The following is a 57671-nucleotide window of genomic DNA, read 5'->3' on the forward strand; positions in this document are numbered from 1 at the left end:
AAGCTGTTTTCCCCGGGGCAATTAATGATCGTCGGCACCAGCAAGGATAAGAACCGGTTGGAAATCGCCCGGCAGTTCGGCGCCGATAGCGTGATCGTTGCCGACGAGCAAGATGTTGTGAAGGAAGTCATGTCCTATGGTGATGGCTTTGGTCCGGATCTCGTTCTGGATGCCGTGGGCATTTCCGTTACCCTGAAACAGAGCGTCGAAGTCGTACGTCCGGGAGGACAAATTACGAAAATTGGTTGGGGACCGTCCCCCGTCGGATTCTCCCTCGACCCTCTGATCCAGAAAGCGGCTCGCCTGCAGGGATCGTTCAGCCATAACTACCCGATGTGGGAAAAAGTGCTGCTGATGATGGGTAAAGGGGAAATCGACCCGCTGCCGATGACGAAGGTATACGATATTGATCAATGGCAACAGGCGTTCGTTGAAATGGACTCCCTTGCACATGCGAAATCTATCATTCAGCCGAATCCGTAAGGGGACGAAACATACAAAAATAGTAAAGGGAGAAAACCGAATGGAACCAATTGTACAGATTTCGCTTGACTTAACAAATATAAGGGAAGCTCTCGAGATGGCGGAAGTAGCCGTGGAGGCAGGTGTGGACTGGATAGAAGCCGGTACGCCGCTGTTGCTTGGCGAAGGGCTTCACGCCGTGGCCGCGCTACGCAAAGCATATCCGAAACACCCCATTGTGGCGGACTTGAAAACGATGGACGGCGGTTATTTAGAGGCGGAAATGATGGCCAAGGCCGGGGCCACTCACGTCGTTGTCATGGGGGTTGCCCATCCTGCGACGATCCGTGCGGTCGTGAAAGCCGCCCGTGATTACAATATTAAGGTGATGGGAGACATTATGGCCGCCCCCGATCCCGTTGCCTGCGCGAAAATGCTGGAAGCAAACGGCGCGGATTATATTATCGTGCATACGTCGTTCGATGAGAGAGGAGAAGACCCGGCGCGGAGTCCGTTCGATCACCTGGACGCCGTCGTAAAGGCTGTTTCCATTCCCGTACAGGCCGTCGGAGGTCTCTCCGTGGATCAGGCCGCGGAAATGCCGAAGCACGGAGCCCCTCTGGTTGTTGTCGGAGCACCTTTGGTCATCGACAAAAAGGAGTTTCGTCCCAGCACGGACAAAACTGAATTGTTGTCGGTGCTCCGCGAGCTGGTTGCAAAGGTGAAAAACAACTGAGAAGGGGAGGAGTTGATCATGAGCTCCAACATGCGAGCAAGGCTGTCCGTGTTTCCAAAAGGATATATAGATGAACTTACCGACGGCCGAATGAGCGTATTCGAATGGATTGAAATGGCAGGCAGGCTGGGCGCGGACGGATTGGAGATGTATCCCTCGTTTTTAAAGCAAATGGATATTGAATACTTGCTTAAGGTGAAAGATGCTGCCGAGAAAAACGGGTTGGAAATCCCGATGATGTGCTCGTCACCCGATTTCACGCATCCCGATGCTGACTTCCGTCGCCGAGAGATCGAGAAATTGATCGAAATGATCGAAACCATGGATATTCTCGGCCCGGAGGGATTTCGCAGCGCCCGCGTGTTATCTGGCCAGAATCGTCCCGGGATATCTAGGGAAGACGGAATCCGCTGGACCGTGGAATCGATCAAACAGTTGCTTCCGTATGCCGAAGAAAAAAGGGTTCATCTCGTCATGGAAAACCATTATAAAGACGGGTTCTGGAAATACCCGGAGTTCGCTCAGCAGTCCGACATCTATCTGGAAATTATAGAGCAAATTTCATCGCCGTGGTTTGGCGTGAATTATGATCCCTCCAATGCGATTGTCGCCGGCGAAGACCCTTTAAAACTGATAGAGAAGGTCAAAAACCGAATCATGACGATTCATGCAAGCGATAGATATCTGAAGGAAGGATACACGCTTGATGATTTGAAGAATTATTCCTTGCATGGTTATTCGGCAGCCCTTGCACACGGCATTATTGGCAGAGGTCTCAATGATTACGATGCCATCTTCGGGCATTTGCGGAGCATCAATTTCCGTGGGTGGATCTCGATCGAAGATGGAGTGAATGGAATGGGAGAATTGCAGGAATCGGTCGATTTCCTCAAGGTGAAAATGGCAGAGTATCTGGCTTAAGGAGTGGCGTGAAATGGGCAACAGGTTGGCGGGCAAGGTCGTCGTCATCACCGGCGCTACCAAAGGAATCGGCAAAGGCATCGCCAAAATGTGCGCTGCAGAAGGAGCGCTTGCGGTCGTAAGCGGCAGAAACGAGCAAGACGGTATGCAGGTTGTACGGGACATTAAGGAGACGTTGGGGACGGATGCCCTCTTTGTTAAAACCGACGTCAGCCGTATAGACGATTGCCGTATATTGATCGAGCGGACAGTGGAGCATTTTGGACGAATCGACGGATTGGTGAACAACGCAGGCATCTTCCCAAGGGGTGATCTGCTGGATACGACAGAAGAGTTGTTCGACGCCGTTTTTAACGTCAACATAAAGGGCGCTTTCTTCTGTTCGCAATATGCAATGAAGGCGATGTCACGCACAGGCGGAGGATCTATCGTTCAAATTGGTTCCACCAATGCTTATAAGGGACAGAAGGATCTTGCCGCCTATTCATGCTCCAAAGGCGCGATGCTGACGTTAAGTAAACATATCGCCGGTAATTATTCGGAGCAAGGCATTCGCTGCAACTGGATTACGGTGGGTTGGGTCGCAACCGATGGTGAAATTGAGCTGCACAATCGCATGGGCGTAAGCGCAGACCGGTTAAATGAAATGGGAAAAGTGGCGATTCCAAGTGGCCGGCTGCAAACGGCTGAAGATAATGCTTATGGTGTCATTTATCTTCTATCCGACGAATCCAGCCAGGTAACCGGAACCGAACTCGTCATCACTGGGGGGCACCGTATCTAGCGGTAAAACAAACAAACTGTATATCTGGAGAATGTTTAGAGGAATGAGAAAAAACTCAAACCTCAAAACATAGATCTCGAAAGCGTTTTAAGTTTTCGAGAGCATAATAAAAGAAGGGAGGTCATTGGGTGATGTCGATCACAAATCTTCACACTTTGTTGTCATGATTCGAGTGGTATGCCCAGAAATGGGAGTATCGTAGCGCGTTAACTGCTTCGTCACCTTCGAGCTTCAAAACTGACCGGAGTCGACAAACACGTCTTGGATCTGTCTTGCCCATTCCTGACGGCGACGGCTCGATCACCGGCCGGACGGTTTAGTCATTTGTAATAGCCACTGCAAACAACTTCTATCCGAAGCGGTGTGCAAGAACTAATACGTTACTGGCGGTCTTTTGCAAGAAGTGCAAAATCTCGTTTTCCTCCTGCAGTTCGAATCCGCTTCTGCATCTCCCTCACCTGGTGCTCTTCCAACTTGAACACTTGCGCTCATGGCGATTTCCCGCTCTCCTGCGAACCTCTTCATCGTCGTTGACCTTCAATTCGCGGATCGACTTCCGCCATCGGCTTGCCGCTCTCTTAACTATGCTGGACCGTTTATTTCTTAAACGCATCGTCATACACTGGCTTTCATGCAACACAGTCTCATCTTCGTAGTGGTTAGGTTCAAGATAAACGGTATCTACTATTCATCGCCTGTTTAAGACAGGTAATCCGTATATTGAGAAAGGATCGTGGTGTTTTAAATGTACAAAGGTAACCTAAGAGGAATGTTTATCGTTCTCGCGTTTATACTTTTCGCTTCAGCGATATCTTTTGCTAAGCCCACTACAGCTAGCGAGGCGACCCTGTTGCAAAATGCCGGTTTTGAATCAGGAAACTTGACTCCGTGGGGACCTGCTACAGATGTGGTTGTTCAAAGTGAAATTGTTCACTCAGGGAATTATGCCGTCAGGCTTCAAGGATCGGTGGCGTGGTCGAGCTATTTAGCTCAATACCAAATACCGATAGAGTCAAGCACTGAATACGAATTATCAGTTTGGGTATACGCTTCCGGGAGTGACGCCAGCATTAGGGCTTATGTTAAAGATCCCGATATAGGAAACGATAGCCAACAAATAGCGTCTGCCGCCAATACTGATGGTTGGCAGAAACTAACGATCCCCTTTACTGCCTCAGAAACAACAACAAAAATTGAAGTCGGATTGAATCAGACGAATACGGGCGTCGTTTATGCGGATGATTTTGAGCTCAAAAAGGTGGGGGAAGAGCCCAGTAATCCGGAGCCGTCAGGATTTATTCATACAGACGGGTCAAAGTTTGTAGACGGCAATGGTAACGAGGTTGTTTTCAGAGGTATCGGAATGTGGGGCGGCACCGCAAGTGACACTGCGCCTTACAACAGATTTACCGAAGCTGATTTCGCGAAATATGCCGATATCGGCTTTAACCATTCCCGTCTCTACATGGCGGCGCCGCAATTCCAAACAAGTTATACAGCCCCGTATGAATTTGACGAGGCAAAGATTAGGGCTTACCTTGACCCACGCATCGCGTGGGCGAAGAAATACGGCATGACGCTGATGCTGAATTTGCACTTCACACCGGGCGATGCAAATACACAAATAAGCGATCAGACTTTGTTTACCGACAAAGAAAAACAGGAAGGGCTTATTCGGTTCTGGGAAACGATCTCGAGGCTTTATAAGGACGAACCAGTCATCGCTGGTTACGATGTCGTAAACGAGCCGAAGATAGCATCGCCTGGTACCGGAGCAGCTCCTTTCACGGCGCAAGTTGCTCAGTGGTCGGCTCTCGCGCAGCGTGTAGTAGACGCTATCAGGGCAATAGACCAAAATCACGTTATCGTTGTAGAGCGTCTATGGATTGGCAACGATACACAACCAAGAAACGATTACATGGAATGGCGCTGGGCCACTGATGGCAAATACTATTTTCCCGATATCAACGACAACAACTACGCGTACACTTATCATGTCTATGAGCCTGCCAATTACAACCATCAAACAGCGACAAATAATTTCCTTCCCGATGGTACAGTGACCGCAAGTAATGGAGCTTATCTAGGCAATGGCACATGGAATGTTGAATATTCCACCATGCTCGATGCATGGAGAAACTGGCCGAACCCCACGTGGGGGAATAACGTCTATCCTTCTGCATCCTTTGCGAAAACCGGTTATGGATCCGAAACGAATTATAATGCCATACCTATGTCCAACCCGAATAAGATACCGGATGACGCGACCGATTACGTGACGGTAACTAACAAATTCACTGCTACCGACACCGGATCGACGGGTTACAATATTGGCAGAGTACATTTGGCCCTGAATAGCGTACCCGCGGGTGCAAATGTGTGGTTCAAGGACTTGGTTGTAAAAGAATATGACGAAAGTAACAAGCTGGTCTCTACAATAACCGATGTTAATTTTAGCTCCGCATCACAAATGAATGCCGTTTTCAATTCGAGTACTCTTGCACAAAAAGGTTTTGTGTATGACGCGACAGAGCAGGCGCTTAAATTCACAAGACCAAGTTCAGGAGATCCATCCGTCAATGGCGACAATGCCAAGTTTGCGTTGACGAAGGACCACACATATGAAATATCAGTCAAAATGAAGAGCCAGACCGCGATCGGCGGCACTGTGACTCCGAGTATAAGCGTGAGTTATAACGGCACTGCCTGGGCGATGAACAAAGACTTCTTGGAATACGCATACACAGTACCTTTGGATTACATCAGGAATGTTAAAAATGTTCCGGCTTATCTCGGCGAAAGCGGCATCAACAGCGGCGACTTCCTGGATAACGCCTCTGGCGTGAACAGAGGCGGAGAGCAATGGACGTTGGATCATTATGAGATCCTATCCAGATTGCATTTAAGCAGTAGCTGGCATGCATATTTTGAATACGAAATCCAGCCCGAAATAACTCCGGAACTTGAACAAGCCTGGAGAAAAGCTTTTGGTACGTTAGCAGAAGAGGAGAACAACAAAGTAACGTTCAAGAGCGAAGGTTCCGCAGATACCTTAAAGACCGTTACGAAAGGAGAATCACTGGGCAAGGATAATATGCCGGCTAATCCCGTAAGAGACGGTTATGCCTTCGCCGGATGGTTCACAGGAACAAAAGGATCGGGAACGGCATTCAACAGAAACACGGTTCCCACCGGCGATATGACGGTAAACGCCGACTGGGTGAAGATTAGCGACATCATGGGGCCTACACTGCCTGATCCTGGTTTTGAATCGGGAACATTGTCTTCGCAGTGGGGTAAAAATGGCACACCGACAGTTCAAACAGACGTCGTTCATTCGGGGAGTTACGCCGTTAAGATGGTTAGTCCCCCGGATGACTATATGGCCTTATTCGGCACATCTGTACCCGCAAATGCCACCTATGAATGGCGGGTTTGGGTCAATTCAACTGGCAGCGGAGCAACTTATGTAAAGAATTATGACCCAAGAACGGATTTCAACAATACCAACGGAGATTGGCAGGAAATTGTGAAACGCTTTACCACTACCGCGGCGGGAAGCCAGGAGCTCGGGTTGAATCTTTGGAGCGGCTCCACTGCATACATCGATGATATCGAGCTTGCGCGCTTGTACAATGTCACGTTTGTAAATTTGAGTGACACCGTTACAAAGACCGTTGATGCGGGTGAATCTCTGGGCGCGCAATGGCCGGCTAATCCCGCGAATAGACCTGGTTTTGAATTCGACGGATGGTTCACAGGAGAAAACGGGACAGGAGTGGAATTCACAAGCGATATGATTCCCACCATCGACACCACTTTGCACGCGTATTGGAGGCAGCTCCCAGGGGACTTCTACAATGTAACGTTCCAAAATGACGGAACGGAAGTCAAAGTCGTGACGTTACCGGCTAATGGCACGGTAGGCACGCAATGGCCGGCCAATCCAGAAAAATACGGATATGAGTTCGACGGATGGTTCACTGGAGAAAACGGAGCGGGAACGAAATTTACAGCCGATACTCCTATAACCTCTAGTATCTTGTTATACGCGAATTGGAAGAAGGTGTCGGGCTCTAGCAGCATTACTGTAAGCCCTGAAAATCAGCAGCAAGTTAAAGGTCTGGGCGGAGGTATGCCGTGGCCGATACCTGACACCGGATTCCCGGTAACCGAAAACGAAGACGGCATGAATACGATAAAGAATATGGGTATAACCGTTGCACGTATCTATTATCATAATCAGTATAATCTCTTTGGGTTGGATGGTAAGCCGACTGATATTGTGTATGAAAAAATGACTGGAAAACAAAGAATCCAAGGCATACTTGATGAGATCAAATGGCTTAATGACAACGACACACCTTACAATATTTCGCCCGGTATCAACAATTTGCCTGCTTCATGCTACAGCGGCGGGACTTTACTAGAACAATACGAACCGTTGCAGATCGAATCCATTATGTACGTGTTAAGGCAAATAAGGGATAAAGGTTACGACTTGCCGCTCATGGTAACTGTTGCGAACGAGCCGAACGCCCCGGTCAACGGTAGCGGGATTGACTTCACCGGAATGCCTGTAGCGCAATCTGTTAGGCTGAACAAAGCGTTGCGCAAGGCTATGAATGAAGAAGGCTTCCAGAACGTCCAATTGGGTTATAACGATGCTGGTGAACTGAATTATTTGGATGTCTATCTGAGTAATCTTACGGATGGTAGCCCAACTCCCTTCAATGGCCAAACTGATCATTGGACGCGCCTAAGCACTGACAAGGAACTTGACGACGCGATAGACGCTTTTGCGGCCCACACCTATTACGCAAACACTCAGCGTATTAATAACTACCGGGCTGGATATGAAGCGCAAGGAAAGGGCCGCGACACCTGGCAGACGGAGCATGCACTTTGGTATGAGGATATGCCTGGAGACAGATATTTCAACGACGCGACCATTTCAAGCTTTATTTCCGATATGGCAGCTGTCAAATTCAATTATTGGGAATCGTGGGTAATGTGGAAGACCGGAATGACGGTAAACAACATAGTTGGAAATGACAGCTTGTCGAGTACGGGCAACCAGAAATCGGGAGCGTATTATGTCTTTTCAAAAGTCTTTAACGAACTCAAAGACGGCATCAAGGCTGGAGAGGCATATGTCAGAACGGTATCTACAAACGTTCCCGGCACGAATGTCACCACAAATAAGTTTATGGATGCGGTTTCCTTTGTGACCCATGACAAGACGGTTGTTTTGTTGGTAAACCCCTCCAACAATACAAACACGGCAACAGCGACAGCTACAGTAGACGGCTTGTACGGCAATAACGCGGAAGTATGGCAATCCATTTCCGCGAACGCAACAGACGACATGAAACTGGTTAACACTGCCCAAATTATTAACGGAAAGATCGATTATGTAGCGATGCCGAAGGGCACAATCACGGTTATCGTGACCGACGGTGGCACTAATACTAATGGCAGTGGTAACGGCAATGGCCATGGTAACGGCAACGGCAATGGCCATGGTAACGGAAATGGTAACGGAAATGGCAACGGTAACGGCAATGGCAGTGGTAACGGAAGTGGTAACGGCAACGGTAATGGTAATGGCAATGGTAATGGCAATGGTAATGGAAATTTTAACGAAACGATTCGATAGGGGTGACCTCTAGCCTTATTTGGAAATTAGCACAGTCGAAGGTACTACAGGCTTCGGAAGCTCAGAGCTTCGAAGGCAACGATTCGTTATGGTAATTCGAGACGTTGGTAGTCCCGAAGTTACTAATGAAGTAGGAGCGAGAATCCACTCGCTCCTTTTTCGTTGTATGGGGCGTCGTCTGTTCCTAAATCCTTTTTTAAGTTCAATTAGAGTAAATTAATAGTTATTAGAAACATGAAAAAGTGAGTACTCTCAAAGGTCGTACGGACTCAGTGACTTCTTCATTTCCTTCGCTAGTCCACTCTTTATTTCCCAGATTCAAAACTTCTGCAAATCAGGGCAATAATCAGCAAAGCAGCTGGCATGAAAACGAGGCAAAGAATGAAGTCGACAATGCCTGACGTTTGGATAGAGCTGAGCATTTCCTGGAAGTTAGGCGATTCCCACATCGTAATTGCGATGACCAGGAAGCTATGCGAGAACACGATGGGCCGGTAGTCCGACAAGTTGAAGCATTGAGCGGTTCCGATCGTCAGGGCATATTGCCATGCATACAATATGCCAGGCGATGCGCCCCAGTGTTCGAAAGCCTGCGGGCAACAGGTTGTCCGAGCGATTCATCCGTCAACCGCTGAAGCACACGCCCGGTTAATTCAGACTCCTGCTTCCATTCTGCCGAACGTAACGAACGGGACGTTTAACGAAGCAATACCATGACAGCAGAAGCACGGATGAGTCGGAGTTAACTAACATACGGACGAAGATCTTGGCGGGCAGCATACCTGACCTCCACCTCATGGACAGGTTGAATGAAGGAATGTGGGAGCGAAGACTCTGGGAGACATGGGAGGGTTCACCGCCATGAGTCCTTGTGGAGATCCAAAGGTGCGACTAAATCGTTCCTTAGTAACCACTATTTACAGCAGGTGGTCTAAGGGAGGTTGTTTCGCACTTTTTCCGCCCCCCAAGAATTTCTTCATCTTGATTACTGTACCAGTTAATCATGGTAATAGTATTCGTGTGATCGCCGTATTCGTGAGAAAGAACGAGCAATCCGGAGAATAGTGTTTGTTCGTGGAGGTAGTTTTGTTAAAGATCAATTGTGGTGAGACTTACTACAAATAACGGCAGCTTTTGCGTTGCAGTAATTTTCGTTCGGCTTGAATTTCGAAAGAGAATCAAGGAATAATTATCATTGAGCATCATGGTATTCAAATACATTTTAGGGTGATGGAGGGACATATTATGTCGGAAAATACCACTTCAGGGTATGACCGCAGAAGAACGGAACGCTATGAATCAACACATCGCCTATTGGACGGAAAAGCAAAATCAGGAGATTGCACTGATTTTCGGCCCTGTTCGAAAACCGAACGACCCTCATGGACTCGCCATCATTGAGGTTGAGAATGCAGATCAAGTCCCAAAACTCATTGCAGAAGATCCTGCCGTGATGCGGGAATAATGACTACAGACTTTTATCCAATGATGGCAGTCTTACCGAAGTAACACGTAGGGACGGATAAGATAATCGAATAGCGTATATCTGTAAAGCAAAGGAGGGCAGCCCCTTTACAACTTTGACAACAAAAAGAAACCGTTCTTTGGTAAAATGGAGGTACCACCCAACCATAACCAAAGGAGGGGTTTCTTTGCACATTCAATATACCATGGACCAACTTTTCTTGCCAATGGACCTTGAGGACGACATCCCTCCTCAGCATGTCGTTCGTGTCGTCAACGAAGCCATCAATCGCTCGGACGACAAAATTTTCGCTGTCGCGTATCCCGGCGGTGGACGAGACAGATACCATCCGAAGATGCTCACCAAAGTCATCATCTACGCCTATACGCAGCGGATTTACTCGTCTCGCCAAATCGAAAAAGCCGTACGTGAAAACATAACGTTCATGTGGATTGCCGGCAGACAGCGTCCGGATTTTCGCACCATCAAACGTTTCCGTTCCAAGCGCATGAAAGAGACGTCCTGGAGACGATCTTCACTGACGTCCTTCAATTACTCGCCGAGGGAAAATACATAAGGCTTGAGCACTATTTTGTCGAAGGTACCAAGATCGAAGCCAATGCCAATCGGTATACGTTCGTCTGGGGCAAGGCGGTCATGAATCAGAAGGAAAGTTGCAGGAGAAAGTACAGGCCCTGATTGCAACTATCGAAGAAACAGAAAAGCAAGAAGAGCAGGATCAGGGCAGCCAGGACCTCATCGAACTGGACGAAGCGTCCTCGCTAACGAGCGACAAGCTGGGGGCCGCCGTTCAGCAACTAGAGGCCAAGCTGCAAGCAAAGCCAGAAGACAAGCCCCTAAGGAAAGCGGTCAGCACGCTCCGCAAGGACCTGCTCCCCCGTCTGCAAAAATATGAGGCGCAGCAGGAGATCCCTGGAGATCGGAATAGCTACAGCAAGACGGATCCTGACGCTACTTTCATGCGCATGAAGGAAGACCACATGCGCAACGGACAGCTTAAACCGGGTTACAATGTTCAGATTGGAACGGAAAATCAGTTCATTATCGGTTATAGTCTCCACCAACGGCCGACGGACACGCGGTGCCTAAAGCCTCACTTGAGAAGGTCAAAGCCGCGCTTGGCAAGCTGCCGGAAATGGTCATCGCGGACGCCGGTTATGGAGGGGAGGAGAACTACGCTTACTTGGAAGAAGAAAACATGGAGGCTCTCGAAGTACAGTACCTATCACAAGGAGAAGTCGAAAGCATGGCAGAAAGACATCAGCAAAATAGACAACTGTCAATATCACGAAGATGAGGACAGCTGGACGTGTGCAGCAGGACGAAAATTGCTCTTCCGATATGAAAGCAAAGAAACGACGGAAAGCGGGTTTGAGATTCGAAAGCGGCATTACCGAAGCTGAAGTTGCGAAGGATGCCCGCTAAAGAGTGCTTGCACCAAGGCGCAAGGGGATCGGGAAATTAGCGTTAGCCTACAGTATTTGCGTTATAAACAATAAGTGAAAGAGAAACTCCGAAGTGAGGAAGGGCATGAACTGGCGGTTCGAAGGATGATCGAGCCGGAGAGTGAATTTGGACAGATAAAGAACAAACGGGGATTCCGGCGATTCCTGCTTCGAGGCCTGCCGAAAGTGAGCCTCAGGTCGGATGGCTTGCGCTTGCCCATAATTTGATAAAGAAAGCGGCAATAGACCAGAAACGTAAACTGGCGGTACAGGGATAACCTCCCTGATACCATTTCTTCATTTCCGGCATGTTTATTCGTCAAGCGAGCTGTCCGTCACGTGAGCGAACTTACTTCTGAGACAGCCCCTCTTTTGCCCGAGGAATATGCTATTCTGCCAGTTAATTGAACAGCCTGCCGGATCCCGCCGGCAGGCTTATCGTTTATTGTTGGTTAAATAAGCCAGTACACTTAGAGGTACTCCCTCCCGTTTGTTTCTTCATAAACCAGAGATAAAACAGCCTGGACAGGTAGAAGGTAAACAGAAGTGAGCCCCAAGACCAATACCAATGCCAATTTATGTACCTAATGAGGTGAGTATGTTTTTCTAATAGCACCTCCGCGGCGGTCATCCAGCTAGGGAAAAACAGATACCATAGTGTTTTGTGGACAACACTCTTATTCTCCGGAAATCTCAAATTAAAAACGATACAGATTGAAGGATAAATAAAATACTCGAAAGAGAAACTGCTTCTTGACGCATAGGGGAACTCCCGTACAGGATATTCTAATAATTTGTACTGCACAACCAGAAACCCAAAGAGCCAAGTCAGCGCTTGCTTAAACAAAAAGATGACTATGGCTTCCCGCATTTTGTTACGCGGAGTCGTGATGATGACAAGCACACTGGTTACGATCCAGATTCCAATCAAAATGATTCTATCCATTGTCATAAATACATCTAACCTCGATTGCATGGGATGTTCTCAGTATCGCCAAAAACCACAACCATAATAAAGGCCGAGGTAATCGCTCCATGCGGCTTCGCGATCTTCGCGGGACTTCTTCCAGAATTGAAACGCGCAGAGCTGTGCCAGCGTGTAGTCGATGTTTGGTAGGGTTAAACTGCGTTTACGTATGTTTGGACCGTTTTTCCCGTTGCAAAAGACTCCTCATTCTGAACCATACCCACGAACTCGCGCCAACTTCCCAAGCAACTTAAATACAGACTGCTGCTTACCAAAGCGCATAACCTGAACATTATGCTCATGCAGCTTGCCAAAGACAGGATTTGTTCCTACAAGTGTGAGCGTCGCAAGACCAATTGATTCGACAGACACTTGTTCATCGATCGCAGCCGCTTCCTCGTTCGATCCGATGTCAAGCTTCATTCGCTAAAGGTGAGCGGACTTCATTTGGACAATCACTTTCTGCGACCATTTCTACTGTTTATAATAGCGGTGAAAGCAGGCGTGCTGTCTGATCGATGATGCGCTGTAGATACGAGCGATGTTGCAATTCTTCTATGAGTAAAGGCGTGGAATCCATGAGATCACGCTCGAATTGCTTGGTGAGATCCCGCGCCGTGTCGACACTGTACAACATTTCTAGTATTTCGTAATTCAGTCGAAAGCTTCGCAAATCGTAATTCGCCGAACCGATCCCTGCCATTTCCTCATCAATGATCATCACTTTTGCATGGACCATGCCTTTCTCGTACATATATATGTGAACCCCCGCTTCCAGCAGTTCTCCATAAAAGGAACGGCTCGCAGGTCCCACGATTTTTGGAGTAACATGCCGCGGAACCATCAATCTTACGCATACGCCTCGTGCCACGGCTGTTTTTAAAGCCATGATGATATCCGCATCCGGCACGAAATAAGGCGTCGTGATGTCAAGGGTCCGAGTCGCCTGCGTCATACAAATGAAGTAAGCCTGACGGATGACTTGAGTTGGCACGCCAGGATTACTTTCCAGTGTCTGCAGGTAAGCATGATGCTCCGGACCTGGAGCGTGATCGGCCTCACCCAGGTCAGCTCCCCATTCTCCCGTCGAGGGTGTTAATCCGCCTAAAGGATTGTCGAATTGTGACCTCTGATTTTTATCAGGAGAGGGCTTCAGCGAAGATTTTCTGTTCATCTTTTCCTGCGTCGCGATTTTCCAATGGACATCGAATAGCACTTGTAAATCGTTCGCAGCCTCCCCAAGAATGCGCATATGGGTATCACGCCAGAATCCTACATCGGGCTTTAATCCCGTATACTCATATCCTACATTGATGCCGCCAGTAAAAGCCTCTTTTCCGTCAATCACGACATTCTTGCAATGATCGCGGTAGGTCAAAGCGGGTAGCCAGGGAAAACGAATCGGAAATATCGTCCGACATTCGATTCCAGACTCCATCATCCGATTGATCTGACTGCGCGGAAATTGCCAACTTCCCCAACCGTCTCTAACAAACCGGATCTGCACGCCGGATTTGGCCCGTTCGATCAATACGTCCGTGATCCTTCTGCCGACTTGGTCATCCCGATAAATATAATACTCCACATCAATTGTGTGTTGCCCGTTCTGTAGGGATTCGATGAGCTTCTTATAGGTTTCAATGCCGTTGGTTAGAATTTGGACACGCCCTTTACGATGACCGTGCACGGTCAACGGCCATAATGATGAGGCGATGATCGAGGATGCTCGGCTGAACGAATCAGGCAATGGATCCACTACATCATGCGAAGATGTGAGTCTCTCCCGACGAATTCGCACCGGATTGGCAATGAGGAGATAGATACCGAAACCGATTATCGGCAGAATAAGAGCGATTACCAGCCAATTCAAAGCTTTTGCCGGTTTGCGCACTTCTCGGATGGCTACGATTATCATAAAGAATGCATTCAATATGTAGAGCCCTAAAATCCACATTACAAAAACCTCCTCATAATTATCTCTTACAAATAAGTTGCCCAAATTTCGGGGGAATATCCAATTTGTTAACTGATCGATCTCGAAACTTACACAACTTATTTTTGGAGGAAAGGGGGAAATACCTTCGAATGTGTATTCTGAGCCCTGTTTATGGATAATTGAGGGCCCTGGAGCAGGGATGACCATTATTAAAACTCGCCGCTAACTTTGGTTAGCGGTTGAATATTCAGATCGATTCGAACATTTAGCCGCATCTTCCGCCATTCCTGCAGCCATTCCTCCCTGTCAATCGGCTTGGAAGCCGGGCGTAGCGTCAAGTCTCCGATCTGAAGGGGGTCGACGCCCTCTCGCTGCATCGACTCCAGCAACGCGCGCGTCTGCTGTTCCAACCAGGACTGGATCTCTTTCTTCAGGGCACCTAGTTCACTTCGCTTATACAGATTCCGAGCCCCTCGATACTCCTGGATTCGGCCTCTTAACGCCACCGTAACGGATAGCTCTGAATGGTCCCGGCTTAGCTTCCAGCGCACTTTGGATCGAAGCTGTCCGATCGTCGTGTAATACCGCGGAATCGGGAACAGCTTTAGTACATGCCGGTTGGACAAAAGCTGAAACATTTGATCCTTTGACTTATCCGTATTCGCGACAAGCCTGTCTCGCTTAAAGAAGGCGCTTCCTTCGTAAACAAAATCCGCCTCGTCGGCCTGGAAGATCGGCAGGACAGGATCTGAATAGCGGGAATATACCTTTTTCATAAATTGATGCAAATTGACGATGGTTAGTTCGCCCTGGTTTTTGCGCTCGTAATGTTTGAACATCCGGTATAACGCGTAATCCAGTTGGCTTTGCTCCTTGAGCTGGGAACCGACGTAACGATCGAAATCTCCCTTAACCACCGCAAGGAAGAGCCGCTGGGAAATTTCCGGATTCGTCATCAACGTATTGATGATAGAACCGATGCCTTTTCGCGCCAATGATTCGCTGATGAGCAGAATCCTCAGCTGACCGAGCTTCCATTCACGATCATAACGAAGATTAAAGCCTTTGGTTCCTTGCTCCAAAAGATCGACTTGAAGCGTCAGCAGCTTCTTCGGTTCTTGGATCAGCGGTGGTACCATCGTGCTGATCTTCAGTTTGCCGCCCGTTCCTTCGTCGATCGACCAGAAGATTACCGGTGCCAGTTCCTCGAGGGTGTTCTTCTGAGGCAGCGGCCTGCAGCCGGAGACTGCCACGCAGACGCTTCCGAGAAAAAGAAATAAGGGTAGCCATTTCGTTGCCCGCACGACCTCAAGCACGCCCTTTCCTGCGAATGGCGACCACAAGCAGCAGTGGAACCACCGCATAGCCGGCCGCGCCAAGCCCGATTTGCAGATCCTGCCAGATATTGAGCCGTACTTTCGATTCCCAAGACCATTCATCGGCGCAAGCGATCGCAGCCGTTACGATCGCGCAGCAGACCAGAAACGCCGTTCGTACCGGAGGTCGGTTCGCTCGATTCGCCACGATCCGCACCCCCCCGAAGAACAGCAGAAGGAATAAGGAGAGCGCATAAATAAAATAAATCATATGGATCGGCACGACGAAGATATCGATGCGCTCGAAGATGGGCGATTGGAAGTATCGGGTCATATCGACCACCGGAAAACGAATCGTGCTCAAATAACGGGGACCGTAAAATATAACCGCGGTCGCGAATAAAACCAAGTACTCAAGAATGGTCATGGTGTTGCCGATAGACATGTACTTCAACGGATGCCGCCGAGGATTGAGCCAGGGAGCCAAACAGACCAAATACTCCGGGCCCGACAATGAGGAGAATAAGAGGAGCAATGAGTTCCAATCTCCTGCGGACCAACTTGGCGGCAGGATGGGATACAGATCCCGGATAGAACCATGGCCGGCAAACCAGAAGTAGAGGAACAAGATCAGAATCCAGAATGTGCAGAGAAAAGCAATGACCACGAAACGGATCAAGCTCTCCATACCGTGCATCGCTATAAAGCAAGCGAGCGCTGCCGGGAAGAGAATCAACCACGTACGGTTCATCGTCGGAAAGATGAACTGCTGGATGATGTCTGTGTAGCCAAGCGTTATCACGATGATTTTGACCGTCAGCGCAACCAGACCGATTGCCGCCAGAAAACGGAGCGTCGTACCGCCGAATAAGTTGACGAATCCGCCTCGTCCTTGTTCGGGATATCGGGAAGCGAACCATTTGGAGAGCAGCCACAGGTTGAGTTGCGACAGAACTCCTGCGGCGAATATCGCCCAGATCATATAAGGCTGGACCAGATAGGCAGGAATAACGAGCGCGAAATAGACCATTTGAAGCCGGTTTACGAGCAACATCGCATACAGTCCGCCATAATCGGTCGTCCGGCGGAAGATTGAGAAGGGGGTCACGACGGTTTTCTCCTTTGGCTGTATCTCCACTTATACAAGGGCAGTAAATACGAGGGCCGCTGCCTCATGGCTTTAAGGGGGCCGCGTATGAACAAATCGATCCAGTCTTTGCCCAGAAAAGGCGCGACAGGAGCCAGATAAGGTCGATTCAAGGAAGTCAGACCGTTCAGATGGGCCAACAGGGCAACCATGCCAAGCACCATTCCCGGAACTCCCAGCCAGGAGGCCAGCATGAGGAAAGTCATATGAACGATCAGACTGGACTTGCTTAATACATAATTGGGGGAAAGAAAGGAGGCGATCGCCGATATGCCGGCCAGGACGATCAACACTTTGCTGGCAAAGCCGGCCTCCACGGATGCTTGGCCGATGACGATGCCGCCGATGACGCCAAGCGTTTGGCTCGTCTTGCTCGGCATTCGCAGACTGGCTTCCTTAATGATCTCCAGCGTCATCAGCATGGCCATCGCCTCCCAGAACGGCGACAGCGGCAGCCGGCTCCGCGATTCCAGCAGCACATAAAGGATCTGCAGCGGAATCATCTGATAATGGTAAGTGCATAAGGCAACGTACAGCGGAATTAGTGTGAACGATAAGAAATAGCTGAAGTAGCGTAGGCACCGCAACGAACTGGCCACGATCCAACGGTTGATGTAATCTTCGGGCGACTGAAACAGATTGAAAAAAGTGATCGGCGCGATCAGGGCAAAAGGCGTATTGTCGACGAGGATAACCAGCTTTCCCATATTCAGTGAATTGACACAAGAATCTGGTCGGTCCGACTGCATAAACTGCGGGAACAGGCTCGCGTTATGATCTTCCATAAAGGCGGCGACATGGGAAGAATCGAGAAACATGTCGTAATCGATTTTGGACAGTTTTGCTTTGGCGACGTTCACCAGATCCGGATTCGTGATTCCTTCCAAGTACATAAGAACGACGGTTGTCCGGCTTAAGGTACCGACCAAGAACTTTTCAGCTTTTAGCTTCATTACCGGCAGACGCCGTCGAATCAACGTCATATTTTCGTCGATCTGTTCGCTGAAGCTATCCTTCGGGCCCAGCAGGATCGTCTCCGTCTCCGAAGATTCGATCGCTCGTCCGAGAGGATTTTCCAGTTTGCAGCTTCGCCATATCCCGGTTTCGCCGTCGTAAATGAGGACGGAGCCTTGCATTAATCGGCCGTTCGCTTCGGACTGCAGGGTGAATGGGGAGAGGGTGACGCTCACGCTTCGGACCCACGAGCCCGGCTCTTGGCCGTTCGTGTCTTCTCTTTCGCTCCCAATTGTCGACAACGGTTCGAGCACGGCTTCGTTTAACCGTTCGGAGTCGATCAGTGTAATGACGTAAACAATCGTCAACGATCGTCCGTTCGGGAGTGGGCATTCTTGCACTTCGGCATCTGCCATGCAGTCTAACGATTGACAGAGCGCTTCCAATCGAACGGGAACATCGAGAGCTTGCTCTAGGTTAGCGTCAGACGAACTGAGTCGATCGGTTCCCGATAATTTGCGCTTCAAAACGAAGACCCCTTCCCTGTAAGTCAAAGCTTAGCCAATCCCCTCAGTGGTGGATGTTGGTTAGTATGGGCGGGGGCTGAAAAATTATCCAACTGCAACACATGTTCGTGCCCATAAAGAAAGTGAAGGAAATATCGTTGTCGTTCGCGGATTGAAATAGGGCGCGAGGGTACATTAATTCTGGTTAGACACCTATAGAAACCGAAACGCGGCTTTCGATCGTACTCGGATGCGGTCCGGTGGGGCTGCTTGCGCAGAAATTTTGCTGGCTCAAAGGCGCCAAACGCGTCATCGCGGTAGATTATATCGATTATCGGCTGCAGCATGCCAAGCGGAATAATCACGTGGAGACGGTCAACTTCGAATCGCAGCCGGAAATCGACGGCTACTTAAAGGAGATAACGAAGGGCGGCGCCGATGTGGTCATCGATGCCGTAGGGGTGGACGGCAAGATGAGCGATCTGGAGTTTCTCGCCAGCGGCTTGAAGCTTCAGGGAGGCTCGCTCGGCGCGCTTATCACAGCTACTCAGGCAGTTCGGAAGGGCGGAACGATCCAAATTACCGGCGTTTACGGCGGCAGGTATAACGGCTTCCCGTTAGGCGACATCATGCAGCGCAACGTCAACATCCGGTCCGGCCAAGCTCCGGTCATTCACTACATGCCCCATATGTACGAGCTGGTCGCCAGTGGCAAAGTGGACCCGGGCGATATTATCACGCACGTGATTCCTCTCGGCGAAGCCAAGCACGGCTACGACATCTTCGACACCAAATCGGATAACTGCATCAAGGTCATTCTCAAACCATAGCGCGGAAGGGACGACTTGCCATGGAATTGCACGAGACGCTGGAGGTTCACGAGATCACCATGTAACCAACTGTCTGACCAAATCCAAGACGAAGCAGGCCCTGGTATCGGATCCGGAGCTCAAATGGCTGATGACACAGGATATCAAGGTATCAAGTAAAAAAGGGACCCGACAGCTGAGAGAACTGAGCGCGATTCTGACCAAAGCCGGGGAAAGGGGGGACGACCGTATGAACAGGATGATTGAATATTTGACAGGCATGAACGTACTCACCGATCAAGTCATCGCGACCGATCTGCTCATCGCCGCGAAGAGCGGCGTCCGGAACTACGCGATGGCCGTCACCGAAACGACTAGTCCGGAAATTAGGCAGACGTTGATCCGACAATTGGATGAAGCGATCGACATGCATGAACAAATGGTGAACTACATGATCGGCAAAGATTGGTATCACCCTTGGGATGCGGAAGAGCAGCTTCGACTGGACCTGAAGAATGCTGAAACCGCGCTGAATTTGCATTAGAATCACTGGAATATTCGCCAAACTCGAAAGCCTTAGCCCCGTACGAGGCTTCTTCATTAGGGCCGTACACGCTCCAGCGACGCGTTCTCTTGTGGAACTGCATTTCATAGTTCCTATTATTACTTCACTGTTCCTTAAATTCTCTCAGTACACGGTTTAAGTGAACAGCATCTATCAATTTGTCTTTCCGCAGGATGGCTTCAAGCAAGGCGGCCGTACATACGTTGTTAACTTCACGGCTAATCCCCCGTAAAAAATTGATATAACAACGTAAAGGACTTTTTCTGCAGTTGACGAATTATTTAAATTGTCGGTAATCAACAAAAAGGAAGACTATAAAATTATGGATAGACTGAATGAACGGCAAATTTCCCCCATATATACCTTATTTGCAAGGAATGTAACCGATGTCTCCCCAGCTATGAAACTATGCTATCAAATCTATAATCGTAGTTAACCTATGTGCTAATGTTGTCGCGAAGATTAGTACGGTGATCCCGTGCACAAAGCGCTTCATTTGTCCGAAAGCTATCGAAACCCTAATCAACTTGGAATCCTCGCAAGGTCAATATTCATGCACAAAGAAAATATTGCAGAAGATTGTCGAACCATGGCATAATGTGGTAAAGCTTAACAATTGAAATGGCAAACCCATTGAAAGATGGGGACGCAAAGCCACGGGCCTAAGACGCATGTGCGTTATGGTTGCCAGGTTGCCGTGTGTTGAGCTTTTTGCGTTGTCTCGAGTCTGTTGGGGGATTAGAGTGGTGAGAACGGCGATAGTCCCCGATTCGATAAATTCACCCACGATACCACAGGTACTTTGTCATCTCATCATCTACGAGTAGGGGGAGGTAACAATGGGGATGCAACAATTAGAGAAAGATTTAAGAGGAGCACTGGAACGTCAAGAGTTCCAACTGTACTACCAGCCAAAATTGGATTTGGCTTCGGGGAAAATCACAGGCGTTGAAGCATTGATCCGATGGGAGCATCCAGAACAAGGACTGCTATCTCCAACACAGTTTATTCCCCTCACAGAAGAGACTAATCTGATTTCCCCCATCGGGGAATGGGTGTTGCGAACCGCTTGTACTCAGAGCAAGGCATGGCAGGATGCAGGTGTCCCAACACTTATCATGGCAGTCAACCTCTCTGTACGTCAACTTTATCAACCTGATTTTGTGGAAAGTGTAGTAAGCATTTTGCATGAGACAGGGCTTGTTCCATCGTATCTGGAGCTTGAAATTACGGAATACATGACGATGGATATTTCCCGAATTGTTCCAATTCTAAGACGCTTAAAAAATATAGGTATAAAAATCAGTTTGGACGACTTCGGGATAGGGTATAGTTCCCTGTTTAATTTCAAAGAATTGCCGATTGACATTATAAAAATTGATCAATGTTTTGTGAATAACTGCTTGGTTGACATGAAGGATGCAACGATTGTCAAGGCAATTATTGCAATGGGGCATGAATTAAATGTTGAGGTCGTTGCTGAAGGGATCGAATCGAAAGAGCAATTGATATTTCTCCAACAAAACCTCTGCGATTTAGGGCAAGGTTATTTGCTTAGCAAACCTTTGCCGCCATCGGAATTTCTGGTGGCATTCCATCAAATAGAGAAGATTATTAGCAGAGATGGAATACCTTCAGCATTATGCAGAGAAAAATGGCTACAAGAAGCTTTACACAAAACAATGCAGGAATTAGCCATTACGTTGAGAAACCAGCAAGGTATGACTTTTAAGTTGACACGGCATGATGAAAAATTTATTCATACTTTGTGTGATGGTGAATTGTTATATCGCATGGGTCTAACACCCGAACAAGTCGTAGGAAAGGAGCCTCATGAATTCCTCCCGCTCAATGATGCTAAACGGAAGTCTCAATATTACGAAAGAGCTTGGGGTGGCGAGGAAAACGTCACTTACGAAGGTCAATACAACGGAATTTGGTATTTGGCTTCCTTACGCCCTATCCATAGAGGGGGACAAGTGGTAGAGGTAATCGGCTCGGCTGTTGATATAAGTGATCGTATCAAAAAAGAAAGGGAAGCGTCCCTTCTCTCACAATACCTCGTGGAGCAAGAGTCAAAATACCGATTGATTGCGGAGAATTCACAAGACCTTATTGCCATCTTGGATACAAATGGCGTACTACAGTACGCTTCGCCATCTCACATTCGGGTGTTCGAGGGGGAAGCTTCCCAATTTGATGGAAACTACGTTTTCTCTATGGTACACCCCGATGATCTTGCACTCATCAGAGAACGTTGGGATGAAATAATATCCACCAAGACTTCGGTACGCATTGAGTGGCGATTCGTTAAAGTGGACGGGACCTGCATTTGGCTCGAATGCATATGGACTCCCATTTTAACGTCCGATGGTAAGATTGATAGCATTTTGGTAACTGGTCGGGAAATTACAGAACGCAAGGTACAGGAACGGAAACTCCGTGAGAGCGAACAACGGTATCGTGATATCTCTGAACGTCTCGCTGAGAGAGAAGAAAAGTATCGTTTTATTGCCGAAAATACGCAGGATTTAGTCGGTGTCGTGGATATGGAAGGTATAATTTTATACGCCTCGCCGTCCCATGAATTGGTCTTGGGGTTTCCGTCCAGCGAATATGAAGGGAATTCTGCTTTTAATTTCGTTCATCCTGACGATCTTGCGTACGTTAAGAAGCAATTCGATGACATGGTTACATTAGAATCAACGTTCGATTTTGAGTGGAGGTGTAAAAAAGCAGATGGCAGTTGGGTATATATCGAAACCAGAGGCACTCCTATATTTGATGAAGGTTGCAAAGTAGTGCAATGCGTGTACGGGTCTCGTGATATTTCGGAAAGAAAGAAAGCAGAAGAACTCCTTCTACGAACTGAAAAGCTTTCGGTAGTAGGTCAAATGGCGGCAGGGGTTGCACATGAGTTTAGAAATCCTCTAACCTCGATCAAGGGATTCGCCCAGATGTTACAACAAGGTAACGAAAAACCAGGGTATATTGAATTGATTCTATCTGAGGTTCGGAGATTGGAAGCTATAGTGTGGGAATTTTTAACACTTGCCAAACCCCAAGCTCCGAAAATGCAGGAAGTTGATGCGGCGGTTGTTTTACAACAGGCGGTGTTGTTATTCAGTACACAATCCATATTAAACAACATTGAAATTATGGAAGAACACGACTCGGAAACACCACGTATCTACTGCGATGAGAATCAAATCAAGCAAGTGTTTATTAACATTCTCCAGAATGCGGTTGACGCTATGCCAAACGGTGGAATCATCAAAACACAGATTCTGTGCCACGATTCAGTGTTTATCAGATATCGATTTATTGATCAAGGATGTGGCATTTCATCGGAACGAATTAAATCCATTGGAGAACCCTTTTATAGTTTCAAAGAAAAGGGGACAGGATTAGGTTTGATGGTCAGCAATAAGATTGTCCACGAACACGGGGGGAGTATTCACATCGAAAGCACGGTCAACGAAGGAACCATTGTTGATGTGATTTTACCCATCATGGACACTATAGTAGTTGAACACTGATTATCCGATATCTTGCATGACCACGGAATAGACGAACGGCAAACCTGGACGAAAGTCAGGGACGCAAAGGCCACGAGGAAAGTTGTCTATGATCGACGGGTTGCCGAGATGACATATCTTGTATTAGCCTCCTAACCATTCGCCCAAAATAAACATCCAAATGGGGCGGCACTCCAAATGAACTTCAAAACTGTTGTTGCCGGAATTTCTGAAATACCACGTCCACTCAACGATGTAACCTCTTAAAAAACAAAAAAGTTCGACACACTACAACAAGAGTTTAATTTGTGGATAACACAATAATTACAAATGGACTTTTAACAAACAGCTGCTGAGACAATTCGTCAAGGAGCATTTCAGGAGTCTAGTTGGAACCGAGCACTTTTTGTGGAACAAAGAAGGGAACGGCTTTGCCATGATGCTCTTGCATGACATGAAGCAGTTGAACGTTGGACCTCTGTCAAGAAAGTGGACACTGTTTTAAGAATGAGTTAGGATGCCGTACTCGTGTGAAATTGTTCGCGAAACCGAGCCGGTGACAGGTAGCCCAGCGAACTGTGAATCCGTTTGCGATTGTAAAAAAGGGGTCAGTCCCAATTTTGTGTATACGCTTTTTATAGGAACCTCCCCCGAGGGGTCGGGCACCTAGCGAAGATGCTACCCGACCCGGTCCGGGAAAAAGACGGAAAGCTGGAGGGTGATCAGAATATCCTGAAAATCTTCAATGCCGTGACGTTCGATTGATGCTTCTTCACAACCAGCGGCTCGAAGGCGCCTTCGCGGTCCTGGAGGAACGGCGATCTCCTGCTCGCCGTTCGCTGGTGCGTTTTCCGGCTTTTGCCGTTGCGACTATTCGTTGTCTGCTTGTTTTTCGCGCCATGCTTCTCGTAGCCCAAATACGTATCCATTTCTGCTTCCAGCATCTCCTGCAGCGTCTCGGCAAACAGATCCTTCAGCGCGTTCTGGGTATCCTGCGCCGTCACCAATTGTTTCTCCTTGATAAACGCGCGCAGCTGCTCGTTGGTCTATAATCCCATGTGTGCTCCCCAACCTTTCATCTCATTCCATTGTATTGGTTTTGGGAGTTTACACAATCTATTATACAGACTCTTGGCGTCATCGTTACTACATAAATAGTTAAGATGCCACTTTAGTAAAACTGAATTTACACCACTTTTTTTCACATAACTACTTAACCTATATTAATTCATAATAGCGATCAGATTTCTATCCCCATAACTGATGAGGAAGGGCCAACATCTGTCGATACACTTGTCTCGTACCAGCGTTCAGCGTCAGCTGCACGCTTCTTTTCGGCTTGATTGTTTATATACACCGCATCTTTGCCGAGCAGTAGATGCGTCGGCAGGTCGTCGGTATAGGCAAGTTGCAGAATGACCTGCGCCACCTTTTCAGGGTCGCTATTCTCTTGGCCCCAATGACTCTCAAGCAAACGAAGTTTTTCTCCTACCGATGGCTCATAGTCTGGTAAGAATTTCGGCCGATTTTCTGTCGCCCGTTTTCCCCAATTGGTTCGCATGGATCCTGGCTCTACAGCACAAACTTTGACTCCAAACGGCGCAGTTTCTTGCGCCAACGCTTCGGTGAAGCCACCGACTGCCCACTTTGCAGCGTGATAAGCGGTACCGCCTGCGACAGCAAAACGACCGCCGACCGAAGAAATTTGAATGATATGACCGCTGCGTTGCTTCCGCATCATTGGCAGCGCTGCCCGGGTGAGATGAATCACTCCGTAAAAGCAGGTATCCACCAATTTCTTGAAATCCTCGGCGCTTGTTTCTTCAAATGATCGAACATCTCCGTATCCAGCGTTGTTTACAAGAACATCAAGTCGTCCGAATGAGCCTAGTGCTGCATGAACGGCTGACTTTGCCGCATTTTCGTCAGTCACATCCAGAGATGCAACACGAATTTGATCGCCATATCGTTCAACTAGATCAGCCAGTTGCTCAGGCTTCCGGGCTGTTGCAACAATACGATCACCTTTAGCGAGCACAGCCTCCGTGATGTTCCGCCCTAAGCCGTTGGTGCAACCAGTGACTAACCATACTTTTGACATTTAATCATCTCCTTGACTAATGAAATTTTTCCATATACAAACCTTATAAAGATGGTCTTTGTTTACTTCATTTTAATTTGATTTATAATTGGGATGATAGTTGGATTGTGCTCATTTATTGCCTAAAACTACGATTTGCATACAAAAAAATGAAGAGGGATATCGAAGAGAGGGAAACTACGATGATCTTCCATTCAAAAGCACCCAACTCTGTGCTGAATCGTCTTCTACACTTAATTTCACAGTTTTCAATTACCCATGGAACCTTCGAGACTAACATTCCCTTTCTTTCATTGCTAAGAGAGGTTAAGCCTACTGTCGTCGAATATGGATTTCTTAATCCTTCCATATGTATCGTAATCCAAGGCAATAAAAAAGTGGTTATAGGCAAAAAATCGATTGAATACGGGGCAGGAAACTATATTGCTTCAAGCATTGACATGCCGATTAAGGGGCAGGTTTCAAAAGCTTCGCCTGAAACACCTTATACGGCAATTAGGATTGCTTTTACTTCAGAAGAGATTGCATCAGTGGTATTAGAAGCTAATATTATACCCGCAGAAGTGAATCATTTAAGAGAGGGTGCATTCGTTGGGAATATAGGGCGTGAGGTACTCATGGTGCTTGAAAGGCTCCTTAATCTCTCCTCTGATTCTCAAGCGGCTGCCTTTCTAACTCCAGCAATGAAACGAGAGATCATCTACCGCCTTCTAACTGGAGAAGATGGAGAAATGTTCTATAATAATATGCTCTTACATCATGAAGCTTCAGGTGTCAGTAAAGCAATCCACTATGTTAAAGCTAATTTCGAGCGTTCGCTTACGGTGGATCAGATTGCCCGTGTCGGCAACATGAGTGTTTCGACTTTACATCACAAATTCAAGGCAATAACCACATTGACCCCCATACAATATCAAAAGCAACTGAGGCTTCAAGAAGCACGAAGAATCCTTTTAAGCGGCGGAGCTGATGTGACCAGAGCTGCCTTTCAGGTCGGCTATGAAAGCTTGACACAATTTAATCGTGAATACAAACGACTTTTCGGTCTGCCGCCCCTAAAAGATATTCAAGCTATTCGAACAAAACCAAACGTAAATGTAAAGCAGTCAACTCGCCCTTGAATCGAGAAATTCTCCTTCGTTCTGATGTTGTGGGCATCTTCCCAAATCGTGAGTCAGCCATCCGTCTCATCGGAGCAATCCTGAGGAGCAGCAGGGCGAATGGAGTGTGGCTCGACGTTATTTCTTTTTTTGCAGTCGCGAACCACGAGTACAAACGGTCCTTTACGTGTGATTGGTGAGATTCAAGAGCAAAAATAAAGAGGGCTCGTATGCCCACATTGCAAAAGCCATGACGTCGTTCGTTTCGGAACGTACATAGTTAAAGCTCGTACAAAGGCGGTAAACCGACAGCGTTACCGTTGCAAATCATGCCTTCTAACCTTCAATGACCTCACGAATACGCCTCTCCAGAGGACACGGCGATCTCACCTGTGGGTTCAGTTTATTGAACTCATGATAAAGGGCTTTTACTCCGCAAATGCGCCGACCTAATGTACGAGGAAGTATCGTATGTGACTTTGTTTTACTGGCGTCATAAGATTCAGATTCTCGCTGCGTTGAAGCAAATTCCAACCGAAGTATTCCAAGGAATCGTCGAAATGGACGAGACCTACTTTCTATACTCTGAAAAAGGCAGACGTAGCATCTCCGAACGGGAGCCGAGTAAGCGCGGTGGTAAAGCTAAACAACGTGGCATCAGCAATGACCAGGTTTGTGTAATGGTCGCCCGTGACCGTCAGAAGATGACCTTCTCTGGTGTTCTTAGGCGTGGGCGCATCCGCACAACGAAACTAGATGAATCAATGGGTACTAATCTGTCCAGCTCCAACGTACTTTGCACGGATTCCTGGCGAGCGTTCAGTTCCTATGCCAATCAAAAGGGGTTGGTTCATTATAGTTTCAAGTCCGATGGAAAACAACGTGTCAAAGGCGTTTACCATATCCAGAACGTAAATAGCTACCATAGCCGTCTAAAAGATGGATAAACCGCTTCAATGGGGTTGCAACAAAGTATTTGGAGCATTATTTGGCGTGGATCCGCTATCTCGATAGCAAGGACTTTGAGAATATAACGTCGAATAAGAAGAACATGCTGGTGGCTTCATACCTGTTTTCTATGAAGGACACGAACGCCAGAATTCGATGGATGGCTTATTGTTGATCAGGCTGAGTGCTGAACAAGATCGGCAATCTATAAGTAATTGGATCTTCTGCTGTTTTGTATAACTTTGCAACCAATCTGAGACGATGAGGAGGAGAATAGAAGGTGGAACCGCTACATTTGATTAAAGCATTTTCCCAAGTCAGGCGATACCAACTGGCACAGATAGATGGAATTTCTGCTGAAATGCAGACTTACATTCCCAAAGGATTTCGAAACCATCTACATTGGCAAATGGGACATGTCATTGCTGAAACGGATAATCTCTTGCTTAAAACTACTGGTGAACGCCAACTCCCTACGAGTTTTCAATATTTTTTTGCAAATGGCACATCTCCGAATGAGTGGACGGGCGAACCTCCAACCTGGAAAGAATTAACGGAGTTGCTTCTTTCCCAATGCAATCAAGTCCGAGATGCGATTGGGTCCGAAAAATCTGATTCTGCCTATAAGCTTGAACCTCATTTGTACCATGAATGGCTCCACGCCGGAATCATCAACACCATGGTTAAGTTACTATAATCTGTCTGAAGTCGAAGAACTCCCCGAAAGGTTTGTTTCAAGTAACGGGGAACGTTAGCTGAATTAATCGCCGTCCTTATGGGGGGGCGATTTTCTTTAGTTTGAAAATCAACATTAAGATTTAACATAGCCTATTTCTTTACTTGAGACCAGGTAATCCTGATGTTTGGGAACCCAAATATAGAAAAGGTCTCATCATCATCCTTACGCCAATAATTTTCCTCGAGTAGGGACTCAAATCCGTTGAAGCTGATATTGTCGTCATTGTAATGAATGATGTAACTGTCGCCAATCACCAGTTCAAAACTCATAAACTTGTATTGTTATTAAAAACTTCCCCAACCGATTCCACCTACGGCAAAAAATGCTTACTTACACTCCATATTATAACAAAATTAATAATTAATTACTGAGTGCCTTTGCATGTTTGAGTAAAATATCTGTATCTCACAAACAAAGGAGGTGAACAGCAAATGACCACATTGGCTCCACACGAAGCGTTGGAAATTCACGAGGCGATTAACTTCAAGACACTCTGCCTGGCCAAGTCGAAGCTGATGCAAGGTCTCGTGACCAAGAATTGAAGGATTTGATGCAAAAGGACGTGGAACAGTCGAATGATTTTTTGTCGATTTTTATCAATATTTCAATACTTATGTAATAGGACCAATTTACCGTGTTAATTAAAAAAATAATTGGTAAAATAGTATCATGATTTTTAATCCTTAAGTCACGTAAGCATGTGCGAACGGGGGTGTTTTATGTTCGATTTTGGAAATTTTTTTTGTGGTAATTGTTTTTTTATTTTGATGGTAAAGGAGCCCGAGTTATTTTGTTAATGTCCAATGATTCCTTACTGATCCGGGAGCAAATCCATTTGCCGAATATCATTGCAAACCAGAAAAGAAAATGGATGAAGTTGTGGCAGAGGGAGGATGCACATTAAGAAAATAAGGTAGCAACTCTGTCACGACCGCTCTTTAATCACTCGTCCAATCGATTAAAGGAGTTGGTTTAAGATGACATTCGTGATCATTTTTCTGTGGATATTCTTGGCAATTGTACTTTATCCTCGTATTAATTCGCGTTGGCGTAATTACCTGACACCCATTCACTTTTCTTTATTCATTGCCCCGGCACTCTTTAATGATTATCATAATCCTCAAAAGTATTTTGATTGGTGGATCCTCTATATAGCCACGATTATTGTTCAGACGAAATTCAATCAAATAAAAGAGAAAGATACAACGTCTTCCCCACCTTATGGAACTCGCGTATTAAGTCATACGATCAAAAATGAAATTGGAAAGATCAGGATAGTTGCACATGAAATCCAGACGCTCGCATCGAAATCAAAAGAAAAAGGGATAGAAAGAGAAGCGGCAATCGTTATAAATTCAACCGATCATGTGCTTGAAATGGTAGCGAGAGTTCAAAGTCATTCAAATGAAATTGTTTTAAAAGAAGGGGTACATGATCTTTCAAAAATTTTAAACCTTGCGCTTCAATCCTCCAAAAGAGTCCTGGACAATAAGAATATTCGGGTAAAAAGAGGGAGCTTCTTACAAAATGCCCCGATTTGGTGCGATTCGACGCATATGCAAGAAACGTTTCAGAACATTATTATGAATGCAATGGAAGCGATGAATTTCGGCGGAATGCTTTCCGTTTCCTTGAATGAGACTCGGAATCAATTTCTGATTACTTTCATGGATGACGGTGGGGGAATTCCAGAAGATAATATGGAGTCCATTTTCGATCCATTTTATTCGACGAAGAATAAAAAGCTAAATTTTGGTATTGGTCTAACCTACTGTTATTCCGTCGTTCAAAAACACGGGGGTTCGATTGAAGTTCAGAGTGAACTTCATGTGGGTACTACAGTTACCATCCGCCTGCCCAAGAGAAAAATTCATACCTGGTTTCTTCCAAATTTCGGGGGGAAGGCTTTTGGAAACCATCAAAGTTATGCTGGTTGAGGATGATCCTATTTGGAGGGAACACCTAACGAATTACCTAAGTCGGGAAGAAGACCTGATTATGGTCGGATCGGCTGCTAACCGTGAAGATGCCATTCATCTGGCAAGACTAAGCGATGCTAATATTGTACTTATGGATTTGGTTTTAACAGGGGAGGGTTATGACGGAATAGAGGCAGCGTTAGATATACAAGAAATCAGAGAAGTAAAAGTGATCATGTTGACAGGCGTTGACGAGGAAGAGGCGATCAAACATACCTTTGCTGCAGGAGCCATCAACTACGTAACGAAAACCCATTATGAAGACATTCCCTGTGCCATTCGTGCCGCCTATCATAACATGGAATACATACATCCCGATTCGGCCGGTGTCATCAGGAGGGAGTTTCGAAGACTTTGGAGAGATCAACAAGGAAAGCTCTTAACTCCTTCCGAAAAGGAAATCTTGAAACGGATTCATCTAGGAAAGAAGCAAGTGATGATTCAAACGGAATTGCACACCGCTGAAAGTACTGTCAAAAAGCATGTGAATAGCATACTGAAAAAGCTTGGGGTTCGTTCAAGTCGCGATGCAGCCCGGAAAGCGAAACGATTAGGTATGCTAGATTAGTTCCCAAATTGAGGTCTGATTTTCCTTCATTGGAGAATTGGGCCTTTTTATTTTGACAAAAGTTCTAATGATAGTAGAACTTATATGCAAAACAGTTCTAGCGAAAGATTCATCTTATGAAGTGCAAAGAGGCCATGTACACTGAACTTGTGAGCGCTCATTCGTGATTAAGTGAAGGGAGCATAGATATGAGTCTTGTGAAAGAGACAATTCATCAAGATGAGAGAGTCAATTTTAATAAAAACAATCTTAAAGTTGGAAAACTGCCCCGGGCATACTACGAACAATTAATGCGCCATGATTGGTTCATCAGGGTAAATCATCGAATAAGACAACGGGGGTGGGGGAAATGAATACCGTCACTCCCTACTCACTGGTGGAATCTTGGCTACAGGAATTACCGGAGTGGAAATCCCGGCTCGAAACACTGCAGGCCCAGTTAACTCATTTGCCAGGGCTGACACAAAAGTTCGATCTCGTTGCGATACATGGACAAGGACAAAAAAATGAAGCGATCTTACATGAGGTCATCAAGCGTATTCAGTTTAGGGAAGTGGAGATCCCGTTTCTGCAATTAAAAATTCAAGTGCTGGAAATGGCGATCCACTCCCTGACATCTGAGGAACAAATATTTATTGAGCAAAGATATGTATTAAAATTGCCGACGCCACTCATTTTGGAAAAGCTCAATATTCCTTCCCGAAGCTATTATCGATTACGAAGGCGTACGCTCGATCATATTTACCGAATCGTTGGTGGAGCAGACTCCATACTTGGATTAGGTAACGAAATCTTATTTCAAACGAGCGGCGAAAAAGTGGCAGAAGATTGGCACGCAAAGGGAGAGGACAGTGGCAAAGAAAAATAGTAACCTGATAGTGTCAAAACATGTAGGCAGGCCTTCCGTATGGAAATGGCCTGTCTCTTTTATTGGGAAGGGAGGGGAAATCTAATCTTCTGAATGAGGAGGATTGCCGTGCGCTCCTATTTGTTTCCGCGCTGGTGTGAGCCGGGACAAGGCAAGCACAGGCAAACGTTGTGGTTTGAACTGATGCCCTCCTTGGACGCCGAACCCATGGATTCCGCCAAGGCGACGCGTTTTGCCAAACATATCAGTCAGCTCGGTCATTCCCCAATCGAGCGTTTTCGGTTTGGACAGTTAATCTTTCGTTTCCTGATCCGGTGTGTTGGACCCGCCGGACGCGTACGATTGTACTTTTCTGTCCCCGACATTCGCTGGATGGGATTTCGAACCGGGTTTCAAACACAGGTGTCCGGGATTTATTTGCTTCCGATCGAGGCGCCTGTCTTTGAGACGGGTAACGGCAAAAACACTCTGATCGCCGAAGGCTATCCGGCTTATAAGGGCGCACTATCCGTTGCGGCTATTCGTCCTGAAGGGAAAGACCCCGTTGGAGAGGTAATCGCAGCCATGGGTGGAGGCGAATTGAAAGCCGGTGAAGAGGTCTGGCTGGAGCTTTCATTTGCGCCGGCAGGCAAACGGCTTTTGCAGCGACGCGTTCGCAAAGCTGATAACTGGCTTCGTTCTCCTTCCATTGAACCGGTATCGCTGCAGGCCATCTGGCGAGAAATGCAAACGAACCAACGGGAGAGACGGAGACCACGGGAGATGACTTTTCATCAGCAAAACATCCTTCGTTCCTTGCAAAGCAAACAGGACGAAGATGAAATCGGATTATGGACGGGCTTTCGCGTGAACATATGTTCGCCTGCAGCAAAGGCAAGGCTGCACACGATGAATGACATGCTACAGGCCATGCGAAACGGCAATGGCATTGTATTGCGTCCTGTGCGAAGCAAAAATGCTGTGCTTGGGCCCGGTACCCCCTCCAAGCGGTTGCTGTTTTCGTCAGAAGAACTTGGATTCTGGCTACGAATTCCCGGGTTCGGCGATCCGGCAGCTGCACATATGGAAAAGATGCATGCCAAAATCGTACCTCCGCCAGTCGGATTAACCCAAGGTCTATTTATCGGGAAAAGCAACGCGCCCGGGATCGACCAGGAAATCCGCATGCCGGAGAACCAAATGCTTAAGCATGCTTTTCTTGCCGGGACGACCGGTTCAGGGAAAACCTCGACGCTGCTTTCCATCATGACGCGAATGGTCGACGATTTGGTACGAGCTCCGGACAAAGCTCCCGGCTTTACCTTTCTTGACCCGCACGGCGGGGCAATCGAAACGCTGCTTAGTTACATTCCGAAAAGTTTGTACCCGAAGCTGCATATCATCCCGCTCGGCGCGACCGAGCGGCCGCGTGGCTTTAATCTGTTTCAGTCCGCGCATGCCGAAGTGCGAGAAAGCCTAACCGGGGAGTTTGTCACCACACTTCAGCAACTGTTTCCGGGGTCACGACCAAGGGCGGAGCATTACTTGCGGAATGCAGTACTCAGCCTCCTGTCCGTGCCGCCGCAAACAGTTCTGGGTATTGTGGATATTTTCCACAACGAATCGTATCGCCAGAAACTGCTGCCAGAGTTGGACCAACACCTCATCCATTTTTGGATGCACGAGTTTGCCGAGATCAAAAACATTGGCGATCATCTCGGTCCTATTCTGAACAAGCTGGGTGCGTTGACGACGTATCCGACCTCGCGGAGGATGCTCGGCCAACTGCACAGCAGCATCGATACACGGAAAGCGATGGATGACGGTCACATCGTCCTCATCGACAGCTCCGGTTGCGTGCCGGATTTGCTCAAAATTTTGGCCAGCTTGTTTTTTATCGACTACCACTTCACTTGTCGCAAGCGGCCGCAACACAAGTCTAGGGCGCACTTCTTCTTTGCAGATGAAATTCATCTGTTTGCGACGGACATCCTGACTAAAATTTTGGCGGAAGACCGCAAGTTCGGTCTTTCGCTTTTTTTGGCCACGCAGTATCTGTCCCAACTATCCGACCGTATCTTGGAGGCGATTCTTGGCAACGTGGGCACGCTGATGCTGCTGCAATTGGGTGGTCCGGATGCGGACAAACTGTCCCGATGGCTGAAGCCCCAGGTTACGAACACCGACCTCATGAACCTGGCTGAACTGCATGCCATTGTGCGCACGAAAGGGCACGAAGGACGGCTTGAGCTGTTCACGGTTAAAAACGAGGTGGTACCGACTCGGCATGAGGAATGGATCCGTGAAGCTTGGGCGTATTCGGATCAGCACGATGGCCGGTCGATCGAAGAGATCGAGCGGGAAATGAGACGTTTCAGCAGGGTCGACACCCCGGTTTCAATCGACGATGATGCGATCTTCAAGTGACGGCAGGATGCAAGTTGGAGGGCAAGTTCGAGAGCAAGTTGGAGAGAAGTTTGGAGGGAATGATCGAGAGAACATTGCCAAAGCCAGAACCAGCCGTCCGGCGCGGTGAACCGCGCAAGCAGACGGCTGGCCGCTGCCCGATGATATCTCACATGCCAAACAGGGGGGAGGAGCCGCACCTTGTACTTCGAGGCCAAGCAAGAAGCGCTCGTCACGATGTACCGCCATACCTTGCTCACTGCCGAGCAATTGGGGATCATCCTGCACTACAGTCCGAAGACGATCTACAATCTGATGAGCGAGCTCAAGCGTGAGGGGCTGATCCGCTCCGTCCCCCTTCCGTTTCTGAAACGAAACCATGTGGGGTATACGCTCACGGTCAATGGGGCGAGGGGAGCGGCTGGGCTGGCTGGCGACGAGACGGTGTTTCGCGCCAAATCATGGGTGACGGGACCGATGCAAATAGAGCATTATTACGGCACGAACGCATTTTTTACCGAATTGATTCACGCCAGTCTCCCCCATCCGGACGAAGGCTTGATTGAATGGCTAGACCCGCGTTCAGCTGCAGAGCGGTATGTGCAATCGAAAACGATGGGCAAGAAAAGCGCATTGGTTAAACCGGACGGCTTTGGGATGTACCGGTTCCCTGGCTTAGGTCGGCTGGCCTTTCATTTGGAATACGACACCGGAACGGAAACGCTGTGGCGGCTGAAAGAAAAGATGCTTCACTATGGCCTCCTGCTTCCCACAATTTGGGCAAATGTGGATGCCGTACAAGTGCTCTTTGTTACGAAGCTCGAAAGCAGATCATGGAAGCTCCTCGAAATATGGGAGGCGCTTCAAAAAGGAACGTTCCGTTTTGCTCGGCTTCCCAATGTCTGGGCGATTGCTGAACGGGATTGGAGGAAGTACGGGGAACAAGCCTTATGGCTTGGGAACGGAGGGCAGCGGATCCGCTTGCGGGATATGCCGCTCTTGCCGCTGCTGGCCGAACACGTCGGGCCAATCCTGGGAAAACAGCCACGGGATCGGCCTCCGATTTTGATCAGGAGGTGAAGCAGGTGACACTTCGCTTGCTGCCCAAGCTTTTGCTGTGGGCGATGCTCACTGTTTCATGTATTGGAGCCGTAGGTACGCTGCTTCGCACCGGATCCGAACCTGCTCCGGCACGAGTGGAGCGACTCACCGAGCAACAAATGGCGATCGAGACGGCTGTCGGTTTTGCCCGCGAATGGATGCATTGGGACGGGCAGGAACTTGCGGAAGCACGGGCCAAACGGCTTCAACCATACGTCAACCCGGAGTTGCTATCGTCCATGGCCGTTTTGAAAACCGAGAAAAAAACGATGCGGCAGCAAGTGGTGGCGGCAGAATTCGTTTCACTTGCAGCAAACAACGGGTCACGTTACGTCGTAAGGGTGCGTGTCACAGCAGAAAATCCGGAGCGCATCACGTGGGTGATCGAAGTGCCTGTGTGGGTACAGCTTTCCAAAGGGGCAGCCGTTACGGGTTTGCCAGTGATTCGTCCCGGGCAAGATCCGCCAACCGTTCCGCCTTCAGAGAGCGACGGGTCAAAGGTTTCCGCAGAAATGAAGCAGCGGATGCGGACGGCTATTGAAAGTTTTCTTAAAGTGATGCTTGAAGGAGAAAAAGAAGAGATTTTGTCGAATTATGTCACAGGCGACTCGCATCTCATACCACTGGCCGGCCGGCTTCATTTTGTCTCACTTGACCAACTGGCGGCTGAAGGCGTCGGGCCCTTTACGGCGAGTGTTTCGTTTACCGTGAAAGATACGGCGACAGGATTTCAATTCGCACAGCGCTGGAAGCTGAGCCTTGTCGAAGAGAACGGAAAGTTTTTTGTTCGGGCTCTTTCCGTTTAACGCAAAACATTGGAGGTAGGGCCATGAATGAGGATTTTGTCCAAACAGGCTTGCTCGTGCTCAAAAGGTTACTGCAAGCGATCTTTTTAACCATCGCCATTTACCGTGGCGTCAAAATGTATGCCAACGGGGAAACGAACCGGCTTTGGTCACACATCATGCTTTCCGTCATCCTTGGTGTATTTGTATTCGCGCCCGGCATTGCCAAGTATTTGGCACTCTATGTTTTGAAGACACTTGGTATTTCCGTTGACGGATTGACGGATACAACAGGGGGCTGAAAGTATGGACGAGCCAGAGAAGGTGGAATCGTACCGGGCTTTATACAGGGTTCGGCCGTTAATTTACCACATTGGTGACATTCGGCTTTGGATGCCAATCAGGCAGGACGGCATTATAATGTGGCTTGTTTATGTCTTCATCTTTTTTGTATTTTGCTACATCATTCCCGTTCTTGCCTGGGTGCTGCCGTTCGATCGAACGATCACCATAGTAATCGGCCCGATTGTCGCTGCCTATTACACGGTCAAACTGGATCCGGCCGGCAAAACAGTGCCGCGGTATTTGCGAGATATCCTTCATTTTCTGGTCCGGCCAAAGTGGTACGTTCGTTGGCAAGCGATTCGTCAAACAGGGGCACGAAGAAAGATTCACTTTTCTGGCAGTTGTCGCCCCTATGTACGGTTAACAGCGCCAAATGGGGAAGAGCAGTGGTTCGGCGGAAAAGGGTTAATCGGTGGAAAGGTAAAGGGCCTGCGATCGCTAGGTCTGCCAGACAAAGTCCGGGTTCAATGGCATGGAACTAGCGGTCGTCTGTTGATTGTCCCGGTGGCCCGACGATCCAAACGTGCCATTTTACCGGGGGCTCAATGGGAATCCCGTTCCGGAAGGACGCAAATATGGACACTGCCAAAGCCGGTACAAATGGATCGGCAAGAGAGAGGTCAGAAACAGGAGATATGGAAGGTTATGGACCGTTTAGATTCGGTAAGTGGGTTCACGGGAAGAAGGTGAGTTAGATTGAAATTGCCCGTGCTGTATTGGGAACAAAATCTTCTTTTCGACACAATGCTTAAGCCTTGGGTGGTTTACCGAATACCCTTAAAGCCGTATGCGCACCAATCGCCAGAGAAAAAACGAAGCACCGTTTCGGCTATGCAACAGTTTTTGCATAGTTATCATGGATTCGGCCAATTGCTTTCGGTGACGCGGATGATGGATGCCCAATCGTGGATGCGCCAGCGGACGGGACAAGGCAAGGAATTCGAACGGTATGTCAAAGCGGTTATGCAGCGCTTCGCCGAGCGGCGGCCTTGGCAGCGATCGTTGTACCTGGTTGTCCAGCTCGCCGCGGTACAAAAGCAACTGCCGGAAGTGGATCTATCCGGATGGCATCGAATGGGAGATACCTTAAAGGATTTGGCCGGGATGCTGAGTCGAAATGTGGCCGAGCAGTTCTGGTACCGCCAGCGCGGGGAACTGGAGCGGGAGCGACTTCGCATGGCGCAGTCTGCCGAGAGCTTGCAGTTCAATCAGGTCAATCACCATTTGGGCGGCGAACGCTGCGGTCCGCAGGACATCGAGTGGTTGCTGCGACGCGGCTTTTTCCGGGGACTTGCGCGTGAGCCTGAGCTCATCTTGTCGCCGGAGGCGATGTGTGAAGTGCGGGTCAGAGGAGAGAAGGTGCTGCTGCGCCCGAAAAAATCATTGCCGGTTTTGCTGGCTTCCGATATGGTCGGTGAGGAGAAGATGAAGACGTTTGTCATTCATCACGACGATTCGGAAGAAGAGGGACTCCATAGCTTCCAGAGTTTCTTTTCGGTGGTCGATGTGCCGGAGGAAATCGACGTCATCGGTGACGAGTGGTTGTATGCCTTGGAGGATCTGCCTTTCCCCGCCGAAGTCAGCTTGCATTTTCAAGTGCAGACGCCGCATGAGGCGGCCGGAGGACTGCAAAGAAACCGAAAAGTGCTGAGGGATCAACGTCGGGAATATCGGGAGGCGTCCGAGGAAACGCCGATTACATTGGAATGGGCGGGAAAGCGCGGGCGCGTGCTTGAAAACAAAATGCAAAAGGGTATGCCGCTTGTCTGGGCGTCCACTTGGTTCAATGTGTCCGCTTCGTCGAGAAAGGAGTTGGAGGAGCGCGCGGCGCAACTCTTGCAACTGTATTCGACCAAGCAAATCCGAATTGTTCGCTCATCGGCAGACCAGGCGAAGGCGTTTCAACTATTTTTGCCCGGTTCGGCGATGGACAAGCTGAATCGGATTCCGATGGACCCGAAGTTTTTGGCGGCCGGCATGCTCCATGGTTCCCGGGAAATCGGCGATCCGGACGGTGACTACATCGGCAGGACGTTGCATCGGATTCCCGTGTTGCTCGATTTGAAGCGCCCGATGTCCAAGGAGCTCAATCGTTCCGGCGCGATCGTCATCGTCGGGACGCTAGGCGCAGGCAAGTCTGTGCTGAAAAAGACGCTTTATTACCATGGGTACAACCAGGGTGGCATCGTGTTTAGCATTGATCCGAAAAATGAGGACTCTTGTTTTGCGCTTCTTCCGGACGTCCGCCAAAACATGCTTCGCCTCGATTTCTCTGCCGAATCCCAAACGAAGTTCAATCCGTTTCGGATGTCGACAAGCGAGGAACGGGCACATGGTATTGTTCTCGATTTTTTGAGTCTGCTGCTGGAAGGCACGCGGACGGACGAACGAGCAGATGCGATCATGGAAGCGGTCGAGCAAACGTTCGAGCGAGAGAAAAGGGACCTACACGTCTTTATGGCCGAACTCGAGCGGATCGCAACCGATTCGCCGATGGAAGCCATTCGCGTGGAGGCACAGCGTTGCGTAAACCGGCTCCTTTCGTATTCGCGCAGTCCGTTTGGAAAATTTATTTTTGCACGCGACGGCGAGGAAAATGCGAGCGTGAGCGGGGCAAGGTTCATTATCATCACATTGGCCGGTCTACCGCTTCCCAAAAAACGAAGCGAGCGATTGCAGCAGGCGCTCACGCCCAACGAAAGGTTCGGCCTCGGCATTATGTACTTGGTTGCGGCACTGGGCCGGGAGTACATGTTTCATAGCCCGAGCGATGTCCTTAAAATTTTCGGCATTGACGAAAGTTGGATGCTACGCGCATTTCCCGAAGGTGCACTGCTCATTGATGAAATTATCCGCATGGGCCGATCGTTTCAGGTTGTGCCCCTGCTGGCCACACAGAACCCCGGCGATGTCGCTGAAGAGGAGACGAGAAACAATCTCGGCTCCATTTTTTGTTTTCGGACCGAAGATCCCAGGGCCATCGCCGACAATCTGACACTGCTCGGGCTTGATCCGGATGATGAGGACATGATTCAGGCGTTCCGGGAGCTCAAAGCCGGGGACTGCTACATGAAAGACATCACTGGACGGATCGGACGGGTGCATATCGAGCCTACCCCGGATGACTTGCTTGCCATTTTCAATACGACGCCACAAGCACAGACGGAAAGGAGGGAAGAAACGTGAGGCAACGATGTCGGAACGCGTTCTTACTCCTTCTATTCATCGTGACGTGGTTGGCCATTCAGAAACCGGAACCAGCGTTCGCTGAAGCGCCAAAGGATATGATCGATCAGCTGTTGCCGGGCGAGACCGAGATGGGCATTCAGCCGGGTGATCGAGCGCTCGATTATCGCGCGTATGCACCCGACAATTACACCTGGGACATCGGGTATGACTTGGTGGAATGGTCCGGATGGAAACCGAAGCTGAATAACCCTTTTCCGCTGCTCCTCAACTGGGTTGCCAATATCATCTTCACCATGAGTGCCTTTATTGTACGATTCTGCATCTTTCTGATGCAGCTTGGTTTTCATACGAACTTGGTGAATGAGCAGCTTTCGCTTGTATTGCCCATTATCGATGGGCTTAGGACCAGCTTGTTTAACAGGTTTCTACCGTGGGCGTTAGTACTCTTGGCGGCATGGATGATCAAGGTCGGCTACTGGAACAACCAGACCACGCGCCTCATGTCCGGGGTCATCGGTTCGATCGTCGTACTTGCAGGCAGTTACTGGTTTTATACGCATTCCGAGAGCATTCGCTCCGTTTCCGAAACGATGGACAAGCTGACGCAAGTCACGATGGGTGCGTTGGCAGCGCCTTACCAAAGCGTCACCGGCGAACAAGTGGAGACAGGCCTTGCGAATGCGGCGGATCAGCAGCTACTGGCTACGTCCAATCGGATGTGGAAGCTGTTTGTGGACAGACCTTGGATCATCGGTGAATTCAACCGTCAGATCAGCCAGGATGTCCGTGTGACGGCGGATGAGGCGAAGGCGATACAAGATCGCGCTAAAGATGACGACCTGACAATGGGCGTTCAAGCCGGGGATTCGTGGTCGCACTGGATACGTTACTACGCGTCCGGATCGAAGCAGCGTGACATTTTACGAAAGGTTCTCGGAGACGACAAAGTCGATCACGGCGACCATTCAGATATTCCAGTTTTGTTTGCGGGCGGATCGGCAGCCATTCGTTGCCTTGTGGCGCTTTTATCACTGGTGGCCACGCTGACCTTATTGCTTTTTGTTGGAACGATCTCGTTAATTCTTGTGCTATCTCAGGAAATGGCGCTCGCCATCGTGATGCTGGCACCGATCGTTTTATTGCTTGGTTTGTTTCCGGAGCGAGGCTTTTCGTTTGTCCGCCGCTGGTTCGGTTGGCTCATCGGGACGCTTGGTACCAAAGTGATTTACGGATTCTACGTGGGCTTTACGTTGCTGGTCGCGGATGTAGTGGCACGCGGGTCTGGCGTTTTGATGTTGCAACAAATTTTTGTCGCCCTGTTGTTCGTTTGTGCCTTTTTGTTCCGCAAAAAGATTCTGAGTCAGTTGCTTGGCATTTTCCAGGCACCGACGCCGCACGAAATGTACGAAACGTCAAAACGAGAAGTCATCTACCATGTGAAAGAAGCGAAGCAATCCTGGCAGAATACGAAAGGGAATGTCAAGAAGCTGAAAGATTTCGGCAAAAAAATAGGATCCAAATTTAAGTAACAAGAGGGGGAATGTGGATTGGACCGGTTAGTGGCCTGGATCCAGCATGAGCTTCATTTACATGCAGTTGTCTACCAGGAAAAGCATTCGCATGGCCATTTGCTTCGTGGCAATTCGGAAGGAAAGACTTTGGAATTGCTCGTCGTCTCCTCAGGACATGTTTGGGTGAAAAAGCCGGCGGAGCGGTCTTGGAACACCACCGGCATCTACGTGCCGGATCGCGTTTTATCCTGAACCCGAAAGGAGAGCGAATGTGTATGTTTGAAGACGACGAAACCAAACCCTTTGCCGAATTCAATGCTTCGAGAATGGAACGATTTGTGAAGCGGGATGCCCTGTTGCGCTTTGTGGTTAAAGACCTGGTGAAGAAAGGGATGCACAGGGAGAAGGCGCTGGAGATTGCCTTTAACGGTTATGTGCTCGAGGACTCGATCATGATCCGGGAATACGAGAGAAGCTGACTAGCGAAGCAGAAAATTCGCTTGTCCTGATGAAAGCAGAGGAATGATCCGTATGGATGCGAACAGGCTGATCAAAAAACGGGCGATCTGGTGGGTTGTCGGCAGCGTGAGTGTAACCGGCATCGCCATCGTTTTACTCGGATTCATGTTGGCATTTGCTGTGCTTGGCGCTCTGATCGGCGCATCCGACACGTCCGGGATGGAAGGGATCCCGGTTCCAGACGAGGAGACCTTTGATGTCCCGGCGCCGCTGCTGCCGATTTATATCCGGGCGGAAAACGAGAAAGCGTCCTGGGCTCGCTTGGCCGCGATCCACAAAGTGACCAATGACTTTGGGGCAGATCAGCCAAAGCGGTTCGACACGATTGGCCCGTTAGGCTTTCCGAGGCCGCTTTGGGAGGCATACCGCATCGATGGAGACGGTGACGGAAAAATCGATCCAGACAATCCGTACGATGCCATCTTTTCGCTGGCTCATTATTTGCAAGTCTCTTCGTTGGATGCAGATGAAACATTACGTGCCTGGTTTTTAAATGAAGAGGACGTCGAAGTCGTACATCGCCAAGAGTCCGCGTATACCTCGATGCTGCACGTTCACGCATCAGGCGAGTGGCTGTGGCCGCTAATTGGCTATACAAACATCTCGAGCCCTTTTGGGAATCGGGTGGATCCAGTCACGGGAGCACCGATCGAGTTCCATGCTGGCGTAGACATTCCGGCACCACTCGGTACACCTGTACTGGCAACGCAAAACGGAACGGTCGTGCAAACGATTCGGGGAAATATGGGGTATGGGAATCACATCTTGCTGCAGCATGCAGGCGGTTTTATAAGTTTGTATGGTCACTTATCGGATATTGGCGTCAAAACAGGGCAGCAGGTACAGCGTGGCGAGGTGATCGGTTGGACGGGAAGTACCGGGAAGTCGACTGGGCCTCATTTGCATTTTGAAATCCGTTTAAATGGCCAAGCGGTTAACCCAATGGATTATTTTAAAGAAGGAGCGGGGTAGACGTGGATAAGGCGATCGAAATCGTGATGACAAACGGCGTAAAAAATCTGGGGCTCTCTCCGGATGAAGTCAATCGCTTGTTTCGCAAAGCGGAGGAACTGCGTCCGAGATCCGCCTTTCTGGTGTTTGATCCGAAAGGAAACTCGGTTTATATCGGCAATGGCGATGGCCATATTCTCGGCATGCTTCATTTATTTTTGCCGGAAAAAGTATGGGTCATTTTTGATGATTACGGTGATCGCTGGGTTGCAACGGCCTTGCTTCCTAGAGAGCATTAAATTCGAACGGAGCTAACTCGTGCTGCAGGGGCTAATAAGAGCCACCTGTTTTTTTATGCGACCATACATCGGGAGGGCATTCCATGCAGAGAAGTCCGATTCGTTGGCAAGGCGGAAAATATCGCCTTCGTGAGGAAATCATTCGAAGGTTTCCTGCACATTCGGTTTATGCGGAGGTGTTCGGCGGCGGCGGGTGGGTGTTGTTCGGCAAAGAGCGATCCAAAGTGGAAGTATATTCGGATATTAACGCAGAGCTGGTCAATTTCTTTCGGGTCATACAGGAGGATTGGGAAGCACTCGCGAAGCGTTTCGAATGGGCGCTTTATGCACGAGACGAATTTTTGCGGGTGATGAACCGGCGCGATCAGGAGCGGGATCCGGTTACGAGGGCCTATGACTTTTATTACCGTGTCTATTCGCACTTTGGCGGCAAGTACAATGATTCCGACGATTGGGGCTATACACGGAGCAAGCCGGCTTTCGATATGTCCAAAGTCAAAGACAAGTTCAAGCTCGCTCACGAGCGGCTGATTGGCGTCTACATTGAAAATCGTTCTTTTGAAGAGGTGCTCTCGCGATACGATTCGCCGGACACCTTTTTTTATTGCGATCCGCCTTATCTTGAACTATCCGGCTATTTGTACAAGTTTGATGAATCCGACCATCGCCGGCTACGCGATAGACTCGGTGCGATCCGTGGCAAGTTTTTGCTCAGCATTAACGACCATCCGCAAATTCGGAAATGGTATGCCCCCTATTACATGGTCAATGTGGAGACGCGATATTCGATATCCAAACAGCAGGAAGGCCGGAGACAGACCAAGGAGCTCCTAATCGCCAACTACCCACTGAATCCAGAAGGGAACGAAACGTCATGAGAGTGAACGTTCGCGTCTATCGTCGTTATCGCAAGCATGTAGGTTTTCCGGAATATCAATCGCAATCTGGAAACGGGTTCCGGACTTTTCTGGATGTTCCGGTGTTTATCGTATCTGAACAACAACTCGATGACATTGCGCAATTATCACACGATGACTGGATTCGGGAACATAACCAAGAACCGTTGCTGATTTTTACGGACCGGCATCGTGTATTGGCCGTGGCTCCCGAGGGCTACGATTATGCTCGGTATGTATGTGTCATCGATACCGATACGGCTCGGGATATTCTCTTCCGCGTTTAACGTTAAAAGCCCTGAAGGCACAAAGAGGTGGGTATTTCGTGAATCAAATACGAATCGAGGCGAAAGGAAACCAATTTGTTGTTCAGTTCGTGGAGAATGGTAAGGTGCAGGATATGGATAGCCGAAACACCTACAAGGATGCAGAAGATTTTGCTTTTTATTTGGCGGAACGCTTGAAACTTGATGTATTTTATCAAGGCCAAAAGGTGAATCCCCCTCGCTCAAAGGGGTAGCAATTCTATCTGGACAATATACGTAGGTTATCCACATTTGTCCACAAATTTTATTCACAGGAGGTGTATAACGTGAAAGGGGAAAGGAGGTTGGTTGTTGCTTTATTTCGCCCCAATCAACGCGAGCGCAAATCATGGATCGATCGCCTGCGTCAATCGGGTTACACGGTTCAATATGTTCATGATCCATTTCGGATATCTCCGGAAGCTTCCGTGATCGTGGTTGATTCATCGGTAAGTAGGTGGAAGGATTTTATCCGGATGTTCGAAGGTCAAGGAACGCCGGTGTTATTGCTTATTGACGATGTGGCAGAAGCGTCGTGGCCATATAACCTTCAGATTGATGGAACCATCCATTCTGGCGAACCAACTGATGGCTTATTCGAACGTTTGCTGGGAGCAGTCGGGGGGCGAACTTCCGCGCTGCAAGGGGATGCCGCGCTCTATGATGGCATGTCGATTCAGCTTCCCAAAGATGATGATGCGTCCGATTCAGGTGGAGAAATCAAGGATAGAAGGCCTCCTTCAGAAAAAGAGCAAGATTTTCATGTGGTTGACACGACACCGATTGCGGATAGGCCCACGCTTTCACAAAGAAAGGTCAACCGAGGTCCCGTTCAAGCCCTAAATGAAAATGTGATGCTGCCAACAACCGGCTCAGTATCTGAAACGGTTCAAATTGAAAACTCGGAACCACAACTGAAATTTGAACTTGTTGAACGAAGACAGTCTCTCTCATCCTCGCTAACGCAGCGTCAACGTATTTTTCTTCCGCCAACGGTTGCCGTCTATGCTGCAAAGGGAGGCATCGGGAAAACGACGTTCCTTCTTCATCTGGCTGCCCGATTATCACAAGAAGGGCAAAAGGTTTGTGTGCTGGATACGGATTTCATTCTCGGCAATGTGGCGGCTTGGATGAACATCACACCGCACAAAACGGTTGTGGATCTGGCTCACCGATTCGACGATCCCGAAGCAAGTCGGACCTGCCTTCTTCCTGTGAAGGAAGGTTTTTTTATTGTGGCGTCGCCGCCAGAGCCAGGAGCCCTAACCCTTCGGTCGGAACAACTTCTGGCAATCCTCCGCTTTCTGAAAGAGGAGATGGACGTTGTTCTGATCGACACACCGCAGTACATCGACAATTGGACTCGATTGATATTGGAACAGACTGATTTACTCTTTGCCATGACTTCCGGCGACCCGGCCAGCTTAATCAATCTGGAACGAATGCGGCCGGCTTTGTCTCGTTTGCAGCCGACTCCCGACATCCAATTGGTTTGGAATCGGCTGACAGAGCCTGCCACGAAGGAGGCTTGGAAAGAGCGGCTTCCGTGGCCGACTGCATTGGAACTGCCGGAGGACCTGACCATTCGAAGCGCTGTCCGCCGCGGCGAATGGATTGCGGATTCCCCGGTAAGTCCCTACCGCTTGCAGATCGGGCGGCTAATGGATCAATGGATGGGGCGTGAGTTGAGAGCGAATGAGAAGGGAACACGGCTCATGCGGTTATGGTCAAAATTCAAGGCCAAGGGAGAATCCATGTATGAGAGTTAAGGAAGTGGGTGTACATCAACGCGTCAATGCGCAAGGCGGTTTGTACGTGCAGATTGAAGGAACCGGTCAGGAAATTTTCTACGGATCGGCAGATCGCTTGGCCATCGAAACGGCAAACGAAAGAGGTTGGAACGGAAAGGGGAGATCAACGGTCGGCGTTCCTTCCAAGAAAGGCATTGATCTCTATACCCGATCCTACTGGTTTCACGAAAGGCTGTAGAAACGTGAGCAGATGTCTGAACGGGAGGAGTGGTGTACTTGAGAGTTAAAGAAACGGGTGTTCATTATCCCGTCAATGGACAAGGCGGCTTGTATGTCCTCATAGAAGGTTCCAGACAAGAGATTTACAAAGGAAAAGCAAATCGCCTGGCCATGGAGACGGCAAACCAAAAAGGTTGGAAAGGAAGCGGTCAGACAACAATCGGCATTCCTACACGGGAAGGCATTGATCTTTATACGCGCGCCTATTGGTTTCACGACAGATCGTAAGGGAGGAGGCTTTGAATGTACCGTTATCGTAAGTGGATGGTATTGACGGCAGTCGGCGTTGGTTTCATTCTGCTCTTGCTAGCTTTGATTTATTATATGCACCGGCAAACGCAGCAAAAAGAGCAGCTTCGCGATCAGATTGAGGAATCATCCCGTACCATTCAAACGATGGAGCAGGCCAAGACCGATGTTTTGGTCCTGGCACGAGACGTGCAGTCTGGAACCACGTTGCAGGCTGGGGATGTAAAGATTGCTGCTTTTCCTTCCGATCAAATCTCCAGCCAGACGCTTCGAGAGCCAAAGGAGGCGATCGGTAAAATGGTCAAAATCGATTTACCCCAAAACCTGCCGCTTTCTGCCTCCATGCTGGCAGAGGACAAGCTCTTGACCGACGACCTGCGGGTGCAGGAGTTCAACGTGATCCAACTGCCCACGCACTTGCAAAAAGGACAGTATGTAGATGTACGGATCAACTTTCCGACCGGCGAGGATTTTATTGTCCTGAGCAAAAAGAAAGTGCAGAATGTAGCCGGCACGGTGGTTTGGTACGAGATGAACGAATCGGAAATCTTGAATGCTTCCAGCGCCATCATCGATGCGTACTTGCAAGGAGCCAAGCTGTATGCGCTCCCCTATGTCGAGCCGGGGATGCAACAAGCTGCCATTGCCAATTATCCGGCCAATCCCAAGGTGCTGGATCTAATGGCACGGGATCCGAACATTTTGGAAAAGGCCAAAACCGAACTGGCCCGGCAGCTTCGCATCACGTTGGATCAACACCTTACGGCGAAGAGCGAGGCGGACAAAATAAAGGTAACCGGCGGCAATGTCGCGTTACAGCAGCAACTGCAAAATGAGCGAGTCACAACCGAGCATAACAATCAGTTTCGGCAAGACCTCGGATCGCAAGCGGCTGCCGGTAACGGCTCAGAGCCGTCGGAAGCGCAGGCTCAAACACCGGCTTCTTCCGGCGATCCGACAACTCCTCCTGTAGCCGAAAGCCCGACTTCTTCAGCATCAGTGACGGACAGCCAGACGGCGAACGACCGGCTGCAGGACGTTTTCGATCAATCCGGCAAATAATCAAGGAGGCCGACATGAAACAGATTGCGTTCTTGGGTGCGGCGGAGAAAAGTCATCTTTTGCTTGTACTCGGAAAGGTATTGGTCAAGGCAGGACTAAAGGTGCTCCTTGTCGACTCGACGATTGCTCAAACGGTACGGGGTTATATTCCTTCCTTAAATACCAAACCGGCTGCGTTCGTGACCGAATTCGAAGGCTTGGATGTTGCCGCGGGCTTTATCAACCGTGCCCAACTGGAACAATACTTTCAGCATGTGGAGGGGATATTCCCGGAATACGATCTCATGCTGATCGATACCGACCATACCAACTTTATCAAGGGATACGAGTTACCGGACATGACCGCCCGAATCTGGTGCCAGAGTTTGGACAAGCTGGTCTTGCAAAAAAATGCGGAACTCATGCAGCGGCTGTGCCTGGCGGAATTTGCCGAACAGCCGCTGCCATTTTCCAAGCTGACCCTCTCCGTCGTCCCTACGACCATGTCGGAAGCGTACTTCGAATCGCTTCAGACTTCTCCAGGCATTCGCTGGCAGGAGCCGGCGCTTCGTCTGCCACTGGATGAAGGGAACGTCTCGGCTATGTTGGACAATCAGCATCATGAAAGAATTGTTGCGAAGCGGTTGTCGGGTTCCTATCAACGGACAGTACAGGAGTTGTTCCAACTGGTTTCCGGACTGGATCGTCGTACCGCTCAATCGGCTTTGAAACGCACAAGGAGGGAGCGGCGTGGGACATAAAGTTGTGTTTTGGAGCCCGGTCCCCGGTCAAACCGGCAATACGTCCAACCTGACCGCGTTTGCCGGTTTGATAGGGCTGGAGTACTCCGCTTGCACACTCCTCTTCGGCCATGTGCAAAGCCGTCGGGCCGCGTTGGAACAAGCCTTCTTGCAGCGAAGACCCGATGAGGGAGAACTTTTCTTTGCTGCTGAGTACGGCATCGATGCGGTGGAGCGATTGGCCAGCCACCGAAAGCTACACCGAGACATGATCCGAAATTACACGTTCCCGCTGCTACAAGACCGGCTCGATTTGTTGCCCGGATCGGACAAACCGGATAAAGCGTTTTTTGCGGCGATGAAGGATTCGCTGCAGACGATTCTGGAAACCGCAGAGTGGTACTACGACTTGATTCTGATCGACGGCGGGAGCGGGCTTCGATCGGAGTGGACGCAGCGGTTGTTGCAGCAAGCCGAGCTCGTGGTGGTGAGTTTGAACCAGAACGGACGGGTGCAGGAACGCTTTTTCCGCGAGCAGATCAGTCACTTGCCGGCTGCCAAACGGCTGCTCGTACTTGGGCAATACGATCGCTTTAGCCATCTCACGGCCAAAAACATAGCACGGCTTTTTCAGTTACACGAACCGATTTACACCGTCCCTCACAACGCCGGGTGGATGGATGCCATGCAGGAGGGCCAGGCGCTCGATTTTCTGTTCCGAAACCGACAAGCGCCGCGCGATCATGAGAACCATTTTTTCATGCAGGAGCTGCGCAAACTGGCCCAAGCCGTGATGATGCAAGTCGGACTGAACAAACTGTTTTTCGGCGGAAGGGAGGGGTAACGGGCGGATGACGTTGATCAATCTCATACTCAGCCTCGTGTTGCTCTTGCTTGTGGCGGCGCTCCTCTACTTTCGGATGAGCGGTCGCGAGATCGACAAACCGTCGGAGGAACGAGTTTACACCGTGGACGCGATGACCGCCTTTGTCAAACAAGCGTTGCACGAACGAACCAGCAGCAATTTGTACGACTTGGGTCTGTCGGAAGAGGAATTTCGGCGGCGCAAAAGCAAACGGCTGGAACTGAAAAAGGCGTTACGCGGCTGCACATCCGGCGACTTGAGGGACAAAGCGTATATCACGCAAGTGCTGGCCGATCTTTTGATCCGACAGTATGGATTGGGCGAGTCGAACATCAACCGGGTCATTCCGTTCGATGATCCGTACGAGCTTACGCCGCAGGATCAATTCGAAATATTGCTCTTTCTGTACAAGAAGCGTTATCGGTACGATGCGCTGAGCGAGTTGATTCGCAAATTCGATTTAGACCGACCGAAGCTCGGCATCGAGGACGGAAAAACGGAGTCGTACCGGATTACGGTAGAGGAAATTCACGAGATTTACAAAAAAGAAGCGCGGCGGCTCACGTTGGACGACAAAATCCAAATCGTTGCTCAGCGGATTTACCAGCAGTACAAAGGCTTCAGCGTGGTTGACGAGATCCGGGATATGCGAATCGACGGCGTCTCAGGCGGTGTTTCCGGTCTGCCTCCGTCCGTTTGGGAAGGCGAGTGGGAGCTGGATGCGAATGGGCTACTGCAGGAAGTGCCGAAATCGCATGACAGCGTCTGGATTTTTTATAAAGGTAAATCGATTCATCTTCCGTTTTTGTCGTTTGGCTCAGAGCAAGAGTTAAGGCGTGTCTGTCAGAACATTTATAAACACAATTTGCCCGGCCAATTGTCGGAGGCTACCGGATATAAAGTAAATGAAATGGCGGACGGTTCCCGCGTTGTCGTTCTACGGCCCCGGTTCAGTGAATCCTGGGCTTTTTTTGTACGCAAATTCGATGTGCAAAGTGCCACATTGGAGCAATTGATACGGGATCCGAATGCGGAGCTGCCGATCGGGCTGATCGCTTACCTTGTTAAAGGCGCAAGGATCACTTCCATCACCGGTGCCCAAGGAAGCGGGAAAACGACGCTTCTTATGGCCATGGTCCGTTACATTCCCGCCATATTTCCGATCCGGGTCCAGGAAATGAGCTTTGAACTGCATTTGCGAAAAATCTACAAGGACCGCAACATCTTGAGTTTCCGGGAGACGGAGACGATCTCCGGGCAGGACGGGCTGGACATTCAGAAAAAGACCGACGGTACCGTCAACATTTTGGGCGAAGTAGCGACCGATCCGGTGGCGGCCTGGATGATTCAAATGGCGCAGGTGGCTTCGCTGTTTACCTTGTTCACCCACCATGCCAAGACGTTCCGCGATCTCGTGTTGTCGCTGCGGAATTCGCTCTTGAAAACGGGCGTGTTCACGAATGAACACGTGGCGGAGCAGCAGGTCGTCAGCGTCCTCAACTTCGACATTCATTTGAAGCGGGATGTGGATGGGCACCGGTACATTGAACGCATCACCGAATGCGTACCGCTCGAACAGGAGATGGCTTACCCTGTTTCCTATCGGGATGCCGACACGCTGGATGATAAGATGGCGGCTTTTATGGAGACGGCGACGGAATATTTTCGTCGCTCTACGGATCGAACGCTTTATGCAGAAAGAAATATCGTGGAATTTCGGGATGGCAGGTATGTGGCCGTTCATCCGATCTCCGAGCGAAACAGAAGAGAGATGGAGGAGCAGATGACTGGGTCGGAGCGAAGCGCGTTCTCGGCTTTTCTTACCGCCCATTGGAGGGATACGGGTGGATATTAAATCGCTGTTATCGCTCGTACTCGGGCTGTCCATTGTCCTCTTCCTTGCGGCATTTGTCGGTTTCCAATGGCTGTCCCGTCTCAATACCGGCGCCGGTTCGACCAAAGAATACGAAGCACTGCGGCTTCCCGGCAAGCCGACGCGAAAGTCCCGCCAGACAAACTGGCTGCAGCGGACTTACGTTCTCTGTGAACGCGTGCCGCTTTTGCGAGCTTATTTGGTCGTTATCCGCAAACGACTGACCGCCTTGCAGCCGTATGACGAATGGAAGCTGCGACTGGAGACGATCCGCATCGCGCTTGTTGCATGGGGGGCGCTCGTGGTCATCGCGGTGCCTATCGGGTTGTGGGTTCACGATCCGCTCACCGTGCTGATGATGTTTATCGGGATTTGGGTGCTGCACGGGATGGTGGCGGATGTTTTTGTGAAGCGGCTGGAGAATCGGTTGTTTCGCCAGCTTCGGCATTTTATGGCCGACATCCGGCATCACTATCACCGGCACGACATGGTCGACGAAGCGATTTATGAGGCGACCGACACCGCTCCATACGAAATGGCGCTGCACGGTCAAGAGATCCATGCCATTCTGACCGACAGCCGTCCGGAAGAGAAACTGGAGGCGTACTATGAGTCTGCGCCCAATCGGTTTCTAAAAGGTTTGGCCGGAGTTTCCCACCTGGTCATGGAATACGGGGACAAGAAGCTTCAAGCCGGTTCGCTTTATTTGCAGGCGCTGACGAAACTAATCACGGAACTGAATTTGGAGCTATTGCGGCGGGAAAAGCTCAGCTATTTGTTGCAGGGATTGACGGCTATTGCACTCGTGCCCCTTTTGTTCACGTGGCCGATCGAAAGCTGGGCACGTCGTTATTTCCCCGCCATGGACGACTTCTATGCCGGCAAGTTCGGTTGGATCATGAAAATGGTCATTATGTTCGTCATTTTTGGGGCCTATGTGCTGCTTCGTCACATGCGGGAGTTGGATGGTCAGCCTCGATTAAGCCGTCGAAAGCCCAGGGAACAACGCGTATATGAATGCTTTCCATGGATCCGTCTTCTTGTGCATCGGGTCATGCCAGATTCGAACAGCCGGGAAGCAGTAAGGCAAAAAAGGCTATTGAAAGAAACCGGTTCCCCGCTGAGATGGGAATGGTTTGTCCTGCAGCGATTGACGTTCAGTTTGCTCGCATTCGTTATGGTAATGGGGCTATGTGTGACTTTGCATGCGGTAGAGAGGCATCAGGCTCTTTATGCACCAGTCAAACCGGACACAATGTTCGGCCGGTTATCTCCCGAGGAGGAGGCCAAAGGCAAAGCGGAGGCTGCGATGGACCGGGCAGTCATACGAAATGTGCAGAAAGAAAGGCCTCCGCTACGATCGGAAGCCATCTTGAACGAGCTTCACAAAAATCCCGAAATCGCTAAGGATGAAGTGAAGCTTCGCTCGGCCGCACAGCGCATTTTGGCGAAAATGAATGCACTTCATAGCAATTATCTTCGCTGGTGGGAGGTGATGCTTGCGTTGCTCGCAGGCTGGGGCGGCTACTTTGCCCCATTGGGGGTACTGGTGTTTCAACGCCAAATGCGGCAGATGGAGCGGAAGCACGAAGTGGATCAGCTTCTGTCGGTCATCGGCATGCTGTCGGAAATGGATCGCATGTCGGTCGAACATCTGCTCGAGTGGATGGAACGGTTTGCGTACGTGTTCAAGGAACCGATTCAAGCCTGCCTGCTGCATTATGACCAAGGGGCGGAGCAGGCGCTGGAGCAATTGAAGGAAGATGCGCCGTTTCCGCCCTTTGTACAGCTGGTGGAAAAGCTGCAGCTGGCTGTGGAGCGAATCCCGATTCGGCAGGCGTTTGATGACGTGGAGTCCGAATACGCTTTTGCACAGGAACAACGGAAGCAGGATTATGAGCGGCTCATCGATACCAAAGCGGGTTGGGGGCGGATGATCGGCTTTGCTCCAATGATGGCGCTCATTTTCGGCTATTTGGTCGTTCCACTTGTCTATGTCAGCCTGTCGCAGATGTCTGTCTACTACGAACAAATCCAACGAATTCAGTAATGGCTTCGACGATGCCCTTCTTTGCAAGGGCTTATTGGCGTCTTCACTATTTGAAAAGGAGAGAAGTCAACCATGTCTAATGCCCAAAAAGCACTCGTCATGGCAGCAGGCATTTTTCTTGCCATTGCCTTGATCACGCTGGCGGTGGTTTTATTCGTGTCTGCCGAAGATTCGACCAAAGCGGCGCAAAGCAATTTTAGCAATCTTCAGACCGAATTGTCGCAAACAGCTTTCACGGTCTACGACAACACGACTTTGTCGGGCAGCCAGGTGGTCAATGCGCTGCGCAAATTTACGGACCAGGATCAATTCGGCATTCAAATCAAAACCGGGAAAAATCCGGTCGGGCAATGGTATGGGAAAGTGATCAACATCAGCGTGCCGGCGGAGAGCCTCGATTATGGGTCAGTGGTAGGTGTGGCGCCCGGTATACTTTCACAAGTGCTGGATGAGGCAAATATCAACTATGTCAATCCGAGCGGCAAATTTCGGGCGCAACTGATCAAAGACCGCAGCAACGTGATCCGGGGAATTACGTTCCAGCAGCAGTAAAGCTATGGGCAACCGCTCCAGTTAAGGGACGATTGCCCGACTGAGGAGATGGGGGGAGTGCGGTGGATCAACCGGTTCGAACGATGATCGACATGAGCGTGGCCGTACTGATTTTTCTGACAGCAGCAGCAATCGGGCTCCAACTGTTTCAATTCGGAGCCGCATCCTTGCAAACGGCTTATGTGTTTGGAGAAGCCCAGGATCGAAGCATCGTTTCCACGCTTAAGCCAATCGCCGGGGACGGTACGGTATCCGGGGCGGAAGTGTTGCAGACGCTGGCACAGATACCGGAAACGGGCATGGAAGTCGAGGTGAATGGGCAGGTCTATTCATCTACCTTGGAAAGGGAGCAACTGAATGCAAATGGACTGATCCTGTCCGGCCGCTATCTTTCCGTCATGGAGCGAGATGCTGAGGGGCAAGTAGTTCGCGTTCGCTTTACCTTTGAGGGAGGCGGGACATGAACAGTCTGCTGAAAATTTTCGCCGTCTTGATCGCGATTCTACTATTGTATATCTTCCCGATCTCCGATGCGTTCGACCGGCAGGACGATATTTCCGAGCTGGTGGTCCTGCGGGCCACGACGTCGTTTGTGGATGCCGTAAGGGATAAGGGTTATATCACACCCACGATGTACAACGACTTTTTGCAAGCAATCGAGGCGACCGGGAACACATTCGATGTCCAAATGGAACATGGGCAGAAAACATACGATCCGGTTTATGACGATCCGTCGAGCTCGAATACGTTTAAAGGCACTTTTGCCGTCCATTACGATTCCTATTACAATGCGCAAATCCTGCCGGTATTGTTTCCGAACAGTTCGGCGGGGACGGACGATCCGTCACGACGATACCACTTGCATGTAGGCGATACCTTTTCCGTCACCGTAAAAAACACCAATCGAACCAGCGGCACCATTTTGCACGATTTTCTCAACAACGCAAACAGCCCCAGCGAAAAAATCTTCATTCCGTACGGAGGTGTCGTCCGGAATGAAGATAATTAACTGGGCCATCGTCGGCGTGCTGATTTTCTTGCCTTTCGCGGTGATCAACCGGTTGGATACGGATGCCCAGCGGAAGACAATGGTGACGGAACTGCGATATAACGCTGCGCTCGACACCGCAGTGGATGATGCGGCGAGGGCGTTGCTGATCAACGCGGATCAACAGCACGAGGCGAGCTACGATTCCGAAAAGCGGGTTCGCGTGAACAAAGAAGAAGCGATCCAGACGTTCTACAAAGTCCTATACATGAACTTCGGCGTTGCCGACGATCCGATCGGTCAAGGTGTATTAAACCGCTTTGTTCCGGCAGTCCTCGTGATTGGATATGATGGGTTTTGGGTTTATGCGGAAGACGAATTTCGCAATGCAAAGGGTGAGACAGAAATCCGTCCCGTATGGGGAGCCAAAAAGCCATACGCATATGTGGATTCGCAGGGTAACAGCCTTGCGTTCTCGCTGGACGATTATGTAACAGTGTACGAGGCCGGCACCCAGCGATGGCTGGATGGTTTTCGATCCGAAATTCAGGCCGGATCGACCGTGGCCTTGCTAAAAAATCGTGATTTGTTCGAACAGGTGCGCAGGCGCACGATTGTCGATGAGATTCAAAACGAGCTGGCATATCGGATCAACCGGTATAACCAGTTCGTATCTCGGAGCGGGGAGTCTTACACGTTCACCTTGCCGGCAATCAGCCAAGAGGAATGGAATAATACGATTAACGATGTTGGTGTGTTGGCTTTCCTGCAAGGCATCCCGATCGGGACGAAGCAATACAACAGCTATGCACTCGGCGGCAGCCGGGTGGTGAAGAAAGAGACGATTATCGGGGCGAAAAAAGACGGCATGAAGGTGTATTTCCGCAGTAATTGCGGTTATTCCTATCCGACAGAAGAAACGTTTAGCAGCGAAAAGGAAGCTGCACAAAACGGATATATGCCGCTGCCATGTGATCGGAAATCGTAACTTTCAGCGAATCTAGCAAGAGGGTGGACAGAGGAACTAGAGACGGACTATGATGGAGACAAGCGTCGAATTCTTCCTGATTTTCTCAAAAAATCAAGAAATGAAGGGGTGAAAGCTGCGTGAAAAGATGGCTCAGCACAGGTCTTATCCTCGCTGCTTTGTTCGGGGCGATGCCCGGGATCTCCAGCGCGGCGGCGAAGATTCCCTTGTTTGCCAGCGTGGTGATGGACGGCAAAAAAATCTGGTTTCCCGATGCGCAGGCGTTTGTCGACGGAAACAGCCGGACGTTGGTGCCGGTTCGCTTTGTGGCCGAAACGATGGGCGCCAAAGTGGGCTGGGTCGCGAAAACTGCGACGGTGCCGATCGAGAAGGACGGTCAGAAGATTGAACTGACAATCGGGAAAAATCAAGCCAAGGTAAACGGAGTTGACGTCTCTTTTGATACGAAAGCAATCGTTAACGGCGGAAGAACGTTCGTCCCGTTGCGCTTCGTCAGCGAAGTGCTGGGCGCAGCGGTGACATGGGACGGAGATTCGTCGACGGTCTTTATCACAACCAAGGATCTTGGAGAAGCGAAAGTCGATCCATGGGGACGCCTCATTCGCACAACCGACTTGCCGGAAAATGCAGACGATTATCCCTACATTTTGGCGGACGTGCCCAATGAGATGTATGAAATGAAATATCCGTTTTCACATCCCGATCCGAGCGAACGGTCTGTGTCGGCCGAGATGTATGCGAACTGGCCGGAGTTCAAGAAAGAGAACATCGACATCTGGATGGATCGGCTGAAAAAGTTCGGCGCGCTGTGGCTCAATGTTGACTACCGGACAATTGACGATTCTTGGGCGAAGCAGCTGTCCGAACTGGAGTCGGACGGCAATACCGGCAAACTGAAGGCCGCACAGGAATACGCCAATTGGGTCAAGCAAAATGAAATTGTCGTCGAGGGCTATCTGGATCCGGAACCGTCGATGATTTATCGAGATGGGCTTGGGAATTATTACGTGCGTTCGAAATTTAGAATCAAGTTCGACCAATTCAAGCAACACAAGACGCTTATCTATGACACTTGGTTTCCGGGCGAAAAGAAGCTTGTCAATGATATGTGGGTCCCTAACGACACTCCATTTGAAAAAGGAGTCTGGTATGAAGGATATTCGGACATTGCAATGGGGACGAATGTCGGGGGAGATTGGGGAAAGACACTGAAAGTCAGTGCAAACGTAAGTCTTTTCTTTAACCACATCATCAGAAAGGCAGATTAATCGAATGAGAAAATTCATACAAGTTAGTTGGTGCATGCTGCTGGCATGCACTTTTTTGTTGACCTGGCCGCCTTCGCCTTCCCATGCGGAAGTTCCAGATGTGAAAATCGATCACGGGAAAATTATGTTCAATGTCACCAGTACCACTGCAGTATCAGGGATTCGTTTCAAGACCGTCGGTTGGACAGCGCGTAGAGAAAGCTCCCCTGTCTGCACTTACGATTCAAAGGGAAAGCATTGTGACCCGACCGGCTCAGGCTCGGCGCGAATTGAAGGGTTGGAACAAACGAGTCAATACCCACCTAATCCCGAACCCGGTACGCCTGTGACAACGTTCTTCGAGGTGTCGGAGGCAAAGGTAACGAAGGCACTCACCGACAACGGTCTCGAGGGTATTAAACAGAATGATCAGCTTTACCTTTACGCGATCATGGTCGTCATCCAAAACGGACAGCAAATCGGGGGACCGTATTATACGCTGGATGCGATCAAGCATGCACAATCGTGGGCGCATCCCGAAGACTTGGACGATTATTTCGGGGTTCCGGTCACGTATGATAGTCCGGATTTTCCGGTAGATATCGTCTGCAAAACTGAATCGGGAACGGTCATCCAGGATTCCGCCTGTACGTATCACAAAGGCGAGTATAAAGCGGGGGCAGAGATCGATCATACGTTTGCCGAAACGCTGGAATGGAACGGGAAATCGTATGAAATCGCCCGGTCATATGTGATCTCCAAAAACAATCCCGATAAGAAACTATTTGTTCAGGAATCCGGAGAAGAGCATCTGCTCGATCGACACATCAGCGTGCTCGTCAGCGGTGCTGATATTGTTGCCGAATACCGAACTTCGTCAGGCGGCTCGGAGCCGCAACCGGGAGGAGAAGCGCCGGCACCCGGTGCTTCACGGGAAGCGGAAGTGATGGATCCGGGCGTATCCGCCGTGATTCAGGCCGATGCACGCGGCGCCGAAAAATTTGACGTGCTCCAAGGGATTCCCACATCCGAAAACCTGTACGTGAATACCTTGTCCAAGTCCTATTTGTACCGGAATACCTTTACGCAAATGGTTGGAACCAAAACGTATCCGGTGAAAGTAAGCAAGACGTACACGCTGGCCTGGACGGAGCAGCAAGCCGGTCCTCCAGATGCGGAAGGGAATCCGACGACGATTTCCGTTCCACGGTCGGAGAGCCAAACGGTCACGAAAACGTACGCAGTCGA

The 57671-nt window shown here is 49.4% G+C and carries 48 protein-coding genes, 5 pseudogenes and 2 riboswitches (2 of these 55 only partly in view); of the genes and pseudogenes, 46 read left to right on the forward strand and 7 right to left on the reverse strand.

Annotated elements, in window-relative coordinates; translation table 11 throughout:
• The 7 genes and pseudogenes from H7C18_RS17695 to H7C18_RS17725 form a co-directional block, all read left to right on the forward strand.
• A protein-coding gene (locus H7C18_RS17695) for a zinc-binding dehydrogenase (protein ID WP_202887114.1) crosses the window boundary here: on the forward strand, positions 1 to 483 show its 3' end. It extends 558 nt beyond the left edge of the window; the window shows 483 of its 1041 coding nt (coding positions 559-1041); its start codon lies beyond the left edge, outside the window; the stop codon is at positions 481 to 483.
• Between the two features lie 40 nt (positions 484 to 523).
• Positions 524 to 1198, forward strand: coding sequence for an orotidine 5'-phosphate decarboxylase / HUMPS family protein (locus tag H7C18_RS17700; protein ID WP_185130411.1), 675 nt, complete (start codon positions 524 to 526; stop codon positions 1196 to 1198).
• Positions 1199 to 1216: 18 nt separating this feature from the next.
• Positions 1217 to 2119, forward strand: a complete 903-nt coding sequence (locus H7C18_RS17705) for a sugar phosphate isomerase/epimerase family protein (protein WP_185130412.1) — start codon at positions 1217 to 1219, stop codon at positions 2117 to 2119.
• A gap of 13 nt (positions 2120 to 2132) precedes the next feature.
• Positions 2133 to 2903 carry an SDR family NAD(P)-dependent oxidoreductase gene (locus tag H7C18_RS17710; RefSeq protein WP_185130413.1) on the forward strand — a complete coding sequence of 257 codons (771 nt, stop codon included), beginning with the start codon at positions 2133 to 2135 and terminating at the stop codon, positions 2901 to 2903.
• Between the two features lie 745 nt (positions 2904 to 3648).
• Positions 3649 to 8562, forward strand: a complete 4914-nt coding sequence (locus tag H7C18_RS17715) for an InlB B-repeat-containing protein (protein ID WP_185130414.1) — start codon at positions 3649 to 3651, stop codon at positions 8560 to 8562.
• 1270 nt (positions 8563 to 9832) lie between these two features.
• Entirely contained in the window at positions 9833 to 10027 is a 195-nt protein-coding gene (locus H7C18_RS17720) for a YciI family protein (RefSeq protein WP_273386941.1), read from the forward strand.
• Between the two features lie 187 nt (positions 10028 to 10214).
• Positions 10215 to 11771: pseudogene (locus H7C18_RS17725) on the forward strand (IS1182 family transposase).
• A 164-nt stretch (positions 11772 to 11935) separates the two neighbouring features.
• Here the strand turns inward: H7C18_RS17725 and H7C18_RS35780 are convergent.
• From H7C18_RS35780 to H7C18_RS17745, 5 genes are all read right to left on the reverse strand, one after another.
• Positions 11936 to 12469: a CBO0543 family protein gene (locus H7C18_RS35780; protein ID WP_337913689.1), complete on the reverse strand. Its 534-nt coding sequence runs from the start codon at positions 12467 to 12469 to the stop codon at positions 11936 to 11938.
• A 472-nt stretch (positions 12470 to 12941) separates the two neighbouring features.
• A complete protein-coding gene (locus tag H7C18_RS17730; RefSeq protein WP_185130415.1) occupies positions 12942 to 14414 on the reverse strand; it encodes a phospholipase D-like domain-containing protein in 1473 nt (490 codons plus the stop codon).
• Between the two features lie 191 nt (positions 14415 to 14605).
• On the reverse strand, positions 14606 to 15760 hold the full coding sequence (locus H7C18_RS17735; RefSeq protein WP_202887128.1) for a Ger(x)C family spore germination protein: 1155 nt from the start codon (positions 15758 to 15760) through the stop codon (positions 14606 to 14608).
• On the reverse strand, positions 15705 to 16820 hold the full coding sequence (locus tag H7C18_RS17740) for a GerAB/ArcD/ProY family transporter (RefSeq protein ID WP_337913691.1): 1116 nt from the start codon (positions 16818 to 16820) through the stop codon (positions 15705 to 15707). Before H7C18_RS17740 ends, H7C18_RS17735 begins: the two co-directional genes overlap by 56 nt.
• The gene (locus H7C18_RS17745) at positions 16817 to 18367 is read right to left on the reverse strand and encodes a spore germination protein (protein WP_420481869.1); all 1551 of its coding nucleotides are present in this window, start codon (positions 18365 to 18367) and stop codon (positions 16817 to 16819) included. Before H7C18_RS17745 ends, H7C18_RS17740 begins: the two co-directional genes overlap by 4 nt.
• A 191-nt stretch (positions 18368 to 18558) precedes the next feature.
• Between H7C18_RS17745 and H7C18_RS17750 the strand changes: the two are divergent.
• The 3 genes and pseudogenes from H7C18_RS17750 to H7C18_RS17760 all read left to right on the forward strand — a co-directional run.
• Positions 18559 to 19149, forward strand: a pseudogene (locus tag H7C18_RS17750) (zinc-binding dehydrogenase); the annotation flags it as partial.
• A gap of 229 nt (positions 19150 to 19378) precedes the next feature.
• Entirely contained in the window at positions 19379 to 19672 is a 294-nt protein-coding gene (locus tag H7C18_RS17755) for a spore coat protein (RefSeq protein WP_185130418.1), read from the forward strand.
• Between the two features lie 634 nt (positions 19673 to 20306).
• Positions 20307 to 20393: riboswitch (cyclic di-GMP riboswitch) on the forward strand.
• 139 nt (positions 20394 to 20532) lie between these two features.
• Positions 20533 to 23232 carry an EAL domain-containing protein gene (locus H7C18_RS17760; RefSeq protein WP_185130419.1) on the forward strand — a complete coding sequence of 900 codons (2700 nt, stop codon included), beginning with the start codon at positions 20533 to 20535 and terminating at the stop codon, positions 23230 to 23232.
• A 27-nt stretch (positions 23233 to 23259) separates the two neighbouring features.
• Positions 23260 to 23340: riboswitch (cyclic di-GMP riboswitch) on the forward strand.
• A gap of 593 nt (positions 23341 to 23933) precedes the next feature.
• Here H7C18_RS17760 and H7C18_RS17765 read toward each other — a convergent pair.
• Positions 23934 to 24245, reverse strand: a complete 312-nt coding sequence (locus tag H7C18_RS17765; protein WP_273387012.1) for a transposase — start codon at positions 24243 to 24245, stop codon at positions 23934 to 23936.
• A 206-nt stretch (positions 24246 to 24451) separates the two neighbouring features.
• Positions 24452 to 25312: an SDR family NAD(P)-dependent oxidoreductase gene (locus H7C18_RS17770; protein ID WP_185130421.1), complete on the reverse strand. Its 861-nt coding sequence runs from the start codon at positions 25310 to 25312 to the stop codon at positions 24452 to 24454.
• Positions 25313 to 25494: 182 nt separating this feature from the next.
• Here H7C18_RS17770 and H7C18_RS17775 point away from each other — a divergent pair, with 182 nt between their 5' ends.
• From H7C18_RS17775 to H7C18_RS17950, 36 genes and pseudogenes are all read left to right on the forward strand, one after another.
• Positions 25495 to 26433: an AraC family transcriptional regulator gene (locus H7C18_RS17775; RefSeq protein WP_185130422.1), complete on the forward strand. Its 939-nt coding sequence runs from the start codon at positions 25495 to 25497 to the stop codon at positions 26431 to 26433.
• Positions 26430 to 26605, forward strand: a pseudogene (locus H7C18_RS17780) (transposase); the annotation flags it as partial. The gene H7C18_RS17775 and the pseudogene H7C18_RS17780, both read left to right, overlap by 4 nt.
• A pseudogene (locus H7C18_RS17785) lies at positions 26533 to 27494 on the forward strand (IS1595 family transposase). The pseudogenes H7C18_RS17780 and H7C18_RS17785, both read left to right, overlap by 73 nt.
• A gap of 146 nt (positions 27495 to 27640) precedes the next feature.
• Positions 27641 to 28057: a DinB family protein gene (locus H7C18_RS17790; RefSeq protein ID WP_185130423.1), complete on the forward strand. Its 417-nt coding sequence runs from the start codon at positions 27641 to 27643 to the stop codon at positions 28055 to 28057.
• Positions 28058 to 28530: 473 nt separating this feature from the next.
• Positions 28531 to 28718, forward strand: a pseudogene (locus tag H7C18_RS17795) (hypothetical protein).
• 358 nt (positions 28719 to 29076) lie between these two features.
• Positions 29077 to 30036: a sensor histidine kinase gene (locus H7C18_RS17800; RefSeq protein ID WP_185130424.1), complete on the forward strand. Its 960-nt coding sequence runs from the start codon at positions 29077 to 29079 to the stop codon at positions 30034 to 30036.
• Positions 30008 to 30646 (forward strand): response regulator, encoded by a 639-nt coding sequence (locus H7C18_RS17805; RefSeq protein WP_238357767.1) that lies wholly within the window; start codon positions 30008 to 30010, stop codon positions 30644 to 30646. The genes H7C18_RS17800 and H7C18_RS17805 overlap by 29 nt, the downstream gene beginning before the upstream one ends.
• Before the next feature lie 349 nt (positions 30647 to 30995).
• Complete coding sequence (locus tag H7C18_RS17810; protein WP_185130425.1) at positions 30996 to 31514, forward strand: hypothetical protein; 519 nt, start codon at positions 30996 to 30998, stop codon at positions 31512 to 31514.
• Between the two features lie 108 nt (positions 31515 to 31622).
• On the forward strand, positions 31623 to 33920 hold the full coding sequence (locus tag H7C18_RS17815) for an ATP-binding protein (protein ID WP_185130426.1): 2298 nt from the start codon (positions 31623 to 31625) through the stop codon (positions 33918 to 33920).
• 180 nt (positions 33921 to 34100) lie between these two features.
• Positions 34101 to 34979, forward strand: coding sequence for a replication-relaxation family protein (locus H7C18_RS17820; RefSeq protein WP_185130427.1), 879 nt, complete (start codon positions 34101 to 34103; stop codon positions 34977 to 34979).
• Positions 34980 to 34984: 5 nt separating this feature from the next.
• On the forward strand, positions 34985 to 35806 hold the full coding sequence (locus tag H7C18_RS17825) for a conjugal transfer protein (RefSeq protein ID WP_185130428.1): 822 nt from the start codon (positions 34985 to 34987) through the stop codon (positions 35804 to 35806).
• 23 nt (positions 35807 to 35829) lie between these two features.
• Complete coding sequence (locus H7C18_RS17830) at positions 35830 to 36087, forward strand: hypothetical protein (protein ID WP_185130429.1); 258 nt, start codon at positions 35830 to 35832, stop codon at positions 36085 to 36087.
• Positions 36088 to 36091: 4 nt separating this feature from the next.
• Positions 36092 to 36820 carry a TcpE family conjugal transfer membrane protein gene (locus H7C18_RS17835; protein WP_185130430.1) on the forward strand — a complete coding sequence of 243 codons (729 nt, stop codon included), beginning with the start codon at positions 36092 to 36094 and terminating at the stop codon, positions 36818 to 36820.
• Positions 36821 to 36826: 6 nt separating this feature from the next.
• Positions 36827 to 39316: an ATP-binding protein gene (locus H7C18_RS17840; RefSeq protein WP_185130431.1), complete on the forward strand. Its 2490-nt coding sequence runs from the start codon at positions 36827 to 36829 to the stop codon at positions 39314 to 39316.
• A 98-nt stretch (positions 39317 to 39414) separates the two neighbouring features.
• On the forward strand, positions 39415 to 40848 hold the full coding sequence (locus H7C18_RS17845) for a hypothetical protein (protein ID WP_238357768.1): 1434 nt from the start codon (positions 39415 to 39417) through the stop codon (positions 40846 to 40848).
• Between the two features lie 18 nt (positions 40849 to 40866).
• On the forward strand, positions 40867 to 41082 hold the full coding sequence (locus H7C18_RS17850) for a hypothetical protein (protein WP_185130433.1): 216 nt from the start codon (positions 40867 to 40869) through the stop codon (positions 41080 to 41082).
• Positions 41083 to 41105: 23 nt separating this feature from the next.
• On the forward strand, positions 41106 to 41309 hold the full coding sequence (locus tag H7C18_RS17855; RefSeq protein WP_185130434.1) for a hypothetical protein: 204 nt from the start codon (positions 41106 to 41108) through the stop codon (positions 41307 to 41309).
• A 52-nt stretch (positions 41310 to 41361) separates the two neighbouring features.
• Positions 41362 to 42321, forward strand: a complete 960-nt coding sequence (locus H7C18_RS17860) for a M23 family metallopeptidase (RefSeq protein ID WP_238357769.1) — start codon at positions 41362 to 41364, stop codon at positions 42319 to 42321.
• A 2-nt stretch (positions 42322 to 42323) separates the two neighbouring features.
• Positions 42324 to 42599 (forward strand): hypothetical protein, encoded by a 276-nt coding sequence (locus tag H7C18_RS17865; RefSeq protein ID WP_185130436.1) that lies wholly within the window; start codon positions 42324 to 42326, stop codon positions 42597 to 42599.
• A gap of 83 nt (positions 42600 to 42682) precedes the next feature.
• A complete protein-coding gene (locus tag H7C18_RS17870; protein WP_185130437.1) occupies positions 42683 to 43477 on the forward strand; it encodes a DNA adenine methylase in 795 nt (264 codons plus the stop codon).
• Positions 43474 to 43782 carry a hypothetical protein gene (locus H7C18_RS17875; RefSeq protein WP_185130438.1) on the forward strand — a complete coding sequence of 103 codons (309 nt, stop codon included), beginning with the start codon at positions 43474 to 43476 and terminating at the stop codon, positions 43780 to 43782. The genes H7C18_RS17870 and H7C18_RS17875 overlap by 4 nt, the downstream gene beginning before the upstream one ends.
• A 38-nt stretch (positions 43783 to 43820) precedes the next feature.
• A complete protein-coding gene (locus H7C18_RS17880) occupies positions 43821 to 44015 on the forward strand; it encodes a hypothetical protein (RefSeq protein ID WP_185130439.1) in 195 nt (64 codons plus the stop codon).
• A 72-nt stretch (positions 44016 to 44087) separates the two neighbouring features.
• Complete coding sequence (locus H7C18_RS35785) at positions 44088 to 45569, forward strand: AAA family ATPase (protein ID WP_185130440.1); 1482 nt, start codon at positions 44088 to 44090, stop codon at positions 45567 to 45569.
• On the forward strand, positions 45559 to 45789 hold the full coding sequence (locus H7C18_RS17890) for a hypothetical protein (protein ID WP_185130441.1): 231 nt from the start codon (positions 45559 to 45561) through the stop codon (positions 45787 to 45789). Before H7C18_RS35785 ends, H7C18_RS17890 begins: the two co-directional genes overlap by 11 nt.
• Before the next feature lie 32 nt (positions 45790 to 45821).
• A complete protein-coding gene (locus H7C18_RS17895; protein ID WP_420481870.1) occupies positions 45822 to 46058 on the forward strand; it encodes a hypothetical protein in 237 nt (78 codons plus the stop codon).
• Positions 46059 to 46073: 15 nt separating this feature from the next.
• Positions 46074 to 47141 carry an SAF domain-containing protein gene (locus H7C18_RS17900; protein WP_185130443.1) on the forward strand — a complete coding sequence of 356 codons (1068 nt, stop codon included), beginning with the start codon at positions 46074 to 46076 and terminating at the stop codon, positions 47139 to 47141.
• Positions 47142 to 47155: 14 nt separating this feature from the next.
• Positions 47156 to 47881, forward strand: coding sequence for a hypothetical protein (locus tag H7C18_RS17905; protein ID WP_185130444.1), 726 nt, complete (start codon positions 47156 to 47158; stop codon positions 47879 to 47881).
• Positions 47871 to 48704 carry a P-loop NTPase family protein gene (locus tag H7C18_RS17910; RefSeq protein ID WP_185130445.1) on the forward strand — a complete coding sequence of 278 codons (834 nt, stop codon included), beginning with the start codon at positions 47871 to 47873 and terminating at the stop codon, positions 48702 to 48704. The genes H7C18_RS17905 and H7C18_RS17910 overlap by 11 nt, the downstream gene beginning before the upstream one ends.
• 7 nt (positions 48705 to 48711) lie before the next feature.
• Positions 48712 to 50580, forward strand: coding sequence for a Flp pilus assembly complex ATPase component TadA (locus tag H7C18_RS17915; protein WP_185130446.1), 1869 nt, complete (start codon positions 48712 to 48714; stop codon positions 50578 to 50580).
• Positions 50570 to 52648, forward strand: a complete 2079-nt coding sequence (locus H7C18_RS17920) for a hypothetical protein (RefSeq protein WP_185130447.1) — start codon at positions 50570 to 50572, stop codon at positions 52646 to 52648. Before H7C18_RS17915 ends, H7C18_RS17920 begins: the two co-directional genes overlap by 11 nt.
• Positions 52649 to 52720: 72 nt before the next feature.
• On the forward strand, positions 52721 to 53200 hold the full coding sequence (locus H7C18_RS17925; RefSeq protein WP_185130448.1) for an ABC transporter permease: 480 nt from the start codon (positions 52721 to 52723) through the stop codon (positions 53198 to 53200).
• A gap of 62 nt (positions 53201 to 53262) precedes the next feature.
• Positions 53263 to 53664 carry a hypothetical protein gene (locus H7C18_RS17930; protein WP_185130449.1) on the forward strand — a complete coding sequence of 134 codons (402 nt, stop codon included), beginning with the start codon at positions 53263 to 53265 and terminating at the stop codon, positions 53662 to 53664.
• The gene (locus H7C18_RS17935) at positions 53661 to 54209 is read left to right on the forward strand and encodes a hypothetical protein (RefSeq protein ID WP_185130450.1); all 549 of its coding nucleotides are present in this window, start codon (positions 53661 to 53663) and stop codon (positions 54207 to 54209) included. The genes H7C18_RS17930 and H7C18_RS17935 overlap by 4 nt, the downstream gene beginning before the upstream one ends.
• Positions 54196 to 55176: a hypothetical protein gene (locus H7C18_RS17940; protein ID WP_185130451.1), complete on the forward strand. Its 981-nt coding sequence runs from the start codon at positions 54196 to 54198 to the stop codon at positions 55174 to 55176. Before H7C18_RS17935 ends, H7C18_RS17940 begins: the two co-directional genes overlap by 14 nt.
• 119 nt (positions 55177 to 55295) lie before the next feature.
• Positions 55296 to 56444, forward strand: a complete 1149-nt coding sequence (locus H7C18_RS17945; RefSeq protein ID WP_185130452.1) for a stalk domain-containing protein — start codon at positions 55296 to 55298, stop codon at positions 56442 to 56444.
• Between the two features lie 4 nt (positions 56445 to 56448).
• On the forward strand, positions 56449 to 57671 hold the 5' end (the start) of the coding sequence (locus H7C18_RS17950; RefSeq protein ID WP_238357770.1) for a DUF5704 domain-containing protein. It continues 2017 nt past the right edge of the window; the window shows 1223 of its 3240 coding nt (coding positions 1-1223); its start codon is at positions 56449 to 56451; its stop codon lies beyond the right edge, outside the window.

Source organism: Cohnella zeiphila, from assembly GCF_014212055.1.
GTDB lineage: Bacteria > Bacillota > Bacilli > Paenibacillales > Paenibacillaceae > Cohnella > Cohnella zeiphila.

What these genes read in the sequence shown, in the direction of transcription:
- H7C18_RS17700 (WP_185130411.1), top strand. Translation starts at nt 524, where the DNA reads ATGGAACCAATTGTACAGATTTCGCTTGACTTAACAAATATAAGGGAA.
- H7C18_RS17705 (WP_185130412.1), top strand. Translation starts at nt 1,217, where the DNA reads ATGAGCTCCAACATGCGAGCAAGGCTGTCCGTGTTTCCAAAAGGATAT.
- H7C18_RS17710 (WP_185130413.1), top strand. Translation starts at nt 2,133, where the DNA reads ATGGGCAACAGGTTGGCGGGCAAGGTCGTCGTCATCACCGGCGCTACC.
- H7C18_RS17715 (WP_185130414.1), top strand. Translation starts at nt 3,649, where the DNA reads ATGTACAAAGGTAACCTAAGAGGAATGTTTATCGTTCTCGCGTTTATA.
- H7C18_RS17720 (WP_273386941.1), top strand. Translation starts at nt 9,833, where the DNA reads ATGACCGCAGAAGAACGGAACGCTATGAATCAACACATCGCCTATTGG.
- H7C18_RS35780 (WP_337913689.1), bottom strand. Translation starts at nt 12,469, where the DNA reads ATGCAATCGAGGTTAGATGTATTTATGACAATGGATAGAATCATTTTG.
- H7C18_RS17730 (WP_185130415.1), bottom strand. Translation starts at nt 14,414, where the DNA reads ATGTGGATTTTAGGGCTCTACATATTGAATGCATTCTTTATGATAATC.
- H7C18_RS17735 (WP_202887128.1), bottom strand. Translation starts at nt 15,760, where the DNA reads ATGCGGTGGTTCCACTGCTGCTTGTGGTCGCCATTCGCAGGAAAGGGC.
- H7C18_RS17755 (WP_185130418.1), top strand. Translation starts at nt 19,379, where the DNA reads ATGAACAGGATGATTGAATATTTGACAGGCATGAACGTACTCACCGAT.
- H7C18_RS17760 (WP_185130419.1), top strand. Translation starts at nt 20,533, where the DNA reads ATGGGGATGCAACAATTAGAGAAAGATTTAAGAGGAGCACTGGAACGT.
- H7C18_RS17770 (WP_185130421.1), bottom strand. Translation starts at nt 25,312, where the DNA reads ATGTCAAAAGTATGGTTAGTCACTGGTTGCACCAACGGCTTAGGGCGG.
- H7C18_RS17775 (WP_185130422.1), top strand. Translation starts at nt 25,495, where the DNA reads ATGATCTTCCATTCAAAAGCACCCAACTCTGTGCTGAATCGTCTTCTA.
- H7C18_RS17800 (WP_185130424.1), top strand. Translation starts at nt 29,077, where the DNA reads ATGACATTCGTGATCATTTTTCTGTGGATATTCTTGGCAATTGTACTT.
- H7C18_RS17810 (WP_185130425.1), top strand. Translation starts at nt 30,996, where the DNA reads ATGAATACCGTCACTCCCTACTCACTGGTGGAATCTTGGCTACAGGAA.
- H7C18_RS17830 (WP_185130429.1), top strand. Translation starts at nt 35,830, where the DNA reads ATGAATGAGGATTTTGTCCAAACAGGCTTGCTCGTGCTCAAAAGGTTA.
- H7C18_RS17835 (WP_185130430.1), top strand. Translation starts at nt 36,092, where the DNA reads ATGGACGAGCCAGAGAAGGTGGAATCGTACCGGGCTTTATACAGGGTT.
- H7C18_RS17845 (WP_238357768.1), top strand. Translation starts at nt 39,415, where the DNA reads ATGATCGATCAGCTGTTGCCGGGCGAGACCGAGATGGGCATTCAGCCG.
- H7C18_RS17855 (WP_185130434.1), top strand. Translation starts at nt 41,106, where the DNA reads ATGTTTGAAGACGACGAAACCAAACCCTTTGCCGAATTCAATGCTTCG.
- H7C18_RS17860 (WP_238357769.1), top strand. Translation starts at nt 41,362, where the DNA reads ATGGATGCGAACAGGCTGATCAAAAAACGGGCGATCTGGTGGGTTGTC.
- H7C18_RS17870 (WP_185130437.1), top strand. Translation starts at nt 42,683, where the DNA reads ATGCAGAGAAGTCCGATTCGTTGGCAAGGCGGAAAATATCGCCTTCGT.
- H7C18_RS17875 (WP_185130438.1), top strand. Translation starts at nt 43,474, where the DNA reads ATGAGAGTGAACGTTCGCGTCTATCGTCGTTATCGCAAGCATGTAGGT.
- H7C18_RS17890 (WP_185130441.1), top strand. Translation starts at nt 45,559, where the DNA reads ATGAGAGTTAAGGAAGTGGGTGTACATCAACGCGTCAATGCGCAAGGC.
- H7C18_RS17900 (WP_185130443.1), top strand. Translation starts at nt 46,074, where the DNA reads ATGTACCGTTATCGTAAGTGGATGGTATTGACGGCAGTCGGCGTTGGT.
- H7C18_RS17905 (WP_185130444.1), top strand. Translation starts at nt 47,156, where the DNA reads ATGAAACAGATTGCGTTCTTGGGTGCGGCGGAGAAAAGTCATCTTTTG.
- H7C18_RS17915 (WP_185130446.1), top strand. Translation starts at nt 48,712, where the DNA reads ATGACGTTGATCAATCTCATACTCAGCCTCGTGTTGCTCTTGCTTGTG.
- H7C18_RS17925 (WP_185130448.1), top strand. Translation starts at nt 52,721, where the DNA reads ATGTCTAATGCCCAAAAAGCACTCGTCATGGCAGCAGGCATTTTTCTT.
- H7C18_RS17935 (WP_185130450.1), top strand. Translation starts at nt 53,661, where the DNA reads ATGAACAGTCTGCTGAAAATTTTCGCCGTCTTGATCGCGATTCTACTA.
- H7C18_RS17940 (WP_185130451.1), top strand. Translation starts at nt 54,196, where the DNA reads ATGAAGATAATTAACTGGGCCATCGTCGGCGTGCTGATTTTCTTGCCT.